Below are 57671 nucleotides of genomic sequence, written 5' to 3'. Positions count from 1 at the left end.
CACCTGCCCAAACCGCGTGATCTTATAATGATTGCCGAACAGCTCATGATAGTCCAGCACGTATTTCACCCTGATACCATGATAATCCGCAACGGATAACACCTTTTGTATGTTGTTCTTCTGATCGTCGGGTAAAGCGATAACGATCTCATCAACGTCGTTAGACTGCAGGTACTGATTGATATTGTCAAGATCACCGAGCACCTTTTTACTTTCTATCATACACACATCCTGTGTGTCGCAACTGATAAATCCTTTCAACTGGTAGCCGTGATTATGACTTGTCAACACCTCATCTTCCACTATTTTCGCTTTATTACCCGTGCCTGCAACGATCACGAATTTCTGGTTGCCTGCGATCTTGAATAGTCGATCGATGATGAGGAAACTGATCAAAAAATCAAGCGCAAAAATGCCGAATGTAATAGTGATCACCTGTTTCCAGAAAACCATTGGCACCGGTAAATACAATAGCACCGCGAACTCAAGTATGATCAGCGAAACATACGTCTTTACATGACTCGTTATCCGCTTCTGCCATTTGGTTGACAGGTCTGAATACCGGTATTTCCTAAGGTATTCGAACAGGCACCAGAGAATAATAAAGACAGATAAAGCGATCCAATCTCTTTTGGAAAACCTGAAATCCCTGAAACAATACAGTGCAGCTAGAAATACAAAAATCAGCGGAAATAGATCAACTGCCAGGTATGGAAGCTCACGTTTCTGTTTTTGACCAGACATAACCACGATCTCTTTAAAAGGTTAATAAATTCAATCTGTTTACTTTTCCATAGTCAATTGAAAATAGCTTCTCGTTAAGTATGACATGAATGGGTTGGCCATAAATATTCTGCCCGGTGCTCTCAGCCGGTTAAGCGAAGGCCACTTCACAGTTGGATTTTTAAATCCGGCATCTTTCAATACTGAGATCCAGGTACTGGGCCTTTGATGTTTATGCCATTCGATGGTGGGAACGAAAATATTTTTTACATGAATGTCGTTGAAGAAGTTCTTACACGAACAATCGGTCGCAATCAACACGCCTCCAGGCTTCATTATCCGTGACAGATCCTTAAAAATGCCTACATAGGTTCTGTAACTGGCCTCTGTATTTCTCAGATGAATACAGGCGTTTTCGTCGAGGTGGTTGATCGAATTGTTCAGAACAACAACATCATATTTTTCAGCGCTTGTCTGCTGCAGGTAATCCTGTAATCTGAGCGGCAGCAGTTCAACCGGTAACGACTCCGGCAACTCCCTGCGCAGGTCGTGATATCCTGATATCATCCCATTTCTTGAACCATCTTCTTCCGGTTCAAGACATACTACTTTTTTAGCTCCTTTAACGGCCGCATATAACGACAGCAGCCCTTTGCCCCCACCGATATCCAACACTTCTTTTTGTGACAGATCAACATGTTCGAATAAACCGTTGAGGTAAAACTTAAGGTTTCCTTTACTGGAGTAAAATTTCTTTTTGACCACTATATCAAAGAAGTGGTCTGCGTTCTTTGGTGTCATGATAAAACTACGTTAAGTAAAATGATCAAATAACACCTACCAGCAGATCCCTTCGTAGTTGGGCAATTCTTCGAGATCATGAATTCTGGCCAGATCAATTATGGCTGTTTTCTCTTTTAGCAAATGCCGGTAGGTCTTTGCATCGAAATTGCGGTGGCTTATCACCACAACCTCATTGTCGGCTATAGCAGATTCAAGATTATTGCTGATATGCTCTGATAAATGCGGCAGCCGTTCGTTAACATAGGCTTTATTGGCGCCAACGAGTTTTGAAAGACAAACGTACTCGTCATAGATGGTCACCCGGTAACCTTTCCCGATCAATGTTTCGGCCAGTTCGACATAAGGACTGTAACGCAGATCATCTGTACCTTCTTTAAAACTCAACCCCACCATGCAAATGTTCTTCTTTCCCTTACTATGAACCAGTTCAAACGCTTTCTTCTGGTGCTGCTCATTCGAGGAATGGATCATTGCCAGTACCGGCGTATCCAGGTAATTGTCGTGCCCCAGCGTTACTAATCCTTTAAGGTCCTTGGGCAGGCAGGAACCGCCGTAAGCAAAGCCCGGTTTTAAATAGGCCGGTGAAATATTCAGGCGGGTGTCCTTGCAAAACAAGTCCATTACCTTGAACGGATCGATGTGCAGGGCTTTGCAGATATTGCCCACTTCATTGGAGAAGGCAATTTTGAGCGCATGAAACGAATTATTGATATACTTGATGATCTCGGCAACCTTTACATCAGTTATTTCAATGGGTGCATCAAGACAGCGGTATAAGGAAGCCACTTTTTCCATGGCGCCTGTATGATCGCCTCCGATCACAGTTACTGCCGGATGGTAATAGTCATGCACAGCGGAACCCTCGCGTAAAAATTCAGGATTGGAAACCACCGAGAAACCTACGCCTCGTTTTTTACCCGAAAATTCTTCAATGATCTCACCATATTTCTTGTTGGTTCCCGGCATTACCGTGCTGCGGATCACCACGGTATGAAAGCTTTCCTTTTCGCGCAGCGCCTTTCCTATTTGTTCTGCGGTTTTATAGATATAGGAAAGGTTCAAATGCCCGTTTGCAGTAGGCGGTGTGCCTACACAAATGATGCTCAGATCGGTATTATGAACTGCTTCTTCAGCGCAGGTAGTGGCTGAAATGCTGCCCTTTTCATACCCTTCCCGGATAATGTTGTCTATGTCTTTTTCCTGAATGGTGGGTAAGCCCCTGTTGATAAGATCGACCTTAAATTCGCTTACATCGACCCCGATAATTTCATGCCCGTTCTTTGCAAGGCAGCCAACGCTGACGCATCCAACATATCCCAGGCCAAAAATTGAAATTTTCATTGTTTCTAGGTTTTATAACGGTTAATCTGCTCTTTCATGAATGCAGTCATGTCATCCCATTGTTCAAGCAGTTGTTTTCTGATACTGGTCTGTTTTTCCTCATCAAATCCTTTCCCAATGATCATGTTGATAAATGGTACTGCGCTGTCAACGGGCAGGTGTTGCAGCATGCCCAGTTGCATCAGCAGTTCATTCGCTTTCATTTTCCTGATGCCGCAGTACACACTGGGCAGCCCCAGCATGGCGCCTTCCCTGGCCATACTGTCACCCGATGAAATGACCATTTTCGAAAAATAAATGAGGGAATGAATGTCTTTTACAGGTTCCTGCAAAATGGTCCAGTGGGCAGGATACCGGTTTGCATAACTTTTATCCTCAAGCGATAAAATGACTTTCGCTGATGGATCTATTTTACCGGCAAAGCTGCTGATGATACCATCCTGCTGATTGTAATAATTAAATGATTTATTACTTACCTCGCGAACGAAAATGTATTCATGAGGAGCAAGTCCATAAGGTTCCAGCGCTTTCACATCGGGCCTGAAGCGTCGCGGACTCAAATAACTCCACTCTTTCAGGCAATTGAAAACGGAAACTTTCCGGTTCTTTTCAACGATAGGCGGAAAGAACAACTGGGTGCTCAGCCTGGCATTTATCGTATTCACCTGTTTCCTTTCGGGATCATCATAGAACTGGATCAAAGGAATACCGGCCAGTTTACAGGCCATGGCCAGTGGAATACTGCTTGCCGCTACACAGATATTGTATTTCTCTTTCCGGATAAGCTCCAGAAAGGCCAGGGTTCGTTTAATATTTCCATCCCACAGGATCGACCACCTGGTGCCCCTGCTGCTTCCCACCGGAATGGTGTTGAACCCCGGGTATTCCAGTTTAATGATGTTGGGCAGTTTTCCCCGTTGGAGGTAACAGATAGTTACATCCCAGTTCTCTTCACGCAGCTCGCTGGTGAGCCCTTTGAAAAGATTCAGCTGGGCCGGGTGTTTTATGTCAAAAAGAATTTTCATGCGGGACTTGGGCCTCCTTTAGGCATACTTTCCTGAATTAATTCCTTCTTATTCGTTTTATTTTTCAGCTTGAAATAGCTGAGACGCGGCAGTTTCGTCATCAATGGCTGCCAGACGCCTGTCATGCGGCAAATGTTTTCAGCGGTGGAAGCGCCTTCCAGAAAACCGAACCGCGGCAGGGTAAAACTGTTCTTCAGCGATTCCGGCGTAAGGTATTTGGGATCTGATGAAAATGCCAACCGGTAGTTGAGGTTCTTCAGTATTTGTGCTTCGCGCTTGCTGTAATCGCCATTCGGATATGCGAAATAGTCCACTTCCTTACCAATCCATGATTCCAGCTTTTGCCGGGATATTTTTAATTCTTCATAGATCTGCTTCTGGTTGCAGTTAATGAGGATCGGATGCGTATGCGTATGCGCGCCTATGGTTATATAAGGATACGCTGAAATGGTTTTAACCTCGTCAACTGTCATTGCATCCCTGCCAGGGTTAACTTTCTTCTTGATATCCTGTAAAATACCAAGCCGTGTTTGCTCGGGCACTTTTTTCAATTCATGCTTTGAATAGGGTATCAATCCTTTTTGTTTTGCCTGTTGTACGTACGACCACCAATAAGCGCCTTCTTCTACAGGTGATGTGGAAACAAAAATGGTTACCGGTACTTTATGCCGGATGGCCACTTCCACAACATTGGGCACATTTGATCGCCAGCCATCATCTACCGTTATCAATACCGAGCCTTTGGGAAAAGGTATTTCGCCGTTTTTTATTCTTTCAACCTCATCCAGGCTAATAAACCGGAAGCCTTTGTCCTTTAACCATTGGATGCACCATTCAAATTCTGCTTTCGAAGGTTTGTGAAAATACAGGGACAGAATGCATTTTGAGTTCAACGCCTTCCTGGTTGCGTACTTTACTACGCCGGTAAGAATGAACGAATTCGCTACGGCCTGGCAGACCAAGTTTCTCAAACTTTTTCTCATACAATCTCTTCGTTTTAGGGGGTTTATTGACTATTGTTTCCAACCAATTCAGTTTGAACAGGGGCGTGATAATTTGCAGTTGTTTCGGTAATTGGGTATGATTTAGATTTGGTAATACATTTAATATACACTGACCTGAGCCGTTTTGCCACTGTTTCCATATCCAGGCTCAGACTCACAATACGCTGCCGGCCTTTGGTCCTGCCTTTGGTTTGTGAAAAGTGGATGGCCTCTTTCAATTTTTCTGCGAAATCTGCCGGCTCAAAAGATGCCAGGTAACATCCTTTGGTTTTTCCAAATACCCAGCTCACATCGCCTACATCTGTTGAAACGATGGGGCAATTACAGGCCATCGCTTCTTTAATTACATTCGGCGAGCCTTCCATATAAGATGGGAAAGCCAGTACATCCGCTTCATTCAAATATTTCGGCACATCGTTATGCTGTACCGGGTAAGGACTGATCAACTCTACATGCTGCCAGCCCAAATGCTGAATGGCCGCTTCCACCAGTGGAAAATTCTTACCCGGCTTGTTCTTGTTGCCAAGGAACAGAACTTTAATTTTTCCGTCTGTTCTGGTATGATCACTATGGCCATTCATTTCCCGGGGCCTGAACTTTTGCATATTGACGCCATTGGGAATGATGTGTGATTTACGTTTGAGGTAAACAGACTTTTCAATGTTAGCCGATTTGGAGATGATTGCTTTTACAAAAGGCTGGATCAACCAGGTCATAAATGAGGAGAGCCGGCTGCTTAAAACCACTTTATTTTCGCCTTTGTATTCGCCATTGGCGTCGCTGCCCATTAACGACAATACAACGGGGATTCTCCATCCGGCACCTATCAGGGCAGTCCAGCCCGAATACGTAAAATGCGCATGGATCAGATCATACTGTTTTCTCTTCAGCAATTTTCGCAGGCTGAATCCGGCTTTAATATAACCTTTTAAACCTTTTCCATGAACAGGGTAATAATCCACTTCAATGCCCTCGCTCTTCAACGATTCCCCCTGCTCTTTGATGAAAGGAATGATATCAAACTCTTTGCTGTTGCCGCTGCTCACGAATAGCACTTTCATAAATTATAATATTTTCATTGGCCAGAATATCCTGGTATGTTTGTTCAAATGCCCTTCCCATTTTATTAAGCGAAAAAGATTCATCAATGATCTTCCGGCTTACTTTCCCAAAGGCTGAACATTTATCAGGGTTATCAATGAGGTCAGTTATCAATTCGGCAATTTCATTTTCTGTTTGCCCGGTTACCAGGTAACCATTTACATTATGATGTACTATTTCTTTTGTACCGCCGGCATCGTTTGCAACCACCGGTTTGCCGAGGCCCATATATTCTACAATTGAATTTGAGATACCTTCCCCGTGTACCGCCTTATTGGAAAAAAGAACGCCCAGTGTACAACTATTGACCAGCGCTTCCACATCGCTTACCCGGCCTGTTAGCAGGATGCCGGGATTCTGTTTCGCCAGTTTATAAAACGGATCCCTTACCGAATCATCATCGCAATTATCACCTGCAGCAATGAAGGTGATGTCTTTTCTTACCCGGGTAATTCGTTCTGCTATCCTGAAGAATAAGGGGTAATCCTTATTGTTCGAAAAGGTAGCCACCATTATTACCGTAAATGGCGTTACAATCCCGTACTTTGCACGCACCTGCTTTGGATCGGGCAGATTTTCGAAACGGTTTGGGTTGATACCATTGTAGATCACCTTCGCTTTTGCCGGCGGCGGTTTGAAAGCCTCTATACCTGCCCGGGAGTTGGAAAGGATTACGGTTGAGAAACTGAAATTGATGCGGTCAATGATCTTTTTTAATGACCATTTGCCTGCATTGGGAGGCGCTGATGTGATCTGTCCGTTCACCAGCGGGATCCTTCTGCCAATAACCGCAGGCAGCGCATAGAACGACTGCATGCGTCCCCAGGTATGTATAAGATGTGGCTTGAACTGCTGACATATTTTGTAGAACTTGGCAAACACCGTTGGATCATTCTTTTTCCATCTCTTCTTAATAACCTCATAGTGAATATTCAGTTTATAAAAAGCCGAATAATCTATTTCTGTACCGGTTACTACTACCATGAGCTCATAGCTGTGTTTCTGGTTCAGATAGGTAAGCAGCTCAATCAATCGGCGTTCCTTGCCTCCCCCCTTTAAACTGCCGATGAAAAAAATAATACGGGTCTTTTGATTATGAAGCATCATACTTTAGAAATTATGCATGTGTAGCCTGATCGGTAAGTGTTATCAGGCGTGTATTGCTACGAATGGGTATTATTCGATCCATTTCTGAAAGATACCTGAGCAGATTCCTGGCCAGTAACCTGTATCCATGATTGTTCGCCACATACGATCTTGCATTATCCGACATCAGCTGGTACAGCTCAGGTGTTATAGAAGCATACTGTTTGCACAGGTCGAACACATCGTTATAAATGAGGCCCAGGTTGTATCTTGAAATAATTGAATCGGGGTTAACATTTACGCCTGATAAAATTGGCGTGCCAACCGACAGCGCTTCCAGAAATGTATTGCTGAAGCCTTCATAGCGGGAAGTGTTCAGTAAAAATTTAGCGTTCGCAATGAAGGGCATAACCTGCTCGCGTTGTAAATAACCACAGAATGACACATTGGGCAAGTGTTTCAGTTTTTCGAGGTAATAGCTGGTTTCCGAATCCATCTTCGCTCCTTCTTTGCCGGCAACAACAAACCGTTCATTTCTTAAAATGCTGGCTATTTCAAATAACATTTTCAGGTTCTTCGGGTAGCGGTAAATGCCCACCCAGGCTATATACCGTCTTGAACTTGTATCAACCGGCTCCTCGTTCTTTACATAAAAAGGATTGAAGATCTTGATAGTGGATTTGCCCGGGAATTTTTTCCCCACCATCATCAATTGATAATTGTTCTGACATAATATATGATGCGACAGCCTGAAGCCCATGTTCAGGAGGAACTGGTGCATGAAGGAATTATCCTTGCGGAAGCGGTTGTCAAGCTGGATATCGCTCGATATCCGGTGGATCAATTTAATTTTCAGCATCCGGCAAATGATCCCGAGAAAGAATGATGTCCAAGCAGGAATGCCTACATATAAATAATCAGGCTTCGCCGCTTTTATACTCCTGTAAGTATGTGGCAGCCGGTAATAGAGCCACCGCAGCCAGCGCACACCTTTGTTCGGTTCAAACATGGGAACCAGCCTGATCCGGCTACACTCCTCTTTCAAAAGTTTTTTGCCGGGCGAATTGGTCATTACATACACCTCCTGCCCTTCTTCAAGAAGTCCCATCATCCAGGCAAATGATTGTACGGCTGAACCACCACAGGGCTTTTCTTCCTGCATCATCAGGTTGATGAGCTTGTCATCGTAAAATAAAAATCTGGCCATCGCTGAATTGGTTTGTTAGATAAATATTCAATTATACCTCGGTCTCTTCGGTAGGCGGTTCATCTTTTGCTAAAGGCATCATAAGTACGAGAAATAACAACAGTGTTGAAGCTATCTCGGTATACCGGCCCGTAACCGTATAAACCAAAAAAGATCCTGTACAGAAAAGAATCAATAATTTGTCAAAGTATCTATTGGCGGCTTTGATCGACTGGGCAAATGCAGTTCCTACCATTAAAAGATACAGAAGCACTCCTATTATCCCACTTGAATGCAGCAGATTCGGAATATCTCCATGCAGGCTTCTGTCGCCCAGGAAACCATTGCCATAGTTGCCGGCGCTGTTAAATAATCCAAAGCCGAACCAGGGACTATATGCATTGTACACGAACATATCAGCATACAACAGATCATATTCTATGAAGCGCTTTTCTTCAGCCAGCGCCCGGTCATCCAGTTTACGCAGCTCCACCCTTTCATTGAACTCCTGTAAAAAATTGGTATTGGAATAGATCACAAAACCAGTTACAACAACCAGGCCCATCATAACGAATACCATTTTAGCCTTCTTCTGGGTCATGAGGGTAAGCATACCAACCACTATTCCGAAAGCGCTTAACGCCATAACAGTGCGGCGCAACGTAAGCATGATGAAGAAAAGGGAAACAACGGATAGAATTACATACATGTGCTTACGTTCGGTAATGCCTTTTAGAAACACTACAAAAAGCGCTGTAGACAGGGTATTGAAAGCCGCCGCCCACAGGTTGCCGTACATGACACCTTTTGTAATACCATACATGCCCATGGGCGAAAACTTATAAACCGTAGACACAAGGGCATTGGCTATAAAAAGTATCAGTATCAGGAAGCAGGCATTGCACAATTCCTTAAAAACCTCCTCCCTGGTAAACTTTGCATAAATAGACGGAATTAACGCTATCAATAAGAACAACCAGATAACCGAGAAAAAGAATGGCCTTATCAATGTCAGGTTCTCAGACTGGGTCAATAAAGCAAAAAAGTATATGATCAGCAGAAATGAAAAAATATTGTTTTTAAAGAACGAAGAATTCCTTACAATTTGTAACACGATGATAAAAGATATAAGACCATAGTAAAGGAAAGCCGGACTAAGCACACCTACTATCTTTTCTACAAAGAACAATACCGGCAGATAAAAAATTCCCCGCTCATTCTTTTTAAGTATCACATAAATACCAAGTCCATAAAAGCAAACAAACTGAAGGAACAGAAAAAACGGTGTCATTAGGGCCTCCCCTTTTTGTGGTTTAATGAAGCACGGAACTAGTTCATGGCGATCGAAAAACGTTCGCGGGTCAATTGGGCAAATTTGGAATAAAAGGTATCGGCGGAAAGGTTCTCCCGGGCATATTGCAGCGACTGCGCCCGCATTTGTGTTAGTTTCTGATAATCGGAAATAAGCTTTTCCAAAGAAGCAGCGAGATCATCCAGGTTATCTGATTTAACAACAAATCCATTCTGCCCATTGGTAATATTGAATTTTGCACCGCAGGTATCGGTACAAATTACAGGCAGGCCGTACCCCATTGCTTCGTTCACCGATACGCCATATTGTTCATTGATGGCCGGCAGCACAAAAATGTGATGCGCTGCATACAGGTCTGCCATCTTATGATAAGGTACATTCTGTTTAAAATCGATCAAACCGGTAAGTTTCAGGTTATCCACTTCCTGTTTGATGGTGTTTAAGTTGAGCTGTTGCGCCGGGGTAGCACATTCTCCTACGATCGTTGCCGTAAACTGGTATTTGTTCTTCAGCCGGCTCAATGCCCGGATAAACAACAGGTGCTTCTTCCTTTCCTGGTGGTATTTACCCACCATCAATATTTTTGGCCCCTCGTTTGCTATCTGGTTATTAAATTTTTCTTCAGTAGTTACCGTAACAGGCAGCGGTACGTAATACATATATTTCAGCGCATTGTTATTCCCGGAAATGTCATTGCTTTTTATCGGGGTCATCCAGGCAGCCCTGAAAAAGCGAATGGTAAGTTTTTGTTTTAACCGCAGCCGCCATGACCTTGACCGATATAAATTCTCCTGTGTGTAAAAAACGATCCTGGCTTTTGTAATGCGCGCATAAAAAGCAGCCATCAGTGAAAACAATTTATAGGGATCACGTATAACCACCATTTCGGGGTTCAATTGTTTGAAGACCTGCCAGTACTTTATTGGATTAGGGAAGTAATTCTTTCTGGTTGATGCGCCCTTTCCAAAGATCTTTTCCACGATCACCGACAGTTTGCTTTGTTTAAATGTCGTTGGCACTATCAGGCTGTGGTCTTCGGTGGGTCCTATATTGGCGACATGAAAAGAAACTTCATGTTTTTCGTCCAGGAGCTTCTTTATCAACTGCACCTGGTTGGTATGAAAACGGGGGGCAACAAACAACATTTTCATCTGTATAAGGTTTTAATTTTTGCTGAAGCCAGTATCCGATTTGAAAAATTTTATGGAGCCTATAATCTGCTTAAACTCCAGCCTGTCTGCACTGCTCAATCCCATCAGGTAAAACAGTACTAAAGAACTGACAAAGGCAACCGGCGCCAACACGATCATTTGATAGATGCCCAGTGGGCCGGTATTTGTTGACAGCCAAATGGACAAGCCCAGCATTGCAAGAGCAGTCAGGAACGGCCGGTAGCTCACTGCCATAGAAGGCGTTTGTGTGGTCTTCATCAGATCGGAGAGGATCTTGCGTTGACCGATAAATAAGAACAACCTGCTTATCATCATGCTGAGGCAAAGACCCGCAATACCCATTTTGTTAGCCAGTACAATTCCAAAGGCTGCAAATAAAACGCCTGCAATAAGGGTGAGAAATACTTTCTTTTTGATATCAAGCGTAGCGCTGATGATACAAGCATCGTTGCGAACGAAAGTGTCCTGGATGGTCATTAACATGATCAATGCATTGGCGGTATGTCCTGCAAAATGGTCGTTCCCTACCCAGGCACTTAAAAACGACTGGTTGAAAATGATAATGGTTGTACCAAAGGCAGTAGTCAGCAGCAATGAGATGCGGTTAATATTCTTTCTGACGCTTTTTACTTTGTCGTATTCTTTCAGGCCGAGCAGCTTTCCTATGCCGGGCATGATGCCCAGGATCAGGCGGTTGATCAGTCCCTGCAAAGCAGCAGGTACAAACTTCGTGAGCGAGTAATAAGCTACTGTAACCGGACCGGCCACGATACCCAGTAAAAGTTTGTCGCTATTGGTATTTACCATATTGGCACCTGCATCTGCCAGGTACCAGGCGCTTAATTTGCCAAAACGGAAAACATTCGAACGGTTTGGCATGCTGAATCCGAACCAGTCAACATTTCTTTTTACCACTATGTAAAAGGAAAGACCGATCAGTAAACTTTCTACCAGGTGAACCCCTGCGAGCCCTATCAAACCCCAGCCCCAGATGAGCGCCAGCACTTTTAATCCTCCACCCAGCAGCACGATACCTGCCCGGAAGCCCATGCGCTTGAAAGTAAGGTTCATTCCCCGCAGGATCGCTTCGAACAATTCGAAGAATTTGAAAACGAGAATTGAGAAGATCAGCAGGCAGCAGGTAATGCGAACCAGCGTATAATGTTCTTTAGCGGCATGGGTTATATGAGGAGCATACCAGGCAATAATACTGCCGGCGATCAAAATCACCGGCATTACAAATAACATTACGACAAAAGCGGCACCAGCGTCACTTCTCAATTCCTCCACTGTAGCTACGTCCTTCTTTTGTGCAACTGTCCATTTCAGCACCTGCGATGACCGGGTGTCGGCAATGTTTACATAACCGGTAAACTGACCGAGCATTTGCCAGATGCCAAACAAAGAAGTTCCCAATCCCGTTATGATGAAAGGATTTACAAGCAAACCGGCAAGCCGGTTTGCTGTATAATCAATCACACTGGATAATGTATTCAGATAGGCACGTTGCTTCAGGTTCTCCCTGCGCTTTCCTCCATTAATTCCCAGATCTTCAGAGGGTTTACTTATTATCGGTTTTTCAATCATTGCGGCGTTATTAATAAATTGTATTTACCTGGCTCATTTCCATCTGCTCAAATGCATAGTATTGCTTGAACCATTGAATGAATTTGCTTAATCCTGTTTGAATCGGTGTATGAGGTCTGTAATCGAAGTTTTTAACCAGTTCATTTATATCTGCCCAGGTAGCCAACACATCGCTCTTTTCCTGGTCCTTCATTTCAATGATTGCCTTTTTCCCGCAATTCTTTTCTATCTCCGTAATAAAATCAATTAACTCCACCGGCTGGTCGTTGCCGATATTATAGATGCGATACGGCGCCGGTGAGCGGGATGGATCGGGGTTGAGGCCACTCCATGAGGAAGCCGGCTTAGCCGGCTGATCCAATACATGTACTATGCCATCCACCACGTCATCGATGTAAGTAAAATCGCGTTTCATTTTTCCTTCATTGAAAACGATAATGGGCTGATCCTTCATAATGGCATCGGCAAAAAGATAATAAGCCATATCCGGCCGGCCCCAGGGACCGTATACGGTGAAGAAACGCATACCTGTAGTAGGTATATTGAACAGATAGCTGTAGGCATGCGCCATCAGCTCATTCGACTTCTTGGTAGCGGCATATATCGACACCGGGTGATTGGTGCAATGCGTAACTGAAAAAGGCATCTGTTCATTCAGTCCATATACACTGGAAGAGCTTGCATACACCAGGTGCTGGATGTTATGATGGCGGCAGGCCTCGAGGATATTGAGGAACCCCGCCACATTCGACTGAATATAAACATCCGGGTTATTGATGGAATTCCTCACGCCTGCCTGTGCAGCAAGGTGCGCCACCATGTCGAATTTTTCCTTTTTGAACAAACGCTGGATATGAGTTTTATCTTCCAGGTTCATTTTAACAAACCGGTAGTTCAAGAATTTATGGCTTTGTACGGGCACATTCCATTCAATGCCGGCTTTGTCAATACCATTTTGAGCCAAACGGGCATACTTTAAATTGACGTCGTAATAATCGTTGATATTATCAAGGCCAACCACTTCGTCGCCACGTTCAATCAGTTTTTTGGTAAGAAAGAAACCAATAAAACCCGCGCTTCCTGTAACCAGAATTTTCATACCTGTTATTTTGGAAAAAGAATATTATACCCGTTGCAATTTTGATTTCCTGCTCGGCTTTTCGCGGTATACATTTTCATAGCCATAGCCATAGCTGTAACCATACATACCCTTAATGCCTCTGGAGCGAATGCCATTGAAGACGATATGTGGATTTTTCAATGCCTTGAACTTGCTGTTACTGTCAAGGATCTGCACCATGGCTTTCGGTGTACGTCCATGACGCATGATAAACAGCGTTATATCGCAATAATCTGATAATACGTATGAATCAGAAACCGGATCGATGGGCGAAGCATCGAGTATCACATAATCGAAATTGGCGTTGAGGTAATTCAGCAAAATGGTTAACCGGCCGCTCAGGATCTGCTCCCGGGCATTTTCGATCCCACTGCCCGCGCTCACGATATATAAATTCTGGTCCATGCTGCTGCCGATGATCTCTTCCGGCTCCTTAGTTCCTTCCAGGAAATCAGCCACACCCGGTTTATCAACCACACCCATGATGGTCGATGTTTTTGGCTTGCGGATGTCGAGGTCGACCAGCACCACTTTATTGCCGGCCAACGCCAGGCTCCTGGCCAGGTTGGTGCTTATGTATGTTTTTCCTTCGGAAGAGATGCTGGAGGTTATCAGGATCCGTTTCATTTTCATTTCTTTCTGGCGGCCTACCAGACCAATAGCAGCCCGCAGGTGCCTGAATTGCTCAGCCACTACAGAAACCTTTGAACCGGACCGCAGCAGCGATTCGCTTTCCTTGTTGGCCGCAATTTCTGCAATAACAGGTACTGAGGTGAGTGATTCTATTTCTGAGCGGAACAGGATCTTCTTGTTCAGCATCTCCCTGGCCGAAACCAACCCGATTGCCAAACCGATAGAACCCGCCAGCACGGCAAAATATACCAGCGATTTCTTGGGGCTTACAGGAACCAGGTTCGATTTGGCATAATCGATGATCTTGCTGTCGGAAACCGCCGATGAACTGGCCAGCGCCGTTTGTTCGCGTTTTTCCAGGAGGTAATTATAGATACTCTTTTTGATCACCTGTTCGCGGCTGATATTCATCAGCTCCCTTTCTTTTTGCGGAATGGAACGAAGCATGGAGTTGTAATTACCGCTGATGGCCGTAAGGTCTTTTTTGCTGGCCTCCAGGTTGATCCGGTGCGATCTCAGTTTTTCCAGGATCAGCGGCCGCGTTTGTTCAATTTCCTTTGCTACTGCAGTGGCGAAGGGGTTGTTCTCTGCCGTGCTGTTCATCAGCTTGCCATATTCCACTTTGGCATTGTATAGTTTCTGCATCAGGTCGCTCAATACCGGGTCGCTGATGCCTACTGCAGCAGGTACAACATCGTCTGTATTATTCTCCCTTGAATTAACATAACGTTCCATTTCGTCCAGGGCTGCCAGCTGCATGCTGAGGTCGGCTATCTTGCGATCGTTGCTTCCTACATTGTCGAGGTATTGTTTGCTTTGCTGGCTAAGGTCCACCACACCCTGACTGGTCCTGAATGATTGTATGGTATTTTCAATGGAGTCCAGTTCTCTTTCCACCTTTACCAGCCGGCTTTCGATAAATTCCAGCGTATTGGCCGCTGTTCCCTTCTTTTCTTCTATAGATAACAGGTTATAGGCCACCAGCAATTTGTTCAGGATATCTTCGCCCCTTTCAGGCACTTCATCTTTCAACACCAGGGTGATCGTAGTTGACAGCTTACTGGCTGATCTAACTTCCAGATTGCTGATAAAGCTGGGTGCTATATTTTTCGGTCTGTGCAGGCGGAAGAACAATGGACCCTGTGCCGGTTCCACCAGCTTTTCGTTGTAGTCAAACTTCAATTCGCCATAGGGCGTAGTGCACCATTTCTCTAACGGGTAGTGCTTGCCATCTATAATGACTTCGGTAGGTTTTCTATTGGAAAGTCCTTCGAACTCTCCTGCATTGTTATCATTATCATAAGTAAATGCAATGGGCACATCCAGTTCACCGGTCTCTTTCAGATCTTCGGGCCGTTTTGCTGAAATAACAATGGGCGAACTGGTGTAAGCAGAAGTAGCTTTCATTTTGCCTTTGGTAGGGCCTTCATAAATGGGAGCATACAACTGCAATTGATCCACCACCTTTTCCATCAGTTTCCTGGAGTGAATGACCTCCATCTCATTTTCAACGATATTCTTGGTGGGATAAATTTGAAGGGCTTCCAGTACGCCTGATTCATCCACTCCCTTTTTCTCGTCTTTTACCATGATGGTCGCATACGTTTCATAAACAGGGGTAGCATAATACTTGAGGTAAGCCCACGCGCCTGCAAGGCCAAGAATAATAAGTAGCACGAACAATGGCCAGTATGGCAGGTACCAGTTGATGGCAACTGAAACGATGTTCATTTCATTGCCTGATTTTTTGTTAGTTTGCATATCTACCTTGTTAATCGATCAATAATCACAACTGCCAGTGAGAGCGCACTCAAAATAGCCGGCAGCCATATACGAGTATTGCCTGCAGTGGCAACTTTCTGTTTATTTGGTTCTACGTATAGAATATCATTCGACTTGAGATAATAATAGGGAGAGGTTAACAGGTTCCCGGAATTGAGATCAAGCCTTTTAACTATTCTTGTACCTTTTTCTTCCCTGATCAAAGTAACGTTATCACGACGTGCATACACGGTCATGTCGCCGGCAAAGCCCAATGCTTCGAGGATGTTTATTTTTTCATCAGGCACATTGATCACCATCGGTTTGGCAACTTCGCCCAATACTGTTACTTTAAAATTCAGGTAACGAACCGTTACTACGGGATATAACAGGTATTTGTTGTCGGTAATAACCTTTGTAATACTTTCTTTCAGACCTTTTTTGGTTAAGCCGGCAGCTTTGATGCGGCCAAGCATTGGCATATCAATGAAACCGTCCTGATCAACGAGGTAACCGGTTGCCTGCGTGGATGTATATCCTATCGCCTGGGTTGAAACGGTTACAGCTGTATTGAAGGGTTGGCTGGCTGTTGCGTTCGGACTGCTCACAGTAATACTCAGCAGATCGTTCTTTTGAATTACAGGTTCCAGGTTATCAATGGCGTTGTTGATCTCTGTTTCAGTAATACCACTGAAATAAACCACTTTCTTTGTGTTGGTGCAGGAGGCGCCTATAATGCCGGCCAGCAGAACCACCCATAACCAGGTTCGGTTGCTTAACCTTGCGGGCAGCTTTTGGTAAAACAAGGTTTTGTGTTTTTGATACGGTGACTTCACGGTAATATATATTTATTAGGAAATTAAATGTTCAGCATCTCCCTTGCCCCTGCTGTCCACCACTTCAACATGCGATTTGGGTATTTCAGCCAGCATGGCATAACCAAGCGTTGGCAATGAAACCCGAACGGTTTTTCCCAGCACTTCCATCACCAGGCCTTCCTGTTCCATGAACAGGCCGCATTTAATGCGTACCCTGTCATTTACATCCACATCAATTTTCTCCAGTCTTACATTACTGTGTTCCAACAGGAAGTTCTTGATGACCTCAATTTCAGAGTCGCGTATAACAGCGGGTTTGCCCTGCCAGGTAACATAGTTGAGAACGCCATCTGTTTGTAATACACTTATACGCTCTTTCTCCGTTACGCGGGCAAATACATAACAGGTGAACAATGGCTCATACACGATCTTCTTGCGGTCGCTCCATTGGCGCAAGACCCTGTTCAGGGGACAATAATTCTCAATGTTTTTACGGGTAAATAAGGATGCAACTTTTTTCTCCCACTTGGCATGCGTGTATACAGCATACCACTTCTTCACAGCTTTCAAATCTTCTTTTTTTGATAACAAGGCTTCGCCCATCATAATCCCAGTTTTAGTTTTGGATTAAGAGAAAAAGTAAACGCTATAAAACAGGTGCAGGTTTTCGTACAACCATCACGGATGTACTGTTCGGCTCCGCCTATCAAAATCCCAATACGGATCTAGACGTAAACGAAATACTTTAGTTGGATAATGGATAGAGAAAGAATTACCATGAATAATGGATGTAGAAACGAAAGAAGAATGAAACTAAAAGAACTAATTGAATGGAGTCTTGTCTGCATCAATAGAGTAAGGTAATTAAGTAACAAAAAGAATTAAATCGCTGGTTGTAGATTATTAGAACAACGGGAGTTTCAGCTAAAGTCTGAATTGGTTTTTTAAAGTTTTACGAACAAATGAATTTACCGGTTGCTTTCCAGGGATCAGAGCGCCTAACCAATTCATTAGCCTTAATATCGCTGCGCGATCTTTTCACTTCCTCAAAACGTACGGCTCCGCCGATCAAAATCACAGTTTCACTGCAATTCAGCTAAAAAAGGCTAACATTATGAAAGAATAAGGGGATCGAAAGAGGATAAGAGAACACTATAAATTAATACCTTTTTTTTAAGACTACAAGGTTTTTCTTCAACACTCACTGGCTTCAAAACAACTGTACTTATCACACAAAGGCTTCGCCAATCATAATCCCGAATAAAAGAGATTTAGACAAACCCGACATCACTATGTATGTTTGGATAATGGATGAAAGTAATTAGCAAGAATAATTGGATAGAAAATTAAAGCACGAAAGAAAAGAATGACATCAAAAAGGAACCCACTTAAAACACTCATTCGACAAGCGCTGTGGTATTATTTCCTCTGCATAACCGCTCTAGAATATGTCTCAAAATTAAAGATATTTATTTAATACCACCAAATAATTCAGGCTCCATTCTTCTAAAATAATCAGTGTTTCAATGAAAACTTTTCTTCAATCAATTGTTCAATGAAACGTAAACAAACGGTAGGTGTTTTGATGTATAATACTTCAAAATGTAACAAATAATTCATCGCAATTTGGTTTTAATGAGGTACTATATTATAGCTACATATCATTCCCTAAACAGACGGGCAAAAAAAGCTATCATTATGATAGCCCTTTAAATCTTATCCGATTTGGAAAGCAACGGATCTCCAGTCTTTATTATTCATTCTTTTTCATCATTTTCTTCTTCATCATTTTCCTCAGCGTTTTCTTTTACCTTATTTACAAGGGAACTAACGGGTCCCTTCATACTTTCCTGAGGATCTGTTTTATGAAGTGTTTCAGGATCAGGTTGCGAAACTGAATTGTCTTTTTCTTCTTCTACTGTCTTTTTCCTGTCAGTTTTTAAATCCTTCTTTATATCCTGTTTGTCCATGATCAAAACTTTATAATCATCTTGGAAAAATTATGCCACCATAAACCCGGCCGATTTGTGGTTGTGCTTTCCCCGAAAAAAGGATGTCGCGCCACAGGATCTGCCTGGTAAAAACAAAATCAATGCAGCTTGAAAATGCTTTGGAAAGGCTCCTGCTTTATTTAATAATATACTCATAATCAATTGAAAAAAAAGAAAACCTATATAAGTACCGCACGGATCGTTTGAACCCTGCTGTTTCCACATATCCACAGGTGTAATGGCAACATATTGGTGTTAGAACTGATAGACACACGTTCCACTACAAGTACAATTGCATACTGAATCTGGTATTTAAATGTTATTGATTAAACGTTAAAATTGCCCATCCGTTTACACAAACTTTACCCGTCAATGTGGAAAAGGATTCTGGTACACATTTTTTTAGCCGTGCCAGTTTGACCGGGCCTTCGTCCATTCGTCCTTTCAAGAGCCATTTACACCGGCAATCTGCGTACGATCCGTTACCCTCATTTACTTCCCCTACACCGGTACCTGGTGAAAAATAGGTGCTAACGGATTATAGCAGGAAGAATGGCAGCCCGTGACCATCACTGTTACCTGCGGCACACTAGTCATCCCACCTCGGAATGCCATTGTTATGTCTTCTGAACCTACGTAAGACCGGTGTTGATACGGTGCTGGCGACCTTATTTCGCTTCCCGGCTATAGGTTTTCCTGGCCGGCCCAACACCGGTGATGGTACATTTTTTCCAGTTGGCGGGAAGCGAGGATCTGATCTGAATGATCCCTTTAGGCGTTATTTCCAACCCACCGAAACCCATCAATACCGCCTGCAGCACACCACCGGCGCCCGTTGCAAAATAAGGATTGGTGCCGCCCTTCGTTTCTGCTATCACCCGGAAGGGCGGATTCAGGTTGGGCAGATAAGCATCTCTGAACCAATGATACGCTTTGCTGGTATCACCTAACCGTGCATACAGCAACGTAAAAACCGCTTGCGTCATAGCAGGCGTACCTTCCTGCGGCACCCGGGTTTCGTAATACTCGAGGTCTCTTTTGATCTGTTTCGGATCAGTGATCTCCTTCAACGGATAAGCCAGCAAATTCACATCCGCCTGTTTAATGCCTTCTCCTTTATAGGTAGCGTGTTCCCGGGTAACACCGTCAGCCCCGGCTGACTGCCCCGGCTGGGCGGGCATCTTTAAAACAGGGATATTGTTTGCCACCTGCATCCAGTCAGCATTGGGCGTAATACCCAGCAGAATGGCGGCCTGTGTGGCGTATTGCAGATTGGCTTTTGCAGCGGCATTGGTAAAAGCATTGTTGTCTACATTCTCGGCCCATTCATCGGCGGCTACCACATTTTTTATGTCATAGTGGCCCGGACCATTTCGTTCGACCCGGCTTGTCCAAAAGTCGGCAGTAGCAGACAATATGGGATACCCTTTTTCGCGAAGCCATTGTTTGTCCTGCGTTACCGCATAATAATTCCACGCGGCTATGGCCACATCAGCTGTTATATGATGTTCAAAAGGCCCGCTCAATGCCCATACCGGCGTTTCTTCCACGCCGGTGGCGGCACTCTCCCACGGGTACATCGCCCCTTTGAACCCGTTCGTAAAAGCATTTCGTTTCGCGGCTTCCAGCCGTTGGAACCGGTATTCGATCATGCTTTTGGCGAGCTCAGGATGCAGCACCAGCAAAGGCGGATACATCCATAGTTCCGCATCCCAAAAGACATGGCCGTTATACCCCAGTCCACTTAAGCCCATGGGCGAAGGCGAATTGGCCGTTCCTTCCCGAACAAAGGAATAAAGATGATACAGCATGCTGCGGACGTCCTGTTGTGCCTGGGCATCTCCTTCTATCACAATATCGCTTCGCCACAAGCTGTCCCAGGCTTTTTGATGCAACTGCAATAACCGGTTGCGCCCTTCCAGCTTTGCATAAATGGTGAGGCGTTCTGCGGCATTCAACGGATCATCATGGTGTGCAGAAGTGATGGAAGAACCGGCAATGGAGAAACGGTAATGCTCTCCAGCTTTCATATTTTTGGAGAACTTCATCAGGTGCATGTTGTTATCCCACATTTCATGGATGACCCGGGGTTCATGCCCATGCTCTTCATCAAACAGGAATGTGTTGGTAGCGCACATCAGTAATTTGCCGGTGGGCGATCTGGCTGTTGAGGTTAGCAAACTGAGTACCACATGCGGCCGGTCGATCTCATTGTAATAATTCTGTACGTCTTTCAGGGCATCCGGCGCTTCCATAACGCTGGCGCCGGTAACGGCCAGCTCTTTTTTGGCAGTTATGCTAACATCCATCAACACAGTGTAGGGTAAATGGCGTAAGGAATAGTAAGTATAGCTGATAGTGGCTTTATCGCCGTAATCAAAAGAAGCGGTGAAGGCTGCCTGCCGCATATTTAGCTCCTGCTTAAAACCGGTTATACTTTTGGCATCGAGCCGGCGGCCATCAATATCGAGGTATACGTTCAGCAGGTTGAAGCTGCGCAGAAAATTGCTCACCCGCCCGCGGCCATACAGATCATAAGCACCGGCCAGCACCACCTCCTTTACTTTTAGCGGTTCCGGCGATGATACAATACCGATCATTCCATTGGCAACGGTAATGCCATAATAATTGGATGGGTCTATTGAACCGGCTGTAATTTTCCAGGGATCCTGGCAGAAAGTGCAAACAGAAAGAAGTATCAATAAATTGATAGTGATGAGGGCATGTTTCATGATGGCAGATCGTTAAATGTAAAAGTCGAATGTAAGCAATTCTGCCATGGTATCTTTCATCGCTAACATTCGGAATAATCCGAGGAAAAGAGACCGTTGATGGCATAGAGCTTCTCTATGTCAATTTCCAATTGATCATCCAGCCGCAGCCAGTGTTTCCCGTCCTTTTCGAAAACGGTTGTAATAAAACCATTGGCGCGGGTTACACCGCCGTCGTCATACAACATAGCGGCCTGTTGTTTTTCCTGGTGCAGCTTTACCACCAGCTCGTAAAAGCTTCCTTTAGCGGGCAGCGTTTCTCTTAGATCTTTATTCATAGCATAAAGTTAATTTTTAGTGACCAAATCCATAAATGCTGCTATCGGGCCGCATTATAGATTTTACCTATTGAAATATAGAATCAATTGATTATAATTATTACCCCAAAACCCTAATTTTACCACCCTGCACAAAAATGGTGCGGTCATTCACTAATACCATAAACAACTTTTAAGATGGAAAAAGGATCTAACGACATCAGTAAATGTCCCTTTCATAATGGCAGTTTGAAGCAAAGTGTTGCCGGTAGTGGCACCAGGAACCGTGACTGGTGGCCTGACCAGTTAAAGGTAAACATTCTGCGTCAGCACTCTGAGAAATCAAACCCCCTCGATAAAGATTTCAAATATGCCGAAGCTTTTAAAAGCCTTGACCTGGAAGCAGTGAAAAAAGACCTGCATGCTCTCATGACCGACTCACAGGACTGGTGGCCGGCCGATTTCGGTCACTATGGCCCGTTATTCATCCGTATGGCCTGGCATAGCGCCGGTACCTACCGCGTGTTTGATGGCCGTGGCGGCGGTGGTTCCGGTCAACAACGTTTTGCTCCCCTGAACAGCTGGCCCGATAACGTAAGCCTGGATAAAGCACGCAGACTGCTGTGGCCTATCAAACAAAAATATGGCAACAAGATCTCCTGGGCCGACCTCATGATCCTTACCGGTAATGTGGCACTGGAATCAATGGGTTTTAAAACATTTGGGTTTGCCGGTGGCCGTGTAGATGCGTGGGAACCCGATGAAGATGTGTATTGGGGTTCTGAAAATACCTGGCTGGGTGGCGATATCCGTTATGCGCATGGTTCACCCGGCGTTCCTAAAGAACATGGTGTGGTTTCGTCGGATGATGATGCAGATGGCAGGATCCACGGCCGCAACCTCGAAAAACCGCTGGCCGCTGTACAAATGGGTTTGATCTATGTGAACCCGGAAGGCCCCGATGGCAATCCTGACCCTATCGCAGCCGCTAAAGATATTCGTGATACGTTCGGCCGTATGGCTATGAACGATGAAGAAACCGTTGCCCTCATCGCGGGTGGACACAGCTTTGGTAAAGCCCATGGCGCAGCGCCTGCTGATGTGCATGTAGGTAAAGAACCTGAAGCTGCAGGCATTGAAATGCAGGGCCTGGGCTGGAGCAACAGTTTCGGTACCGGTAAAGGCGCCGATACCATCACCAGCGGCCTGGACGTTACCTGGACGAAAACGCCCACCCGGTGGAGCAATAACTTTTTCGAGAACCTGTTTGGGTTTGAGTGGGAATTGACTAAAAGTCCGGCCGGTGCACACCAGTGGGTGGCTAAAAATGCGGAGAGCATAATTCCTGACGCCCATGATGGTTCTAAAAAACGTTTGCCCACCATGCTTACTACCGATCTTTCTTTACGGTTCGATCCTGTTTACGAAAAAATATCCCGGCGTTTCCTGGAAAACCCCGATGCATTTGCAGACGCTTTCGCCCGCGCCTGGTTTAAATTAACGCACCGCGATATGGGACCGCGCGCCCGCTATCTGGGCCCTGACGTGCCGCAGGAAGAACTGCTGTGGCAGGATCCCATTCCGGCAGTTGACCATGCATTGATCGATGAAAAAGATATAACTGACCTAAAGGCGAAAGTACTGGCATCCGGTTTAAGCGTTTCAGAACTGGTGTCTACAGCATGGGCTTCGGCTTCTACCTTCCGCGGTTCGGACAAACGCGGTGGCGCCAATGGCGCCCGCATTCGCCTCGCGCCGCAAAAAGACTGGCCTGTGAATAATCCAGCCCAGTTGAAGAAAGTACTGAGCAAACTGGAAAGCATTCAAAAAGAATTCAATGGTGCACAAACAGCCGGTAAAAAAGTATCGCTGGCCGACCTGATCGTACTGGCCGGTTGTGCTGGTGTTGAAAAAGCAGCTAAAGATGCCGGGCATACCATCACTGTTCCGTTTACCCCTGGCCGTATGGATGCTTCGCAGGAACAAACCGATGTTGAATCAGTTGGTCACCTGGAACCCATTGCTGATGGTTTTCGCAACTACCGCAGTGCGAAATTCCATGCATCAACGGAAGCATTGCTGATAGATAAAGCACATTTGCTCACGCTTACGGCGCCTGAACTGACTGTACTGGTGGGTGGTATGCGCGTACTGAACACCAATTTCGACGGTTCCAAAAACGGCGTCTTCACTACCCGCCCCGGCGTGCTTACCAACGATTTCTTTGTAAACCTGCTCGACATGAACACAGCCTGGAAAGCTGTTTCGGAAGACAGGGAATTGTTTTTAGGCAGCGACCGTGCTACCGGCCAACCAAAATGGACAGGCTCGCGCGCTGACCTCATATTTGGTTCCAACGCAGAACTGAGAGCGATTGCAGAAGTGTATGCAAGCTCGGATGGCAAAGAGAAATTTGTGAAAGATTTTGTTGCTGCCTGGAATAAAGTGATGAACCTCGACCGATTTGATATACAGTAATTAATAGATGTGTGTACAATTAAAGAAGTTCCGGTAACCACCGGAACTTCTTGCTTTTAGGTGGAATTTGCCAAGAGAGGTGAGTAGATTATCTTTGATGCTGTCTGACCAATGCAAACACTATGAAAGTCAGTAACCTGGCGCCATGCGAAAAGATCAGTAACTACGTAGACAGGATCCTGGTCATTGAGGATGTACTGGTCACCAACCCATTCACGCTGCCTTTGTATGCCAATGGAGCGCCTACCCTGCTGTTTCAAACCGCCAGGGGACTTATCAAGACCAACACCAATAACCTCACCCTGTTTGGCCAAACCGTTTTCCCGGAAACATTAATCATCCGCGACAATTTTACCCTCATCGCCTACTTCTTTAAACCGTTTGCGTTATTTGCCTTATTTGGCGTTTCTGCCCGCGAGCTGACCGACAACCCCATCGATCTGAATTTGCTGTCGCCTTCCAAAACCGGGCGATTACAGGAACAGTTACTCAATGCAGACTCCACCTCAGTTATGCTTTCGCTGCTGGATGACTATGTGTTCAGCCTGATCACCAAAACCACTGCCGATTGCAAATTGATCCGGTTCGCCACCCAGGCCATTGTAGAAAATGCCAATAAAGATGCCCTGCTCAGGGTGCAAAAGGAACTGCACATTACCGAACGCACTTTTCAACGGCTGTTTGAAAAGAACATTGGCGTGGCGCCCAACCTGTTCAGGCGCATCTGGCAGTTCAATAACGCTTTTCAACAGCTTAACAACAGGCAGTTCAACAAGCTTACCGATGTTGCTTTCGCCAATGGCTATGCCGATCAAAGCCATTTCATCCGCGCCTTCAAAGAGTTTACCGGTATCACGCCCAAAGATTACCTGAAATTCGGCCAGGCGGAATAATGTCGGCTTTGTTCTATTTCAGGTTTTGCGGGCGTTGTTTCTTTGTGCTATCAATAAAGCAAAAACAATTATCATGACTAATCAAATTTATCCCTGCCTGTGGTTCGATGGCCAGGCACAGGCCGCAGCAAAATTCTATTGCTCCATTTTCAAGAACTCAAAGATCACGGCCGATAATCAAATGGTGGTAACTTTTGAATTGAATGGCAAGAAGTTTATGGGATTAAATGCAGGCCCGCATTTCAAATTCAATGAAGCAGTATCGTTTGTAGTAGATTGTGAAACCCAGGAAGAGATCGACTATTACTGGGAAAAATTGACCGCGAATGGTGGCAGTGAAGGCCAGTGCGGGTGGTTAAAAGATCAATTTCGTGTGAGCTGGCAGATTGTACCGACTATATTACCGAAGCTGTTAAGCGATCCGGCGAAAGCACAAAAGGTTATGCAGACCTACATGCAAATGAAAAAATTCGATATAGAGCAATTGAAAAATGCTTAATAAGCAACCGGAAAAGAATAACAAGAAAGGCTTGCCCATAGGCCGGCCCTTCTTGTTATGTTATACAGCGTTGCCGGGAAAATGAACCGGCCCTGTTCCCGGCTGTGACTGACAACAGTTATTTTGACATTTGTTGAGGATGTTTACTTAAGCGCTGGCAGCTGCTTTTTTCGTTTGTTCAATATTCGGCAAAAAACCGGTCACAAAACCGATCAGAGGCAAAAAAGCGCATACCTTAAAAACATAACCTACGCTGGTGATGTCGGCCAGTTTTCCCAATACCGCTGAACCCAGCCCGCCCATACCAAAGGCAAAACCAAAGAACAAACCGGCGATCATACCTACCTTACCAGGCACCAGTTCTGTGGCATACACCAGGATGGCAGAGAACGCGGAGGACATAATAAGGCCAATGATAACCGACAGTACGCCACACCAGAACAGGTTGGCATAGGGCAGCAACAATGTAAAGGGCGCAGCGCCCAGGATCGAGATCCAGATAATATATTTCCGCCCGAAACGGTCGCCCAATGCGCCGCCCAGTAAAGTACCGGCAGCTACGGATGCCAGAAAGATGAACAGGTAGATCTGTGACTGCTGTACCGTTACATGAAATTTATCAATAAGATAAAAAGTAAAGTAACTGCTCATGCTGGCCATATAAAAGTACTTCGAGAAGATAAGCACCAACAGGATGCCCAGGGAAGTAATGACCTTTGTTTTTGACAATGCCTTATGGTTCGCGGGAACAGCAACCGTTTTATTTTTGCTTTTCGATATTAAATGGCCTTTATACCAGGTGCCCACTCTAAAAAGCACAATGATGCCCAAAATGGCTATGAACGCAAACCAGATAATATTGAATTGTCCATAAGGAACAACGATCAATGCAGCCAGTAAAGGTCCGATAGCGGCTCCGGCATTACCGCCTAACTGGAAAATAGATTGGGCCAGTCCTTTCTTACCACCGGAAGCCAGGTGCGCCACCCGCGACGATTCGGGATGAAATACAGAGGAGCCCATGCCGATCAAACTAACTGAAATGAGTATAGCGATAAAGCTGGAAGCAAATGCCAGGGAAATAAGCCCTGCCAATGTAAAGCTCATACCAATGGCCAGTGAATAAGGGCGGGGCGTTTTATCGGTAAAGTGTCCAACGAAAGGCTGCAGCAGCGATGCGGTAACCTGGAAAGTAAACGTGATCAACCCGATCTCGGTAAACGACAATTGAAAATTGTCTTTCATCAATGGATAGATAGCCGGGATAACCGACTGCATCATATCGTTTAACAGATGGGTAAAGCTAATAGTGAACAGAATGGAATAAACGGTTGTTTGCGCCAGTGCTTTTGGATCAATAGCTGCGGAGGAATTGGTTGTTTTCATCATAATTTGTCAGATCATCTGATGTTTAAATAGAAATTTTTTATTGAGCAGTATGTCCTATGATTTTTGCGGCCGTGTTCCAGGCCTTTTTGGCATCTTTTGCTTCGATGCTTTTCAGCAATTGTTCATGCAGTTCCTGCGTTTCTTTAAAATCAGTAGTGTCTGTAAAAATGGTCAGAAACCTGTTTTTTATTTGCAATGAGAAGGTCTTGTACAGGTCGGCCAGGATCTCGTTTTTAGATGCTACTGCAATGGCGGTATGGAACCGGATGTCAGCCTCAACACTTTCCAGCAGCAGGTTTTCAGTAGCCGCTTTTTTACGGGCTGACAGCCAGTGGCGGATCTCTTTCAGATCATCCTCCGTTCTGTTGGCAGCTGCTTTTTCGGCGATCTTAATTTCTATGAGTTGCCGCACTTCGTCGAGGTCTTTAAAATCGGCCCTTTTCAGTCGCTGGGGCAATGGCTCTTTGATCCCTTCTGCGCCTTCTACGAAGGTACCCAGTCCCTGCTGAACACGCAACAGGCCTGAATTCACCAGTATTTTAATTGCTTCCCGAATGGTAGAACGCCCTACCCCAAAGGTTTTCATCAATTCCGGCTCAATAGGCAGCTGCTCACCGGTTTTATATTTACCAAGGGTGATCTGCTGTTGTAATTGGGCAGCTACTTCATCGGCCAGTGACCTGCGGGGGATAATATTATTCATCATATCATCAGACGAATACAAAGATATACCCCATGCGGTGATCTAACAAGAATTACCGCATTAATTTGTTTGAATGACGTTTAATTTTCAGGGAATGTTGTCAGCGTGCTGTTTCTTTATACGTTACATTGAATGATTGTACGAGCAGCGTATCATATATCAATGTATTCAACGGGAATTTTTCATCAAACACATTGTTCACCCGGTTTACATTGACATAAGTGCTATATGGTTGCCACGGGTTATTGATGGTAGCAAATCGTATTACGTTGATGAAAGGGAAAACCAAGCCTTCAGCAGTGGGCGATGCATAGAAGTATTGTAAGGTCGTGACCATACTACCGCCTACAGGTGTTGGCGTAACAAAATAATAGGGTTTATATTTTCCAATGTTTGTCATGAATCTATCAACCGGCTGAGACATAAATCTCGAAGTGTCTTTGCTTCGGAATTGGTAATGGTTATCCATTTTAGTAATTACAAAGTCCTTTGTCATTAACTCATTGGTGAAGCTGTTCCTGGTAATATGCCGTGCGGTGTGTTCATCAATTATGTTAAACGTATCAACCGCATCTGAAGAGGTTGGGGCCGTGGGATAAATATGTTCTGAAAATTTAATTTTATATTGCCCGATCAGGCTTTGATCTTTGACTTCGCCAAGCCTTGTAAACATTCTTATGGAGCTAAAATTGCCCAGTTTATCAAACACAAAATTACCGCTTACCAGTGGGTGCTCTTTGTTATCATTCTTTTTGCAGGATATAAAGGCAAAGCTGGCAAGTAAAATACAGGCCGGCAGCAAGAACTTATTATAACTCAAACTCATATATGTATAGGTATTGCCGCGCTAAAATTAATATTCATTCTTAACATTCGCAACAACAGCAGTTTACATTCCCATCCTGCCTATACATACTGTTGAATAAGATCAACCAATTGCTTTTTACTGGCCAGGCCTGATTGCCGCCAAACCGGTTGGCCGTTCCTGAACAGGATCAGGGTTGGCACGCCGCTGATCTGGTATTGCTGGGCAACGGCCGGCGATCTGTCTACATCGATCTTAATGATCCGCACCTTATCCCCTACTATAGATTTCACTTCCTGCAATACCGGCGCCTGCATTTTACAGGGGCCGCACCATTCTGCAAAAAAATCCACCAACACCGGTTTGCTGTCGTTCAGGATATTTAAAAAATTCTCTTTCATAGTTCCATCGTTTTATGAAGCTTGCTTAACCAGTTCGTTTATAAATATAAAAAAAGCAGGCCAGTGACCTGCTCAATGTTGACCGGCTACCCAGACAGTAAATGCCTTTCTTCTTTCATGTAATTCAGGAGAACATGCAGTGCCGCTTGTATTCTTTTTTCTGTTCGTTCTTCTGCTCCTGTTTAACGGGCGCTTTTTGTTTTTCAGTTCTGGTTGTCCGGCTCAGCCTGGCAAATGCCACTGCCCCAATAAAGGCAATCAGAATGATGACCACCACAATTCTTTTCATAAACTGAAATTTATATACATAAGTTACGAAATCCCAGGCAAAGGTTGGTGGAGTTTTTTGCAGGAGGATTTTAATTATCCTCAAAACTGCTTGGAGGTTCCTTAAATAATATATGGACATCCGTAACGGGACAATCAATGTATCCCCATTTATTCCAGTTTAATTTTAACCACTCAATACTTATAGCATAGCCTTCATTGTTTTTAGGAACAGATTCTTCTGGCAATTGCACATATGTCAATCCGGCTTTATATCCTGATATTACAAGTAGCGAATAGTGCTCCTGTTGCTCAATTACCATAAAGTCCACATAATCTTCATAAGGATATTTTCCTTTGCATCTTAAGATTGAACCGCGAACAAGGTCCTCTTTTGAATCGACTAACTTTATATTTTTCATATTTTATTTTAACCACATCTTAGATCATGTTTACCGGAAGTGTCAGCCGGCTTTTGTTTAACACCATCAATATCATACTCTCCTAAATGCTTTCCTCGTTTATCATTATATTCAATTCTTCCATGTTGGGTATCTGCTGCATACAGATTACCCTCCGCATCCCTGTAAACATCTCGGTTATTTAACCGGGTAATCTTCGTGTCTTTTTCCCAGCCATTTTTCCGGGCAACCTTAGCTACTTTTCCATTCACTGCAATGACCCTTTCGCCGGGAGGCATTTTTGATATTCTTGCTTCAAATGCCTTGGCCGATTCAGGTTTTGCATTTAAACCAAACGGGTCTATAAAAACGTTGGGATCGTTCACATAACCATACAAGGTAGGATTACTGCCCGCCAATCCAATCGGATCCTGGCTAATATAATTTCCCTGTTCTGGATCATAATACCTGAACCTGTTATAATACAACCCCGTCTCCACATCTTCATACTGCCCCTGGTACCTGAACGGCATGTCGCTGCGGCTGCCGCATAAAGGTCTTACTCTTCCGTAAATATCCAGTACCCCTTCCCAATTTTTTTTTCCTTCCGCATCATATACCCATTGGGGTGCTCCCACATGATCGGTTATAACACTGTAAGCAGCGCCATTCGCTATTTTGGCGGCGAGCCTGTGACTATCCGGTTCAAACACCCAGGTTATGGCTTTCACCGCGGCCCCGGCATTGGCCGGGTTAGGCTCCTGCGTAGCGTAACTGATGGCTCCCCACTCATTCACTACCGCCTGTGGCTTTTCTGTTTCCGGGTAACTCCATTCATGCAAAATGTTGTCTCCATCCCAAACCCAACGTGTTATGGTTCCATCAAATGTTTTTGATATCCGCCGCCCCAGCGCATCATAGGTAAATGTCACCACTTTACCATCAGGCCGCACCACTTTATGCAACTGCCCATTGGCATACCACTCGTATTGCGTTCTCTTAAGCGTTGCCTTTTCGGTTTTGTGTAACAGACGGCCATCTGCATCGTATGTAAAAATGTAGTTGTTATTTTCAAGCAGGGCGCCGCTGCTGTCGTAGCTGCGATCTGTTTTTGATGTGGTTTCATAAATATTCCCGGTACTATCGGTAACACGGTGCACAATATTATTATCGGCATATTGTGCAAATACCAGGTTGCCGAGTTGATCATGCTTGAAACGGGTATTGCTCTGCGAGATGGCTTCAAATATATTGGTCAACCGGTCGTTCACATCCCAGGTATATTTCTTCCAGCTTTGTACGGTGCCGCGTTGCGTTATTTTATGCTCACCCGGGCGGTGAGCGCGATCATATTGCCATTCGCTGGTAATTCCACCAGGCAATAACCGTTCTATTTCCTGGTCGGCCGGGCTGTATTTGAAATGGGCTTCCCATAACTGCTGCTGTTGTTTTGCCTGCAGATGCGTTACCTGTCCACTCTTATTGCGCTGCAATTGTATAGCAGCACCCAGGTTGCTGGTTAGCTGTATGCGGTGGCCCGAATTGTCGTAAACGCTTTCCACCACGTATTCGTCCTGCTGCTCGGTGTGCACATAGCCCATTTTATTGCGTTTGAACCGCACCTGGCTGTGCTCATTGATCGCCTCTGCCAGACGGCCATTTCTATCATACCTGTACAGCTCCCAGCTGCCATCTTCATGCTCCACGCGAATGATACGGCCATTGGCATCATATTCATAATTGGTGAACAGTCCACCCCTGCGTACGATCTTCACTATTTTACCGGTGACATCGCGCTCGTATTGTTTCTGCACACCCCCAAAGCCGGTTTCATTGATAATTTCGCCCCGTTTGTTATAGCTGAAGGTATAATGCCCGCCTGCTTCGTTTACAACAGCGGTAAGTCTTTGTTGTGTATCGTACAGGTATTGCTGCTCTACTCCATGCTCTTTCCGTTTTGCCAGTTTTCCCAGCGGCGTATATTCGAATTGTACCTCGCCATGTTTGTCAGCTGCCTGAACCACTTCTTCATATGCATTGTAAACCAGCTTTACATGATTACCATCGGGCAGATATAAATGGCTCAGGCGGTTCAGTTGATCGTAACGGAACTGCCGTACATGCCCTGATGTATCGGCAGATTGAATGCAGTTACCCAGGGCATCATATTTCCAGCTGGCGACTGCACCATCCGGCCATTGCAAACTGCTCAGGTTCTCATCTTCATCGTAGCTCAGTATTGTTTTTCGATTACCTGGTTCAGTGACGCTGGTCAACTGTCCCTCTTCATTGTATTCGTAGGCAGTTGTTTTACCATTGGGATAATTCACAAACTGCAAACGGCGGGCAGCATCATAGCCAAAGGTCTGGCTGCTGCCATCGGGATGGATAATTAAAACGGGCTGGTTATACTCATTGTATTGAATCTGTACGCTGCTGCCATCGGGAGCCGTTCTTGCCTGTAACATGCCCCGTTCATTGTATGTATAACCGGTAATAAAGCCGGCTTCGTCAATCTCGCGGTACAGGTCAAAGGTTTCGGTATATTCTGTATACCGGTGATTGCCATAATGATCGGTTTCCTGTACACAGAGATTGTTCTCATCGTAATAGTAAGTAGTTGTTTCACCTAACGAATTGGTGACTACATTATACCCTTTCCTGTATTCAATAAAACCTTCCAGCAAGCCACCATCGCCCCAGGTATGCACACAGCGCTTTTTATTATCATATTCCCAGTAAAATGATTGGCCGTTCCGGTCGGTCTTTTTTACCATCAGGTGATCCTGGTATTCAAGATGCACCTGCTGGTTCAGGCCGTCGGCAATAGCGACCAGATCACCGGCTTCATTATAGCTATAGCTCACCAGCGTTTGCTCAATGTTCTTATGCCGGAGTGTTACCCCGGTAATACGCCGTTGTTTGTCGAGCGTAAAGAACAGTTGCCTCCCAACACTGTCGGTGATCGCATTTAAATGACGGCCGTTATAATGTAACTGAATGCGGTTGCCGCTGTAATTTTCAATAAAGGACAAACGCCAGGTACCCGGTATTGTATCATAATTAAAATGATAGTAGCGCTCTTCATTATAGTCTTCCAGCAAAAAGTGACCGTTTTGTTTGCGGCGCAAAAGTATTTTTTCCTGCGGATGATAGTACTCATCTCCTGCAGCCAGCCATGGAAAAACGACCAGGCGGCCATCGGCCATCATTAATGACAAACAATCCTCATCGGGCCATTCCTGTATCCAGCGATCGTAGCTCAGGTGAACACCATGGCCCAGTGGACCTGCAACGTCTGAATCGCTATCCCAGCAGCGGCTGAACGTCAAAGGGATGGGGCCTGGCAGTTCAATATCGGTATATTCGTATGTAACGCGGCCGGTGATGAGATCAACGGGATCGAAGCCCATTTTACACAGTTTGCTGCTTAGCTTACTGGTAGCCGGGAATCTTTTAAGCAACTTATTGTTTAAGGCTTTTAGCATTTTGCCGCCTGCTTTACCAAAAACCTTCAGGAAGGAACCAAAGGCAAAAGCTTTCAATAACGCCATCAGGCTGAAGTTGGGCACCAGCGGTCCGCCTACCATCACCGGTTTACCCCATTGTAAAGGGATACAAAATGAAGTGGGTAAATATAAGGAAGGAATGGGTTTGAATTTTTTACCCGGCCTGAACGAAAGCGGCAAACCAATGTCGTTACAGGTCATGAGCATGTAGCCCGAGCCGCTCATGGGAGCGCCATCTACCGACACCGTTTTGCTGCCAAAGAAATTGGTGCTGTCGTGGCCAATCACAGGGATCAGGGAAAAGCCAATGCCAAAAGGGATGTGTATAAACGTAATGATCATCCCAGCGGTATCGGCATTACCACGAGGTACATTATTCACTTTTACCGTTGCGCCAATAAAAGGGATATAATCAAAGGGATCAATTACCAGGCCGATGTATGGATGAGGAAGCGGAATAAACGGAATCGGCGTATTCACAAAATGGAGGTCAATCCCGATCACAGGCTTAAGGTGCGTGTTCGCAAAGTACATATTAGGTTATTGTATAATAGTTAACACATGCCGGAAACGAACTGATACCCCGAAGCTGTCATGGGATTAACAACAGCAAGAAGAATGGAATTCGGCAGACGAAATCACCGGCTTACTAACAAATTTCGTTCCTTTTACGGAAAGGCATATGGGTATTTTTTTAAAAATGGAATGGGAAAGATTTTACCTGACCGGCTCAGGCACGGTAATCGGTGAATATGTGAAAAACAACAAGAAAACCTGATATAAAAATTTTAAATGGTATAAACATAACTGGCCTTGAATAACGCATTATATAAATCACTGATGCCTGCCAGTTAGCCGAGTTTCGCCCACCTGTTCAGGCATAAAAATTTCTGTTCATCACTCCGCCGTCAGGCAGATCCCCGCTACGATCATATTCACACTTATTGCTGGTAACCTTATAACGCTCCACTGGTGCCTACCCGCACGTTGGCTTTATCATTATTCATTTATAAAATCAAGTTGTATGTTTAGGAAATTTACGTGGAGAAACGCCGGCATAACCCTGCTGGCTTGTTTCGTATGTACAGCAGAGGCGTATGCGCAAAACTGTAATTGCGCCGTAACTATTCCTCTTACCCAGCAATCGTTCAATGCATCAACGGTACAACCTGGTGATACGGTATGCCTGGCGGCAGGTGTTCGTACCAGGAATCTGCTGATTACTAACGTAAATGGTACAGCCGCTAATCCCATTGTATTCATTAACTGCGGGGGCAAAGTCACTTTCAGTCTGGCCTCAGGCCTTTCCTACGGCATCAAGTTCCAGGGTTCCAAACACTTCCGGATCACCGGTACAGGCAGCAGTGATCTTTATGGCATTGTAGTAGACAGCGCCGCCCAGGGCATGCAACTGGAGGCCTTAAGTACCAATTTCGAAGTAGATCATCTGGAGATCAAAAACTCGGGGTTTGCCGGCATCATGGCGAAAACAGATAATTCCGGCCGCGGAACTTTTGTCATGCGCAATGTAAAATTCCACCATAATTATATGCACGACCAGCGAACCGGTGAAGGTTTTTATATCGGGCATTTTAACTGGGCGGTAGATGGCGATCAGCACGACATAGACACGCTGGAACTGTATGACAACATCACTGAACGCACCGGCCGCGAAGGTATACAGATCGGCTGCACCTATTCAGGAAAAGCCAAGATCTATAATAACCGGGTCATCGATCCGGGCCTGTTAAACCTGGCCAACCAGCGCAGCGGCGTACAATTGGGCAACGGTTTTTCCGGTTCATTTTACAATAATTATATAGAAGATCCGGTAGCGAATGGTATAACAGTATTGGGCGTGGGAAATGTATATGTATACAATAATGTGATCGTCAATCCGGGTGAGATGGCCATTTACAGTGGTCACCCTACATCCGAAGCAGGAAAGCACTTTTATTATGTGAACAACACCATACTGATGGGCAGCAGCACCCAGCCGGTGATCCGGTTCGACCCCACCGTTGCCTGCACGGGCTATATTCAAAACAATGCGATCGTACGCACTGCCACCGATACCGCATTCGACAGAATGAGCGGCACCATGGTGGTCAGCGGCAATGTGATCAGAACAACTGCCGCGCCTTTCAATTTTGAAAATGCAGCTGCCGGTAATTATGATCTGCTCACAGGCTCTGTGGCCATCAATGCCGGCGTGAATCCAACCGGCTTTAGCATTCCCTTCGATTTTGAGAACCGTCCACGGCCGGTAGCCGCTTATGACGCAGGCGCCTATGAATTTCAGGGAACACCCGGCCCTACAGTGCTGTATCGCGTTAATGCAGGCGGGTTAGAGGTAGCAGCCACACCTATTCCCTGGGAAAAAGACAAACAAACAGATCCCTGTGCCTGGCTCGACCCTGCCTCTCCTAATTACACCACGGGCAGTGATCAGCCCTGGGGTGGAACCAATACCACGGATGCGCCTTCCCAGATCTTCAGCACAAACCGCTATGCTGCATTCGGCGGCACCCAGGTGAACTATAATTTCCCCGTAAGCAATGGAACCTATGAAGTGCGGTTATACTTTGCCGAGAACAGCAACCAGGCGGCCGGACTGCGCGTATTCGATGTGCAGGCGGAAGGCACTGTGCGTCTGGATAATTTTGATATTTACGCCGCCGCCGGGTACCGCAATGCGCATAAAGAAACCATTAACGTTACTGTAACCGATGGCACACTCGATCTTGACTTCGTAGCGGTAACCGGTAATCCGCAGATCAATGGTATTGCCATTGTTCCAGCAACAGCGGCCCGGCAGTATGTAACACAAACAACGCAGCCTGTTGTGGAAAAGAACCGGCTGCTCGCCTACCCGGTTCCACTGCAAAACCAATTGTATATTCAAAAGCAGGAAAACACCACCGGTACATTCAGCACCGAAGATGTGGAAGTACAGCTGCTGAATGAATCAGGTACGCTCCTCTACAAGGCAAGACATCAGTTTACCGGCGGAAATATGAAACCGCTAAACCTTTCGCCGCTGGGACTGAAGCCAGGCCTTTACTTCCTGAGAATAACCGGATCAAAGACGAATGAAGTAATGAAGTTGTTAAAGCGGTAGAACAAACGGGTGAGTTATCCGCCATCTGATAGCTATCGGAAGACGGGTGACTCACCTGATTTTTTTCTCCCTCTTCCTAAAAGCAAAACAGGTGAAAACACCCATTTTATTGCTTTACCCTAATGCTAACTTTGGCGGCAAACCCCGCAATTATGAGCATGAATTCATGGGTATGCTGTACTGATAACAGTCATACATTCAGTAAACAGGATGCTGAACAAAACGGTTACTTCTGCCCTAAATGCCCTTATGGAGAAAGCATTCTGGTAAACGCACAGGGATCGAATAATGTTTCAACTACACAAGGCAGCTCAACCAGCCCTGCGCTTCCCGCTTTTGCCCCACAGGAAGATCTTGGTTTGGCCATTCTGTTACTCGATTGTTCGGGCTCTATGAAAGGATCTGCATTTCCCCAACATCCCACTTCCAAGCGCGACCTGATCGCCAAAAGTGTTTCTGCCGGTATCTTTTCTCTCTCCGGCAACCCATTGAGGGAGTTTGCGTATGTGCTTATCATTGGCTTTGATCATGAGATCGATGTCTTGTTACCCTATACCAGTATTCAGGAAATTGTGAACCAGTATAAAGACGCCGCTGGTCTTGAACAAATGCTGCGCGAAAAAATGTCGAAGAAAGAAGGCGCCACCGATATTAATCAGGCCCTGAGTGTTGCGTTTAATTTTACCCAACAATTTATCAACTCTTCCATTACCGCATTGGGCAACTACAAACCCCGCATTCAGGCAGTGCTCGACGACAATATGCAAAGCCACCAGATCCCCAATGTGCGCGTTTTATTATTTTCTGATGGCGAACATTACCTCGGTGAAGATAACAGAACGCTAAATCCCAGTCCGTTCAAGAACCTGCAATACAACGGCAAGGTCTTCGATCTTTTGATGAGCGCCTACTACGGCAATAGCGGCGACAATGGCTATTACCAGTTAAAAAGCCTGGTGAGCAAATGCCCGCGCCATCCCATCCAGGACCAGTTCTTCCTTTTTGATGATCCTTCCAAGGTGGCCAACTTAAAAGGCCTGTTCAGAATGGCAAGCGGGGCCAGCGGTTTTTGTCCGCTTTGTCTGGCAGAAAGCGGAACTGCCGTGAGAGACAATTAATATCAACTTACCAATTATGTATGTACGCATCCTATTTGCGCTGCTAGCCATTTCTTCGTACTGTTATGTTGCGGCAAGCCCTGATTATGGTGATCCCCTGCCAACTCAGCGATCGGTCGATACCCCTAAAGGCCAACAGGCGCCAACAGATACAGGCAAAGTGGCCGCCAGTACCGGTAGCCCTCTTACGTTCAGTAAAGCGGGCAACAAGGTGGATACGGCGCATTCCATGCAATCAACCATAAAAGAACAGGCCAGGAAATTACAACAGCTACAGCAGGAGAAAGATTCATTTACCAGGACCATGCGAATAACCGCTGTCATGATCATTGCGCTATTGGCTCTTCTGATCTTACAGCATTTAAAACTTAAAAAAATGGCAGATCAACAAGCCGTCCGGGAGAAAATGATCGAGTCCTATACGCAGGGCGTGGACAGCTTATACAACTATCTTGTTGATAAAGGTCTGCTCAGGATTGAAACCATCCATGACAGTCCTTTAAAAATAAAAATTGCAAAGATCAAAGAAAGAATTATCGAGCTGATTGATAAATACCTGAACGAAGATGCCCGCAATGCCAGCATATCGGCCGATACAGATCATGTTCGCAATAAGTTAAAACAGGTAATGGAAGAGAACTTTGAGCTTACTAAAAAGCTACAACAGAATGAAACTAATAACCCGCCTGTTACCAACATTCAATTCGTTCCGCATGTTGCGCCGGAACGCAGATCGCATATAAAGACGGAGATCATGGTATCGGCGGGCCCACGAAAAGAGGAGAATCATACTGATACAGAATTGGGCGAAGATGTTGCCGGTATGCTTTCCCTTCCCCGGCAAACCTTTTTCTGGTTAATGGATGGCACGTCTGACAATGTGAAATTGACCGATGGCCCAACTACCTCGCATATTTTTTCAAGCCGTTTACTGGCGCAAAGCATAGGGCAATACATACAAAAACACATTACCCAATGTTTTTCCGATAAAATTACGCTGAATACGCTGCTGGAACAGGCAAGGAACCATGTACAACAGGAATGGGTACAGCGTATCAATGCCCTGCCGGCAGAAAAGAAGCTGGCCATTAAACAACTTATTCAGGACGGAATGAAACCTCTTTGTTCCACCACGGCTATCATAGGCCGGTTGACGGAGGACGGACACCTGCATGTTCTGAGAGCAGGTGATTCAAAGGTCTTTCCTTTTATTCAGCATAATGGAGAGGGTACTGTTCTGCACAAGGATTTTAAATTCTCCAAAGATCCTACCCATGATAATGACCGCATCGCGTTCCGCCTCGATTACAGCGCCGAAAATGACGCCTTTCAGATAGTGTTCAATAATACCGCCTGGGCCATTGAATCGGCCGAGAATATCAGTCTGGCCTTTGTTTTTACCGACGGTATTGGCCGGGTGGTGGAAACGCAATTGAACAGCAATAATCCCGGCATTGCCGAAGTAATAAAACACAATATTGCCCGCATCCCGCAAAAAACGTACGACGACAAAACATTGATTGTATTGGAACGACTAATAAATCCCTGAGTATGCAGGTAATGATCAACGGAAGGCTGGTGGATTATATCTCCGATTTTGATCCTGTAGATATACAAAGCAACGTAACAAGGAACTGGCGGGTGTCTGCCGGCGATTATTTTAAATTCCCGGTGCGCATAGCCGATGCCAATTGCTTCGTAAAAAGATTCGACCGCAAAGACACTGACATCTCCGGTTATAAATTATTATTGCGGTTAAAAGGGAAAAGGCTATCCGGCCTGCCTTTCATTCATGACCTGGTTCGTGTACGGGAAGGCAATAAAGAGATCCTTTACCTGTTTACAGAATATCTTCCCGGCAATACATTGGAAGACCTGCAACGAAAAGGCTTCCGCTTTTTACCGCAGAAGCTCAGCAGCGATCTGTATGCCGCGCTTCACAGTATTCACCAGCAGGGTTTCTGGTTTCCCGACTTTGATCCCAAAAACCTGTACCGCGCCAACACAGGAGACTTTTACCTTATTGACCTCGACAGCACCTATTCCCTGGATGAATTACCAAAAGCCAAAATGTTTGGCTCAAAAGATTATTGGGCGCCGGTGTACAACTTTTACCGGCAGGTAATGGGCTTTACCAGCGAGGAAATAAAACAGTTAAAAGGCGATGCCTTCAACACCCTGCATTTATTGTATTTCATTTGCCTGTATTCCTATTTCTTGTACGACGATGGCATAGATCTTACCACGACAACCATAGAAAAAATAAACGACCACTATTATAAAAAATATAAACTCTTTGGAAGCACCTTACGATACTGTTTTTGCAAAAACCCCAATACCGGTCAGTTACAGCAAAAACCCTTGACGCTTGACATCCTGAACAGTTTTGTGAACAACTGCCTGTTTCCCGAACAAAAAGAGGTATTTCTTTCCAAACACGGAGCCAGTCAAAAGCCAGTTGTTCAGTTTGGTGTGAAGGGCGGAAAAACGGTCTATCAACCCGGTGAAATGTACCAGCTTATATGGAATGCAGTTTATGTTGACATCGTTAACCTGGATGGAGAACCGCAATCGTTTTCCGGGAACCGATCCTTTGTATCGAGCGCTACGAAGGTGCATAAGCTTACCATAGGTTTTAAGCAAAATGGCGCCCTTAAGTATATAGATCATTCCGTTACCATAAAAGTGGAACCAAGGCCGCAGCTTACCCTCACGGCGCATTCCACAAAAGTAAGAGCCAACAGGCCGGCCACGTTGACATGGGAGGTGAAGAATGGAAAAAACATTGACCTGCTGTTGAATGGACAAATACATAAAAGCAATTGTGCCGGAAAAGACGCGCTGCAGATCACCTTACCATTCGATCCCCGCACGGCAGGGGTTCAACGAGCTACCCTGCAGCTCGTTGCCCGGTCGATGGCAGAAGGAATAGAATACAGGTCGGCGCCGCTGCAGATCGAAGTGGTGCAACCGGTGAGGTTCAATGCAGGTTGGTTGATCGTTCCGCTGCTTGTGATTGGTATCATCTGGATCATCCTGGGTAAAGCCTGTTCATCAGACGGGTATGCATACAGCAGCGAAAACACCAGTTATGCGGAGGTTGATACTGTAGCGATGGCAGCCGTAGATACAACAGCTGCCCCGCCTGCGCTGATCGATACCACGGCACAGTACTATCCGGCAGCCCCTGCACCTGAAACAGACACGATCGCCAAAACAAGTAATAAAATAGATGTTACCGATGAATTTGTAGATAATAGTAGTGGCTGGCAATGGGACGGTTCATCAGATGCAAGTACAGAAATTGCTGATGGTAACCTGTTGATAAAAATGCTAACCGACGTGCCGTATCATCCGGGAACACATTATTCTATTGACCAGGAAAAACCATTTACAGTAGCGGCCAGAATGGGTAGAGGAGACTTTTACAGTACCGGAAGTTATGGAATATACTGCACGAACAGCAGGCAGAATACAATTTATCTGTTTGTTATAAGACCTGGAGGATACTATGAAGTTGGCAAATTTGAAAACGATAGCTGGACTTCCCTGGCCAAAGGCGTTTCAGAAAATATCAATAAGGATACTTATTATAATGTCCTCAAGATTTCCCACTATGACAATTACTTATACCTGTATGTCAACGGCAATTATTTAACTTCGGTTGTTTTTGAAATGAACGACCTCCATTATTTTGGTGTATATGCAGAAGCGGTCAACACAAGCGTGTTTGTAGACTACTTTAATGTAACAGGTACCAATCGCTACTAAACTCCGGTACCGCTGCCAATAAATGAACTGATATGTTTCCAGATGTCTTGTGCAACGGGCGCCAGCGTTTTTACATAGCCAAGATTATCAAGCACCGTCTTTCCCAGCGCTTTCAAAATGCTTTTCTTCGGCTCCGGCTTTTTGATCTCTTCCCTTAGATCGTTTATAGCTTCCAGGACATCCGCCTTGTTGGCCACGGCTTCATCAGGCGCCTGCAGCTTGTCGACCAACACCGTTATCAAAGCAGCCAGTTGTTGCAGATCGGCATGCTGGTGGTTGGTTACATTGATGGTAGCGTTTGGCCCACTTGCAATGTTCTCTCCATTCATGATACCGTAATTAATAATCCCATTATTATTCTCCATAATTATAAATTAAAACGATTGGTAGATCTATTTGGCTTTTGTATTCGCAGATTTGCCCGGGTTAATAAAATGATTGATAGCTGCGCCCAAACCGGTAGCCACATTCTGTCCGTTAAAAACAGCACCGCTTTGAACAATGATCCCGTTGTTCAACACTTTTGATTCCCTTTCCTTGAATTCTTCTGTGCTGATATTCTTACTGTCAAGGAATTCTGTGATCGCATTGAATATCCGTTTTTCGATCGTCTTCAGGAACTGCTCCTGGTCCAGTCTTTGAAAATGCTGTAAATAGTTCGACTGGCAAACCATTTCCCGGATAGAAGAACTGGCGCCATAATCATAATCGGGCGAGATCTTTACTTCTTTTCTTAATTTCTCTGCGGGCGAGGTGCCGAAAATGCCGCTAACCGCTTTATTGATCTGGCCATTCACATAAGCTATACTCCGGAAGCCCTCTATGATGGCCATAAAGAACATTTTGGCCAGGAGTTTTAGAAAATAATTCACTCCCGAACGCTGTTTTATCCGGTCAACCGCCCGGTATTGCTCCTGAATAGGTGGTAAAATGTAATAGTTATTTTCCACGAACAGGGTCTTTTCTCCTTTTTTAAACCGCAGGAAAGCAAAAACTACCAGGTCACCTTCCCAACCCGTTACCTGGATCATTTTATAAAAGCGCGCGTTTTGTACGCCTGAGTTCATGGCCTTCTTGGTATATTCAGAAGACAGGTTCGTCACCGGATGGGCCAGGATATTGGGCAGGATCTCTTTGTTATCCCGCAGCTCTCTTCCATTAAAATAGATCTTGTTATCGATGGTAAGGTTCTCCACTTTCAGTTGCAGCAATTCCTGTGAAACCTTATAGTAAAGTTCATCTTCCAGGAACGGTTTCGGCGTTTCCGTATGGCCCAATTCGGTTTTTCCCTTGTCGATATCAATGACGAACGACCACCCGCCTATCTCATAACCACAACCTACGAAAGGAGAATAGCCACTGTAATACACCACATTTTTGGTAGTGTTTTCCTGGAGCTGGGCAACCAGTTCCCGGCCGGCGCCTTCGTAGCTAAAATCATATTTGAAATTGCCAGACAAAAAATGCTCCTTAATAAACTGCTTGTTAACAAAGTGCCGTACAATTACCGCTACATAAATAATAATGAAAAAGATGAAAGCAATTGACAGCTCCGTTAATATTGCGCAGATCACACAGGCAAGTGCAGGAAAGAACAGGATGGCATAGAACTGCCTTTGCTGCCTGCGGGCGTTCAGGGCATGGTTCAACAACACAACAGGATCGATGCCCGGCGGGTGAACAATTGCCTTATAAGGATTTTTCACAAAATTGATGATCTTATCACTAAGATCAGGCGTAAGATAGGTGCTGGCGCACAATTGACGGGTTACATTATTAGCCATAGTGATAGCAAATCTAGTGGCATTTGTAATTGACCAAAGGAGTGAAAACACCTAATTCGATTATGTATGGTGAAAAAGGGTGTTTTTCACGTTGTAGTCTAATGCAGCAGTCCCTTTAAACCAGATGATATGAAGCAACAACCAGCGCTTATTTTATTGGAGGCAGTGGCGTATTTTCGCAAAAATAAATGGCAGCCGCTGTGGACACCGGTGAAGCAGCATCCGCATGATCATTAAACGAAAACCACAAACAGTTAAAGTATCAATGGCGCAATCTAAGTTAGCAGCAATGGGTTTACATTTACCCAAGGTCATATTTGGCACAAGTGGATTGGGAAATTTGTTTACCGCCCTGGATGACGACATTAAATTACAGATCGTAAAAGAAAGTATTGATCAGTCCGCCCTACCGGCTGTATTTGATTCTGCCGGTAAATATGGCGCCGGACTGGCATTGGAAAGCATCGGGCGTTGTTTGCGTACCCTGCAGGTTCCGCAGCAATCGGTGATCATCAGTAATAAATTAGGCTGGTACCGGGTGCCGCTTACCACACCGGAACCTACCTTCGAACCCGGTGTATGGAAGAACCTGCAGCACGATGCGGTGCAAAAAATAAGTTATACCGGCATCATTGAATGTTTTGAACAGGGCAATGAATTGCTGGGCGGCTACCATCCGCAAATGGTGTCGGTACATGACCCGGATGAATACCTGGCAACAGCTGCCAATGCCCGCGAAGAAGAAAAACTGTACCAGGATATACTCGATGCCTACAAAGCCCTGCATGATCTGAAAGCACAGGGAAAAGTACAGGCCATTGGAGTTGGCGCCAAGAACTGGCGCATTTTGAAAAAAGTAGCCATGGATGTTGAGCTCGATTGGGTAATGATCGCCAACAGTATGACCATACACTACCACCCTGCCGAGTTGCTGGCGTTTATGGAAGAATTAAAGAACAAAGGCGTGTACATCATTAACTCGGCTATCTTTCATGCAGGCTTTTTGATAGGTGGTACACATTACGATTACAAGTTGATACAACCCGATAATGAAGAACACAAGGCGATCTTCCACTGGCGCGAGCAGTTTTTTGAAACATGCAGTCAGTTCCAGGTAAAGCCGGCCGAGGCCTGTGCACGCTTCAGCCTCAGCGCACCCGGTGTTGGCAGCCTGGCCCTGAATACCACCAACCCCAGCCGGATAAAACAAAATGTTGACCTGGCGAATGCACAAATACCTGCAGCCTTCTGGGAAGCCATGCGCAATAAAGGATTGATCAGCGCAGGGTATTCCTACCTGTGATCTCATGATCACCAAAACCGAAGCCATGAACGCCGCAGGGAACCGCGGCACTTTAAGAAATTCCATGTATATTTGATTTTTGCAAACGCCCCGTAAATGGCCATAAAGGAAATAAAAACGCTCTCCGCCTTTTATAAAAGCATCTCAGCCAATATTCCGGAAGGGATCGATAAGGCTGTGGGGCATTTTAATGTGTTCAGGATCGATGAGTTCATTGCCGGCGTTCGTGCCAGAAAAGGCGTTATGCCTTATAACCGGCGTAATTATTATAAGATCAGTTTGATCAACGGGCGTAATCATGTAGAGTACGCCGATAAAGTGATCGAAATTGAAAACTGCGCCCTGCTGTTTGGAACACCGCGTATCCCCTATCATTACGTTCCGCAGGATGATAATCAGAAGGGATATTTCTGCATTTTTACCGATACCTACTTTTCTTCAGCCAAAAACGGCATCGTACTGGATGAGTTGCCCATTTATAAACCCGGTGGTTATCCGGTATTCCAGCTTACCAATGAAGAATATGAAGAGATAGCAGCCATCTTTCGTAAAATGGTGAAAGAACTGGCATCTGACTATGCCTATAAGTACGATCTGTTGCGTAATTACCTGATGGAGCTGATCCATTACGGACAAAAGCTACAACCTGCAGCTGCGCTGGTAACTTCACACAACGCGGCCGACCGGGTTACTTCGCTGTTTATCGAATTGCTGGAAAGGCAATTTCCCATCGAGACCTTATACCAGCAACCGGAGTTGCGGACGGCCAGTGATTATGCCGACAGGCTTTCGGTTCACGTCAATTATTTGAATAAAGCGCTGAAAGAATCCACCGGCAAAACCACGACACAAATCATCAGCCAGCGTGTGTTACAGGAAGCGAAGATCTTGCTTCGGCATTCCAACTGGAACATCTCCCAGATTGCCTGGTGCCTGGGCTTTGAAGAAGTGGCCCACTTCAGCAACTTTTTCCGCAAGCATACCGGCCTTTCGCCCAACGCTTTCCGCGAAGAACTGGATAAGGTTTGATTTTTGCAAATATTGGATTGTAACTTGCAACTCCCCCATCCGGCTCCCTGCTACCTTTACACTTCAATTAATGAAGTAAAAAAGTCATTGAACATGAAACCTGAAAGTAAGATACTTGTAACCGGTGGCGCATCCGGTATTGGGCTCGGAATTGTTGAGCGCCTGGTAAGAGACAATCACACCGTAATAGTTTGTGGCCGGCGCGAGGATGTATTACAGGATCTATCCGTTAAACATCCGGCTGTTATTACCAGAAAATGCGATCTGGAAAGTGCTGCTGAAAGAGAAGCTCTGTATAAATGGGTAGCTGCAGCGCACAGCGATCTGAATGTGCTCATCAACAATGCCGGTATTCAAAACTGGATGTCGCCTTTAGATGGTGACTTCTTTCTGAAGGCACAGCAGGAAATTGCTATCAACGTAGAAGCGCCCCTGCACCTGACAGCGCTGTTTTTACAACTGCCTGCATTGGATACCATAATGAACGTCACCTCCGGGCTTGCTATTTCGCCTTTTGCCAAAGTGCCCGTGTATTCCGCTACCAAAGCATTTTTCAGATCCTTTACCCATTCATTACGTTATATCCTGAAAGACCGCAATATCAATGTGGTGGAAATTGTGCCACCGGCATTGAATACCGACCTGGGTGGAAAAGGCTTACATGATCATGCACCGGCTGTTGGCCCATTCATTGAAAGCATTTTTCAACAGCTGGAGCAAGGCAAAACGGAACTGACGTATGGCACCAGTACCGATAGAGCGAAAATAGGCGCCGAGGAATTGCAAAAGGAATTTGCCAAATTACATCCGTAATAATAATTACCAATGAAAAAAAGCCGTTCCGGCTGGTGCAGCCCAGCAGGTATGGCTTTTTTGCTTTTGTATAAAGCGCTACCGGAAAAAATCATTTATTTTACAGGCTTACACAAAACAGATGTCCCTATCTCTGCAATTACAACACCTGGAAAGACCAGGCTATAACTTAGAACTGTTTGTACCCAACGCGCAGGAGGTACAGGACAACTACTTTCAGCAAAAGCAGGTACAGGCACAAGTGCCCTTTCCACATTGGACCAAACTATGGCCTTCCGCACTGGCTATGGGCGACTTTTTACAGCAGCATCCGGAACTGTTACAAAACAAAAATGTGCTGGAACTGGCTGCCGGATTGGGACTTCCTTCTTTTGTGGCCGCCCGCCATGCAAAACGTGTATGCTGCAGCGATTACCTCGAAGAAGCCGTTGCCACCATGGCCAGGTCTGTTCAACATTTACAACTTTCCAATGTGACCTGCCGGTTGCTCGACTGGTACCACCTGCCCGACGATCTTACTGCAGATCTATTGCTGCTGAGCGATATCAATTATGACCCTCCCCAATTTGACCAGCTTTTCAAGGTATTGCAATGGTTTCTTGAACAAGGCACCGTTATTCTGCTCACCACGCCGCATCGGCTCATGGCCAAACCTTTCATTGAAAAGCTGTTGCCTTATTGCAAACAGCAACATGAAATGATCATCAACCACCACGAACAGCTTACTGCCATCAGTTTATTGGTGCTCGAAAAAGGCGAATAAAAACCGGGTATACCCGGCAGCAAATTGTCTAAAACACCCCACGAGATTGTCTATTTCATACCCCTTAACAATGGTATTTGGAGAATACTTTTGTTCCATCATTCATCGGTCACATTCAGCGCTCAACAGTTGATGTAATCACTAAATAAAAATAATATGCAACAACAGGATTTTTCAACAACAGTTCTGGTAAACAAAACACCATCAGAAGTATTCAGCGCCATCAATAATCCCAGGGGATGGTGGAGTGAAGAGATAGCAGGCAATACAAACCAGGTAAACGAAGTATTCGAATATCACTTTGAAGATATCCATTACTGTAAGGTTAAGATCCTGGAATTAGTACCAAACAAAAAGGTAGTCTGGCAGATCCTGGAGAACGACTTCAATTTTACCCAGGACAAAACTGAATGGATAGATACTAAAGTGGTGTTTGATATCGCAACAGAAGGCGACAAAACAAAACTGGTATTTACGCATATTGGTTTGGTGCCCGAATACGAATGCTACGATGCCTGCCACCAGGGCTGGACACATTATATTCAAACCAGTCTTAAAAATTACATCAATACAGGAAGCGGCCAACCCAATAAAACAGGAGCGCCACAAACTGCAACAGAGGAAAGGCTCCGTAAATAATCTTAATTAAAAGCAACCATTCACAATAGCATATCTCTGAATACAATGAAAAGATTAGAAAACAAAGCAGCCGTAATTTATGGCAATGGAGCGGTAGGTACAACAGTTGCAAAAGCCTTTGCCAAAGAGGGCGCCATGGTCTATTTAACCGGAACTACATTATCGAAACTGGAAGCGGCAGCCCGGATAATACATGCTGAAGGCGGTTTAATTGAAATAGCGGTCGTTGATGCAATGAATGAAGCAGCTGTAGAAAAACACATGAGCGAAGTGGTAAATAGATCAGGCAGGATCGACATTTCGTTCAATGCCGTTGGCCTGTCACAAACTGCTCATCAGGGCACTGCTTTGACCGAACTTTCATTGGAAAATTTTCTAAAGCCAATTACTACTTATTCCCAGTCGCATTTCATAACGGCCAGGGCAGCCGCAAAACGCATGATACAACAAAAGCACGGTGTCATATTGATGAATACACCAAGCCCAAGCCGCATCAGTGTTCCATTTATGGGAGGCATGCCATCTACCTGGTCAGCAATAGAAGCACTGAGCAGAACCATTTCTGCGGAATGCGGTCCATACGGAGTACGTTCCGTATGTATTTTAACATCAGCAATGCCAGATACCCCATTGATCGATGAAGTATACGATCTGCATGCGAAGGCCCATGGAATAGATTACAATCAATTTCTTTTAGGCATGGAAAGCAGAACGCATACCAAGCGGCTGACTTCTATCAATGATCTGGCCACCGCTGCCGTATTCGCGGCATCCGATGAAGGCAGGTCACTAACAGGCACCATCCTGAATTTAACCGCAGGCCTGGTTATAAACTAAAGAATAAAGGCGTAACGGTTTAAAAGAGTAACTCACAAAAAAAGGGGGTAGACACCCCCTCTATATGCTATATGAATCTACAATCCGGTTCTGCGGACCGGACGATTAGCGAAATCGGTCTTATAACCCAATGCTTATGATAGCAGGACTTTAAGGCTGTATTTTTACACTCACATTCATAAATGGCCGCTCCATGTAATCATCCGTGATGGCATTGATCATCAGCGCACCATATTTTCCGTCAGGGGTTTTAAAGAACAGGTACTGACCTGACTTCACCTCCGCGGATTTCAGGTTAATGGTCTTCTTCTTTGCCTCTGTTTCAATGGCCAGCCCCGTTGCTAACTTGTCACGATATTCGTTGGCGTTACCACCAGGCGATGCAAACAGGGTGGCTCTTTTCGTCCAGCCTGATACGTCATAGGCCCCAAAAGGAACGGGCGAGGCAGACAGCGAATAAATAAACCATCGATATTTCACTTCACCGTTCACAATTGACCATGTGCGGTATATTCCCAGGTCGATATCTGCTGAACTGGCTGCGCCGGTTGAATAACTATACGTCGTTGCATCTTTAAGCGAGAGATAACAGTTCAATGATTTGCCCACCGTATCGGGAAAGTACACCTGGCGGTTGGGCAGATGCCGGTAATCGGAGATCACATTAACGGTGATCTGTTTATAACCATCGCCCAGGTAAACGCCCTGTTTGTCAACGGCCCATACACGATAGGTGGTTTCCCCGGCCTTTTCAGCTTTCAGGGTTATTTTGTCTGAATAGGTTCTGCGTTTACCTTCATCGGTAATGGGAATCTTAATGTAAGGTGTATTGGCGCCTGTCTTCAGCACCGCTACCTGGTACATGTCTTTGGTTGGCGAGTTAATGGTAAAGTCGATCACTACGCTATCGCCGGCATTTAATTCGTTGTATTCAGCTGCCGCATTGGGTAGGTCGGAATGCAGCTCCAGCGTTACATCGAACATATTGAAGATATTCGGAACGTCTTTTTTGCAGGAAGCCAACCACCCGCAGAAAGCGATCATCAATGCGGGCACCCATTTATTTTGATGTTTCATTGTAATACTTTTTTTTGAAAATGTTATACTGCTGACAGTTACAGCGGGTCGAAGGTTCCACCCTCCCAGCCGATCGTTTGTTCCAGCAGCGGGCTGGAGTTGATGAACTGGTTGTGCAATGGCATGAAATAATAATGTTCAGGCATGCTGAACCCGGAATTGTTGGTGACTGAATGGGTTTTGGTTCTAAAAAAGCGGGTTACGGTAGCTTTATTGGTCATATCGATCGTATCCCTGTTGCGTAAACCGGTATTGGCATCTATCACTTTTTCAAGGAAAGCCTTGTCACCCGAGTTCACCAGGTCAAACTGTGTGGATTCCAACAAGCCTGTAAGTTTGTGCATCCTCCTTGTTCTGCGGAGGTCATCATGGCGTTTACCTTCAAACGCAAATTCCACCATTCTTTCGTTCATGATCAGGTCTCTCATTTGTTCTTTAGTGTTCGCCAGCGACAGTCCATAATCAAAGCTACCTTCAATAATACCGGCGCGTTTCCGGATCTGCCTTACCAGATCTTTGGACAAACTCAGGTTACCGGTTTCATTGGCTGTTTCGGCATAGTTCAAGATCACCTCGGCAAAACGCAGCTCTATCCAATCCATTCCGCTGCCGCCAAAGTCGCCGGCCTTTGGTGCATTTTCCCTGGAAAGATTCGGGCTCGAAAAGCGTTTACAATAAAAGCCGCGGTCACCTCTTTCATCAGCTGCGCCGATATAGGTCCATTGACGCCTGTTATTCTTTCCGCTGAGTTTCCAGGTGCTGCCATTATAAGCAATGGTGGCTTCAAAACGAGGGTCCCTGTTCAGCCAGAACATGGTTCCGTCATAGCCGGTATTGGCCTCGGTGATGGGACGACCGTCTTTCATCGTATACGCCTCGATCATGCGGTTACTGGCGTAATATACGTCGGAAGGCGATCCACCTTCTGATTGAGGGCGGCACATGCCTTCCACGTTATGATTTCTTTTCAGATGGGTGGGTGAATAAGACTTCACAATGATCGCTTCTTTATTGGTGTTACCTTCTATCTGGAAAATGGTAGCATAATCCGACTGCAGGGCATGACCGGCGGCCACACAAATATCATAGGCGTCTTTGGCGGCCTGGTGCGCCGTTTGCCATCTTTGCGCCTCATACGGATGGTTGGGATCATTCTCGGGATTGAATTGGGGACTGGCCCAATAGATCAGCGCTTTTGCTTTCAGCGCAGCAGCAGCAGCTTTGGTCAGTTTTCCCCACTCGGTGCCCGCATTATAGGTAACTCCATCGAGGTTTTCAATTGCTGCATCGAGGTCGCTTATGATCTGCTCAAACATTCCCTTTGCTTTAACTCTTCCCTGCAGCGTCAAATTCGAAGGGCTTTGCGGCTCCAGCAACAGCGGTACGCCGCCATAATACCTGGTAAGATTGAAATACAGCATGGCCCTTAATGTATAAAACTGCCCCAGCATGGCCTTCTTCGACTGTTCGGGGATGTTTTTACTGCCGGGCAGGTTTACGATGGCCAGGTTACATTTGGCCACATCGAAATAACGGTTCTCTCCAATATTGTTACCTGCGTATTTGCTGGCGATATAGCGCGGATCGTTGGCAATTAAAGCGCCATTGAAATTGAAGACCTTTTTACCCCAGTTGTCAGTCGCTGAGAAAAAATTTTCATCGCTCACCAGGTGAATGTTATAATTATTGGCGGTATACTGGTACGTGAAATCAGGCATGATCATATCATAGGTCTCGTTCAACAGGTATTGCACAGCGCCCTCCTGTTCCCAGATCGCCGCATCGATACCCTCACGGTCCTTGAGGTTCAGGAAATCGGAAGTTTTGGTACATCCGCTGCCGGCTACAGCGATGCCGATCGCCAGCAGGTATTTTGATATATTAATAGTCTTTTTCATTGTTTTCTGAATTAGTCTTTTATCAGGTGATCAAACTTACAAACCCAGGCTAAGGCCTACAGACATGGTCCTCAATGTGGGATAATCGTATATATAAGATTGATAGGGATCCTTATACTTCAACGGGTTCTTAAGCGTCCACAGGTTATTGCCGGTAGCGAGTATCCGGGCATTGCTCAATCCAGCTTTTTTGGTCAGCCGTTCAGGTATGCTATAGGCGATAGTCATATCGTTTATCCGGATCATAGTGCCGTCAACGGCCCAGATATCAGATTCCCAGCCCAGCGAGGGATCGTCGGTACGCGGGTACCTGCCATCGGGGTTGTCAGGCGACCAGCGGTCTGTCCAGAATGCAGGAACGTTTTTCGATTCAGTGGGTTCACTTCTGCGGGCCCTCGAATCAATAAACTCCTTACCACCGAAGCGGGCAGCAATATTCACATTCATCGTGAACGATTTGTAGGTAAGCCCTAACTGAATGCCTGTGGCCAGCCAGGGATCTACCCTGTTGAACATCGTCGTTTTGTCAACGTCGGTGATCTTGCCGTCACCATTCAGATCTTTGTAGTACATCCATCCGGGTTGCGGAACTTTTTCATCGATGGTATAGTTAGGGTTTTTAGCCAGAAATGCATCTACCTCTTCCTGGGTTCTGAACATGCCCTGGTAGATCAGCCCGAAGTTGCTGCTGTTGTATTTGCGCGGGTCTGTACCCAAACCAATGATCCAGTCTTCGGGCATATTCTGCCACAGATCGTACGGGTTATAGAACATGCGCTCGATCACCGAATTGGAGAAACTGAAATTCATGTTCGCTCTTATGTGCAGGTCGCGGGCCAATTGCGTTTTGTAACCGATCGACCACTCCGATCCCCACGCATACCGTACCTGGTAATTCACCACCGGCATGGCAAAGCCTACATACATGGGGAACATATCATTGGCGCCCTGGTCGAACGCGTCGTATATATGGTTCCGGAAAACATCCACGCCTATACTAAGCTTGTTATCGAGCAATGCGATCTCGGCGCCTACGTTAATGGTATTTCTTTTCTCCCAGGTAATATCCGGATTGGGAATAACATCCGGCTTCAACCCTGCCACATAGTTATTGCCATAGAGATAACCCTGAATATCTGCCCTGAATCTTTCCTGCCACAACCTTTTATTTACGCGGTCATCCCCTGTCAAACCATAATTCAACCGCAGCTTCATGTAGTCTATGAACTTCACATTATCGCGAAAGAAGTCTTCCTGGCTCACGATCCAGCCCAAACCTATACTTGGAAATACGCCCCAGATATTTCCGCGGGCAAAATTCGAAGAGGCATCGAAACGGGTGATCCCTTCCAGGGTGTATTTACCATCGAAATTATAGCTAAGGCGGCCAAAAAAGGAGCGTTTGGTCGCTTCCGATATAACCGGATTACGCACGTTATCAGAATTCAGATCAAAAGCCCAGTACTGGTCGAAGTTCGGGATCTGCTGGTTGAAGTATTCCGCTTCAACGCTTTTGCTATAGGATCGCGATTGCTCACCGCCTACCAGCACGCTGAAATTATGCCTGGCGAAAGACCGCGCGTATTGCAGCGTTAAAAAGCCCTGGTAGCTGTTGTTGTTGCCCAGGCTTAAACCCAGTCGCGACCTGTCGGCAGCATTTACAACATACGGTGTAGTTGCAGAATCGCTGTATAAAGCCTGGTTGTTCCCCAGTCTGTGGAAGTTATAGAGCGTATAAGGCGGGCGATATTCGTCACCATCCGAATTGCTACCGCCCTGCGACACCTGGAAACGGGCTGTTAACCCTTTCAGAAACCCTGATTCTGGCTGCCACGTCATGGCCGCATTGATGCGATAACCGCGGTTTTTCTGGGTTCTGTAATAGCCCGATGCGATCATCGCCAATGGATGTTTGTTCATATTGTCATGGTTCACCCATTGCCCATTGATCTGGGTAGGCACCCAGCGGGGTATCTGAACGAGGTCTGCCAGGAAGTTCTGATCGTTTTCACTGATCTCATTCTCACTATACCTGATATTATGATCCACATTGAAGTTGATATCTGCCTTCAAACCTTTGGCGAGCCTGGCATTCAATCCGCTGCGGAATGAATACTTGTCTACCTTTATCCCCGCATAGTTACCATTTTCATTCTGGTAGCTGCCGCCTACAAAATAGGTCAGCCGGTCACTTCCGCCCGATACGCTCAGGTTGTGCCGTTGCGTATAGGAAGGCTGCCATAATTCATCGAACCAGCTTGCATAGTTCAACCCCCTGATGTATTCCAGGTCTTCTTCAGAAAAAAAGTCCTTCGGATCGGCGTTGTTCATCTTATAAGTATCGTTCAACAACAGCGCATGGTCGTAGGCTGATAACATTTCAGGTTTTTTGGTAGCATCCGTAGTGCCATAATAGCCATTATAACTTACTTTGGCCTGACCAGCCTGGCCTCTTTTAGTTGTTATGAGAATAACCCCTTTTGCGCCGGCAGCACCATAAATGGCCGCGGAAGCGTCCTTCAGCACGGTAATATCTTCCACCATGGAAGGATCGAGCGCATCGAAAGATGCTTTGTCCACTATTATATTATCAATCACATACAGAGGCTCAGGGGTAGCGCCGATCAGGTTGCCGGCATCCGAAGTGGTAGAGTTCCTTACGTTCAGGGTTATGCTGGAACCGGGCCGGCCCGATGCCGAGCTTACGCCTAAACCCGCAATCCTTCCACGCAATGTTCCCGCAATATTGGGCGCAGGAATATCCTGTACTTCCGCTGCTTTTATAGAGGCTACGGCGCCGGTGCTCTGGTATCTTTTCTGGGTGCCGTAACCGATCACGATTACATCGTTCATATTGTTGTTCAGCGATGTCAGTGCAACAGCAACCATGGTTTTACCTGCTACATTGATCTCCTGGCTGGCCATCCCCACATGGCTCACTACCAGAACGTTCCTGCCTTCGGGCACCCTGAGCCTGAATGTGCCATCCTCTTTCGTCAATGTGGTCTCGTTGGTTCCTTTCACTGTAACTGTGGCGCCGCCCAACGGTTCGCCCTTCTCGTCGGTAATTCTGCCGGTCACTATTTTATCCTGCCGCTGTTCTTTCTTTAGCGGTGCGGGCGGCGCCGGTTTTTCTTCCGGCTTTTCCGACAGGATGATGGTTTTATCATCTATCCTGAAGTTGAGCGGCTGATGTTTCAATACGTTTGCCATAAAAAGAGAGAGCGGCATTTCCCGGGCGTTTACCGTTACCGGCTGCGCTGATTGCAGCAGTTGCTTATTGCAAAACAAACTGTAACCGGTTTGCTGCCGGATTACCGCAAACACATTTCTTAACGGTACATCCCTGCCCGAGAATGTTACCGTTTGCGAATACCCAAACGCGTATGCGTTCATGGTCGCAATAGTGCATAACATAAATACAATTTTCATCACGATCAGTGTTTTGGTGGTACTTTTTTGCATACATTATTTTGACTTATAACAAATAACCAACAGCCCCCCGGCCTGCCGGGAGCTCAATACCTGCCTATGGACAGTAAGTAGACTTATTAGGTGAAATAGATTGCAGAAGTTATTTCATTCATATAGCAACGTTTTAAGATGATGTAATGCAATCGTATATCCTATGGCAGAATGATGATCTTCCTGCCTGCTGTTTTGAAATGTACTTGTGACTCTTCCAGGGCTTTCAATACACCTGGCCATGTCATTCCCCGGCTGAGCTCACCTGCAAACAGGATGTTTGGTACACCAGCCTCGTATTCCACGTCTATATCGTACCACCGGGCCAGTTGCTGCATCACCTCCTGCAAGCCCACATTATCGAAGTTGAAGAAGCCCCTGCGCCATGCCATCACTTTGTCTATATCAGGCGAGTAGTTAACAGCCGGTGGCGAGTGGGGCTTCACCACAGCGTGCTGCCCGGGTCGCAGCACCAATCCGTCAGAGGCGGCATCCGAAGGGTTTCCCGCCTTCCTCACGATTACCTTACCTTCCAGCAACGTTGTTTTACAAATTGCTTCATACGCATTGATATTGAAATGTGTGCCCAGCACCTCCACTTCGGTGCCTCCAATTCCAGTGGTTTCTCCCTGGGCGGAAATGATCACTTTAAAGGGTATTTTTTTCCCTTTTTCTCCTTTCAGGCTTGCGACTTCAAGATATGCTTCCCCGGTAATGTATACGATACGTTCACTGGAAGCAAAGCCCACAGGGTAACGTATAGAGCTGCCCGAATTCAACCACACGCGGGTGCCATCGGGCAAGGCCAATGTAAATTCCCTGCCCCTGGGGGTAGCCAGTGTGTTGTATATCAATTTACCTTCGGCGGCGCCTGTTTTATCGTAAGCAAGTTGTCCGTCTTTCAGTACGACCTGTGCGCCCTGCTGGGTGGCCAGAATGCCATTACCCGCACTATCGAGCACCAGTTGCGAACCATCATCGAGGGTGAGCAAAGCACCTGTTTTGCCAGGCACTACTTCTTTTGCCGTAGCCGCTATTGTAGTGGAAATGGCTCTTTTTTGTTTAACGGTACGGTTAAGCAACCAGGCGCATGCTGCCAGTAATACCACGGCTGCTGCCAACCAGTATCTTTTAAAGAAATTGACAGGATAAACGCTTGTTTTATTATTGACCCGCTGCAGAATGGTTTGTAAATGGAGGGCTTGGTTCTCATTCCTGTTGGCATAAATCGTCATTTTTCGCCGGAGCTCTTCGGCATCGATCAGTTCCTGATACTTTTCCCGGTTGGCCTCGGAAGCGTTGAGGTATACCGACAGTTTGTCCTGCTCCTCCCGGTTAAGGGTAGTGAAGGCAGATCTTAAAATGATGATGGCAAGTTCCTTATCAGAATGATCCATTCCCATAAGCAGTCGATAGAGGTCTTCTCTTACCAGTTATACAACCCACCCGGGCGTTTCAACCACACGGAAAGCAGGTTTTTTTTAAATAATTATCAGTAGGACAGTTATTAACGCAGGGCAGCCAGCTTCTTACGGATGTAGGCGATGGCCCGCGCATTTTGATTTCGAACGGTTTGTATGTGTAATTGTAGTTGTACGGCAATATCCTGGTAGCACAATTGTTCTTTATACAGCAATTCGAAAATGCGTTTACATTCCGGCGGCAGTCCTTCGGCGATCTGGAAGATCAGTTCGAGGGCTGAGGTTTCTATCATCTCATTTTCAAAATGTTCTATGGCAAGCTGGCTGGTTGTTGCATAATTGGATAAATGTTGCTCATACCTTTTTTCTCGTTTGAGGTAGTTGAGGCTCTGGTTTTTGACTGCCTGGAATAAATAGCCCCGCAAATGCTCCATGCTGGTAACTGAAACAGTGGATCGAAAGGTTCTGACAAAAACGTCAACGACTATTTCTTCGGCGAGCTGCCTGCTGATAACCAGTTTTTCCGCGAAGTAGCAAAGTTGCCCGTAAAAGAGCGTATATACTTCTTCAAACGCTTTTTCCTCCCGTTGCAGGAACCTGTATAATATGTTAGCCTCGGTGTTCGACAATCGTTGTCTGTTAGAAAAACGAGGAACATGGCGCTGCAGCGGCAAGTCGTCGTTAGTTCTGGTTTTGCTGTATGGCGATGCGCGATCAAATTAAGCAAGACGTCCTCCTTTTGAAAATGGCATATTTCATTTAAATGATGTAATATTCTATTATATATGTTTGAAACAGCAGCTAACCAGCATCTGCCGAAAAAATCTTTTCAAAGCTGAAAAGGTTAATAAACATAAAAACCTTTTGGCGCCAGCGGTGCAGGCACTTCCTTTTCGCCCAGCAATTGCCTGATATTTATTTCGATGGTGCGGGCAATGGAAGTCATCGGCGTATCACTGGGCCGGTTCCGGAATGGATCCTGCAAATGGTAAGCGCTTTTTTCGATCAGGAAAAAACATCCGCAGATGAGCACCAGGAGCGGCAGCTTGAACAGCGCATCCACATCCTCCATGGCAATGGAGAGCGTCACGACGAAAATATAGATAATAAGATGCAGATAGTACCTGTAAGTGACCGGGAACACGGTATTATTGATCCTTTCGGCCATACCCATATAATCCACGAGAGAACATAGGGTACTGTTAAGTTCAACATGAGAGAACACATCGAGGTCGCCTGATTCCTTTACCTGCTGCAGGTCGCGTGCACTGAGTTGTACAATGGCAAGGGGTTTGTTATTATGCGATCGTATAGCTTCCAGGTCTTCTTTACTCACATACGCATGTATGTTCTCTAACGGTGGCAGGCCACGCAACGACTGTCCGAGACAGTAACACCAGGCAATTTGCCGGTAAGCGATTGTTCGTATGAGTGATATATGGTCCTTCTTCAAAAATGATTGTAACTGAATAATGAGATTGCGTGAGTCGTTCACAATAGAGCCCCAGATCTTTCTAGCCTCCCACCAGCGGTCGTATGACTGGTTCATCTTAAAGGATAACAACACTGAGATGGCGGTACCTAAAAAGATGGGA

46 protein-coding genes (2 of these 46 only partly in view) are annotated in these 57671 nt (G+C 45.6%); 13 read left to right on the top strand and 33 right to left on the bottom strand.

Annotated elements, in window-relative coordinates; genetic code table 11:
* The 18 genes from JUB15_RS03925 to JUB15_RS03840 all read right to left on the bottom strand — a co-directional run.
* Positions 1 to 744: the 5' portion of an undecaprenyl-phosphate glucose phosphotransferase gene (locus JUB15_RS03925; RefSeq protein ID WP_207511005.1), read on the bottom strand. Its footprint begins 633 nt before the window's first position; 744 of the gene's 1377 nt are visible here — the first part of the coding sequence; its start codon is at positions 742 to 744; the stop codon falls past the left edge of the window.
* A 39-nt stretch (positions 745 to 783) separates the two neighbouring features.
* On the bottom strand, positions 784 to 1524 hold the full coding sequence (locus tag JUB15_RS03920) for a class I SAM-dependent methyltransferase (protein ID WP_207511004.1): 741 nt from the start codon (positions 1522 to 1524) through the stop codon (positions 784 to 786).
* 36 nt (positions 1525 to 1560) lie between these two features.
* Positions 1561 to 2868 (bottom strand): nucleotide sugar dehydrogenase, encoded by a 1308-nt coding sequence (locus JUB15_RS03915; protein WP_207511003.1) that lies wholly within the window; start codon positions 2866 to 2868, stop codon positions 1561 to 1563.
* Between the two features lie 5 nt (positions 2869 to 2873).
* On the bottom strand, positions 2874 to 3893 hold the full coding sequence (locus tag JUB15_RS03910) for a DUF354 domain-containing protein (RefSeq protein ID WP_207511002.1): 1020 nt from the start codon (positions 3891 to 3893) through the stop codon (positions 2874 to 2876).
* Positions 3890 to 4876 (bottom strand): polysaccharide deacetylase family protein, encoded by a 987-nt coding sequence (locus JUB15_RS03905; RefSeq protein ID WP_207511001.1) that lies wholly within the window; start codon positions 4874 to 4876, stop codon positions 3890 to 3892. The genes JUB15_RS03910 and JUB15_RS03905 overlap by 4 nt, the downstream gene beginning before the upstream one ends.
* A 23-nt stretch (positions 4877 to 4899) precedes the next feature.
* Entirely contained in the window at positions 4900 to 5958 is a 1059-nt protein-coding gene (locus JUB15_RS03900; protein ID WP_207511000.1) for a glycosyltransferase, read from the bottom strand.
* Entirely contained in the window at positions 5915 to 7105 is a 1191-nt protein-coding gene (locus JUB15_RS03895; RefSeq protein WP_242696179.1) for a glycosyltransferase family 4 protein, read from the bottom strand. The genes JUB15_RS03900 and JUB15_RS03895 overlap by 44 nt, the downstream gene beginning before the upstream one ends.
* A gap of 10 nt (positions 7106 to 7115) precedes the next feature.
* A complete protein-coding gene (locus JUB15_RS03890) occupies positions 7116 to 8291 on the bottom strand; it encodes a glycosyltransferase family 4 protein (protein WP_207510999.1) in 1176 nt (391 codons plus the stop codon).
* A gap of 31 nt (positions 8292 to 8322) precedes the next feature.
* Positions 8323 to 9561, bottom strand: a complete 1239-nt coding sequence (locus JUB15_RS03885) for an O-antigen ligase family protein (protein ID WP_207510998.1) — start codon at positions 9559 to 9561, stop codon at positions 8323 to 8325.
* A 38-nt stretch (positions 9562 to 9599) separates the two neighbouring features.
* The gene (locus JUB15_RS03880) at positions 9600 to 10733 is read right to left on the bottom strand and encodes a glycosyltransferase family 4 protein (RefSeq protein ID WP_207510997.1); all 1134 of its coding nucleotides are present in this window, start codon (positions 10731 to 10733) and stop codon (positions 9600 to 9602) included.
* A gap of 12 nt (positions 10734 to 10745) precedes the next feature.
* A complete protein-coding gene (locus JUB15_RS03875; RefSeq protein ID WP_207510996.1) occupies positions 10746 to 12341 on the bottom strand; it encodes a lipopolysaccharide biosynthesis protein in 1596 nt (531 codons plus the stop codon).
* Between the two features lie 10 nt (positions 12342 to 12351).
* The gene (locus JUB15_RS03870; protein WP_207510995.1) at positions 12352 to 13440 is read right to left on the bottom strand and encodes an NAD-dependent epimerase; all 1089 of its coding nucleotides are present in this window, start codon (positions 13438 to 13440) and stop codon (positions 12352 to 12354) included.
* Positions 13441 to 13464: 24 nt separating this feature from the next.
* Positions 13465 to 15855: a GumC family protein gene (locus JUB15_RS03865; RefSeq protein WP_207510994.1), complete on the bottom strand. Its 2391-nt coding sequence runs from the start codon at positions 15853 to 15855 to the stop codon at positions 13465 to 13467.
* Between the two features lie 2 nt (positions 15856 to 15857).
* Positions 15858 to 16661: a polysaccharide biosynthesis/export family protein gene (locus JUB15_RS03860; RefSeq protein ID WP_207510993.1), complete on the bottom strand. Its 804-nt coding sequence runs from the start codon at positions 16659 to 16661 to the stop codon at positions 15858 to 15860.
* A gap of 45 nt (positions 16662 to 16706) precedes the next feature.
* A complete protein-coding gene (locus tag JUB15_RS03855; protein ID WP_242696178.1) occupies positions 16707 to 17279 on the bottom strand; it encodes a UpxY family transcription antiterminator in 573 nt (190 codons plus the stop codon).
* Between the two features lie 1151 nt (positions 17280 to 18430).
* Positions 18431 to 18643, bottom strand: coding sequence for a hypothetical protein (locus tag JUB15_RS03850; protein ID WP_207510992.1), 213 nt, complete (start codon positions 18641 to 18643; stop codon positions 18431 to 18433).
* Between the two features lie 689 nt (positions 18644 to 19332).
* Positions 19333 to 21396, bottom strand: a complete 2064-nt coding sequence (locus tag JUB15_RS03845) for a kojibiose hydrolase (protein ID WP_242696177.1) — start codon at positions 21394 to 21396, stop codon at positions 19333 to 19335.
* Between the two features lie 62 nt (positions 21397 to 21458).
* Positions 21459 to 21713, bottom strand: a complete 255-nt coding sequence (locus JUB15_RS03840; RefSeq protein WP_207510991.1) for a hypothetical protein — start codon at positions 21711 to 21713, stop codon at positions 21459 to 21461.
* A gap of 177 nt (positions 21714 to 21890) precedes the next feature.
* Here JUB15_RS03840 and katG point away from each other — a divergent pair, with 177 nt between their 5' ends.
* The 3 genes from katG to JUB15_RS03825 all read left to right on the top strand — a co-directional run bounded on the left by katG (position 21891) and on the right by JUB15_RS03825 (position 25562).
* Positions 21891 to 24170 carry a catalase/peroxidase HPI gene (katG, locus tag JUB15_RS03835; protein WP_207510990.1) on the top strand — a complete coding sequence of 760 codons (2280 nt, stop codon included), beginning with the start codon at positions 21891 to 21893 and terminating at the stop codon, positions 24168 to 24170.
* Between the two features lie 122 nt (positions 24171 to 24292).
* The gene (locus JUB15_RS03830) at positions 24293 to 25063 is read left to right on the top strand and encodes a helix-turn-helix domain-containing protein (protein WP_207510989.1); all 771 of its coding nucleotides are present in this window, start codon (positions 24293 to 24295) and stop codon (positions 25061 to 25063) included.
* A gap of 73 nt (positions 25064 to 25136) precedes the next feature.
* Positions 25137 to 25562, top strand: coding sequence for a VOC family protein (locus tag JUB15_RS03825; protein WP_207510988.1), 426 nt, complete (start codon positions 25137 to 25139; stop codon positions 25560 to 25562).
* Between the two features lie 147 nt (positions 25563 to 25709).
* Here the strand turns inward: JUB15_RS03825 and JUB15_RS03820 are convergent, their stop codons facing one another.
* The 7 genes from JUB15_RS03820 to JUB15_RS03790 all read right to left on the bottom strand — a co-directional run bounded on the left by JUB15_RS03820 (position 25710) and on the right by JUB15_RS03790 (position 33571).
* Complete coding sequence (locus tag JUB15_RS03820; RefSeq protein ID WP_207510987.1) at positions 25710 to 26951, bottom strand: MFS transporter; 1242 nt, start codon at positions 26949 to 26951, stop codon at positions 25710 to 25712.
* 37 nt (positions 26952 to 26988) lie between these two features.
* Complete coding sequence (locus JUB15_RS03815) at positions 26989 to 27657, bottom strand: FadR/GntR family transcriptional regulator (RefSeq protein ID WP_207510986.1); 669 nt, start codon at positions 27655 to 27657, stop codon at positions 26989 to 26991.
* Positions 27658 to 27754: 97 nt separating this feature from the next.
* Positions 27755 to 28480, bottom strand: coding sequence for a hypothetical protein (locus tag JUB15_RS03810; protein WP_207510985.1), 726 nt, complete (start codon positions 28478 to 28480; stop codon positions 27755 to 27757).
* Positions 28481 to 28560: 80 nt separating this feature from the next.
* Positions 28561 to 28860, bottom strand: a complete 300-nt coding sequence (gene trxA, locus JUB15_RS03805; RefSeq protein ID WP_207510984.1) for a thioredoxin — start codon at positions 28858 to 28860, stop codon at positions 28561 to 28563.
* Positions 28861 to 28984: 124 nt separating this feature from the next.
* A complete protein-coding gene (locus tag JUB15_RS03800) occupies positions 28985 to 29149 on the bottom strand; it encodes a hypothetical protein (RefSeq protein ID WP_207510983.1) in 165 nt (54 codons plus the stop codon).
* Between the two features lie 70 nt (positions 29150 to 29219).
* On the bottom strand, positions 29220 to 29549 hold the full coding sequence (imm45, locus tag JUB15_RS03795; protein ID WP_207510982.1) for an Imm45 family immunity protein: 330 nt from the start codon (positions 29547 to 29549) through the stop codon (positions 29220 to 29222).
* An 8-nt stretch (positions 29550 to 29557) separates the two neighbouring features.
* On the bottom strand, positions 29558 to 33571 hold the full coding sequence (locus JUB15_RS03790; RefSeq protein ID WP_207510981.1) for an RHS repeat-associated core domain-containing protein: 4014 nt from the start codon (positions 33569 to 33571) through the stop codon (positions 29558 to 29560).
* 490 nt (positions 33572 to 34061) lie between these two features.
* Between JUB15_RS03790 and JUB15_RS03785 the strand changes: the two genes are divergently transcribed.
* The 4 genes from JUB15_RS03785 (at position 34062) to JUB15_RS03770 (ending at position 41047) form a co-directional block, all read left to right on the top strand.
* Positions 34062 to 36158, top strand: a complete 2097-nt coding sequence (locus tag JUB15_RS03785) for a malectin domain-containing carbohydrate-binding protein (RefSeq protein WP_207510980.1) — start codon at positions 34062 to 34064, stop codon at positions 36156 to 36158.
* Positions 36159 to 36310: 152 nt separating this feature from the next.
* Positions 36311 to 37276, top strand: coding sequence for a vWA domain-containing protein (locus JUB15_RS03780; RefSeq protein WP_207510979.1), 966 nt, complete (start codon positions 36311 to 36313; stop codon positions 37274 to 37276).
* Positions 37277 to 37292: 16 nt separating this feature from the next.
* Positions 37293 to 38825: a hypothetical protein gene (locus tag JUB15_RS03775; RefSeq protein WP_207510978.1), complete on the top strand. Its 1533-nt coding sequence runs from the start codon at positions 37293 to 37295 to the stop codon at positions 38823 to 38825.
* Between the two features lie 2 nt (positions 38826 to 38827).
* Entirely contained in the window at positions 38828 to 41047 is a 2220-nt protein-coding gene (locus tag JUB15_RS03770) for a BUD32 family EKC/KEOPS complex subunit (protein WP_207510977.1), read from the top strand.
* On the opposite strand, the gene JUB15_RS03765 is transcribed toward JUB15_RS03770, so the two are convergent.
* Complete coding sequence (locus JUB15_RS03765; RefSeq protein WP_207510976.1) at positions 41044 to 41412, bottom strand: hypothetical protein; 369 nt, start codon at positions 41410 to 41412, stop codon at positions 41044 to 41046. The genes JUB15_RS03770 and JUB15_RS03765 overlap by 4 nt on opposite strands.
* Positions 41413 to 41439: 27 nt before the next feature.
* Complete coding sequence (locus tag JUB15_RS03760; RefSeq protein WP_207510975.1) at positions 41440 to 42831, bottom strand: AbeC-like domain-containing protein; 1392 nt, start codon at positions 42829 to 42831, stop codon at positions 41440 to 41442.
* A gap of 265 nt (positions 42832 to 43096) precedes the next feature.
* On the opposite strand from JUB15_RS03760, the gene JUB15_RS03755 reads away from it, so the two are divergent.
* The 6 genes from JUB15_RS03755 to JUB15_RS03730 all read left to right on the top strand — a co-directional run bounded on the left by JUB15_RS03755 (position 43097) and on the right by JUB15_RS03730 (position 48215).
* The gene (locus JUB15_RS03755; protein WP_242696176.1) at positions 43097 to 44134 is read left to right on the top strand and encodes an aldo/keto reductase; all 1038 of its coding nucleotides are present in this window, start codon (positions 43097 to 43099) and stop codon (positions 44132 to 44134) included.
* 96 nt (positions 44135 to 44230) lie between these two features.
* A complete protein-coding gene (locus JUB15_RS03750) occupies positions 44231 to 45163 on the top strand; it encodes a helix-turn-helix domain-containing protein (RefSeq protein ID WP_207510974.1) in 933 nt (310 codons plus the stop codon).
* A 93-nt stretch (positions 45164 to 45256) separates the two neighbouring features.
* Complete coding sequence (locus JUB15_RS03745) at positions 45257 to 45976, top strand: SDR family oxidoreductase (protein WP_207510973.1); 720 nt, start codon at positions 45257 to 45259, stop codon at positions 45974 to 45976.
* Positions 45977 to 46097: 121 nt separating this feature from the next.
* Positions 46098 to 46739, top strand: a complete 642-nt coding sequence (locus tag JUB15_RS03740; RefSeq protein WP_207510972.1) for a class I SAM-dependent methyltransferase — start codon at positions 46098 to 46100, stop codon at positions 46737 to 46739.
* A gap of 156 nt (positions 46740 to 46895) precedes the next feature.
* Positions 46896 to 47378, top strand: a complete 483-nt coding sequence (locus tag JUB15_RS03735) for an SRPBCC family protein (RefSeq protein ID WP_207510971.1) — start codon at positions 46896 to 46898, stop codon at positions 47376 to 47378.
* A 45-nt stretch (positions 47379 to 47423) separates the two neighbouring features.
* Positions 47424 to 48215 carry an SDR family NAD(P)-dependent oxidoreductase gene (locus tag JUB15_RS03730; RefSeq protein WP_207510970.1) on the top strand — a complete coding sequence of 264 codons (792 nt, stop codon included), beginning with the start codon at positions 47424 to 47426 and terminating at the stop codon, positions 48213 to 48215.
* 150 nt (positions 48216 to 48365) lie between these two features.
* Here the strand turns inward: JUB15_RS03730 and JUB15_RS03725 are convergent, their stop codons facing one another.
* From JUB15_RS03725 to JUB15_RS03700, 6 genes are all read right to left on the bottom strand, one after another.
* The gene (locus tag JUB15_RS03725; RefSeq protein WP_207510969.1) at positions 48366 to 49292 is read right to left on the bottom strand and encodes a hypothetical protein; all 927 of its coding nucleotides are present in this window, start codon (positions 49290 to 49292) and stop codon (positions 48366 to 48368) included.
* A 38-nt stretch (positions 49293 to 49330) separates the two neighbouring features.
* Positions 49331 to 51190: a RagB/SusD family nutrient uptake outer membrane protein gene (locus JUB15_RS03720; RefSeq protein ID WP_207510968.1), complete on the bottom strand. Its 1860-nt coding sequence runs from the start codon at positions 51188 to 51190 to the stop codon at positions 49331 to 49333.
* Between the two features lie 36 nt (positions 51191 to 51226).
* Entirely contained in the window at positions 51227 to 54655 is a 3429-nt protein-coding gene (locus tag JUB15_RS03715) for a SusC/RagA family TonB-linked outer membrane protein (RefSeq protein WP_207510967.1), read from the bottom strand.
* 161 nt (positions 54656 to 54816) lie between these two features.
* A complete protein-coding gene (locus JUB15_RS03710; RefSeq protein WP_207510966.1) occupies positions 54817 to 56058 on the bottom strand; it encodes a FecR family protein in 1242 nt (413 codons plus the stop codon).
* A 104-nt stretch (positions 56059 to 56162) separates the two neighbouring features.
* On the bottom strand, positions 56163 to 56705 hold the full coding sequence (locus JUB15_RS03705) for an RNA polymerase sigma factor (RefSeq protein WP_207510965.1): 543 nt from the start codon (positions 56703 to 56705) through the stop codon (positions 56163 to 56165).
* A gap of 215 nt (positions 56706 to 56920) precedes the next feature.
* Positions 56921 to 57671, bottom strand: partial view of a bestrophin family protein gene (locus tag JUB15_RS03700; RefSeq protein ID WP_207510964.1) — the 3' portion only. The gene runs 143 nt beyond the window's last position; only the last 751 of its 894 coding nucleotides appear in the window; its start codon lies off the right edge, out of view; it ends in the stop codon at positions 56921 to 56923.

It is taken from the genome of Longitalea luteola (assembly GCF_017356035.1).
In the GTDB taxonomy this organism is placed as follows: Bacteria; Bacteroidota; Bacteroidia; order Chitinophagales; family Chitinophagaceae; genus Niastella; species Niastella luteola.
Note: the sequence above shows the minus strand (reverse complement) of the source record. Positions and strands in the feature narration are given on the sequence as shown.

Bases quoted from the DNA above. Each gene is read 5' to 3' on its own strand.
- JUB15_RS03920 (WP_207511004.1), bottom strand. From the start codon at position 1,524: ATGACACCAAAGAACGCAGACCACTTCTTTGATATAGTGGTCAAAAAG.
- JUB15_RS03915 (WP_207511003.1), bottom strand. From the start codon at position 2,868: ATGAAAATTTCAATTTTTGGCCTGGGATATGTTGGATGCGTCAGCGTT.
- JUB15_RS03910 (WP_207511002.1), bottom strand. From the start codon at position 3,893: ATGAAAATTCTTTTTGACATAAAACACCCGGCCCAGCTGAATCTTTTC.
- JUB15_RS03905 (WP_207511001.1), bottom strand. From the start codon at position 4,876: ATGAGAAAAAGTTTGAGAAACTTGGTCTGCCAGGCCGTAGCGAATTCG.
- JUB15_RS03900 (WP_207511000.1), bottom strand. From the start codon at position 5,958: ATGAAAGTGCTATTCGTGAGCAGCGGCAACAGCAAAGAGTTTGATATC.
- JUB15_RS03895 (WP_242696179.1), bottom strand. From the start codon at position 7,105: ATGATGCTTCATAATCAAAAGACCCGTATTATTTTTTTCATCGGCAGT.
- JUB15_RS03890 (WP_207510999.1), bottom strand. From the start codon at position 8,291: ATGGCCAGATTTTTATTTTACGATGACAAGCTCATCAACCTGATGATG.
- JUB15_RS03885 (WP_207510998.1), bottom strand. From the start codon at position 9,561: ATGACACCGTTTTTTCTGTTCCTTCAGTTTGTTTGCTTTTATGGACTT.
- JUB15_RS03880 (WP_207510997.1), bottom strand. From the start codon at position 10,733: ATGAAAATGTTGTTTGTTGCCCCCCGTTTTCATACCAACCAGGTGCAG.
- JUB15_RS03875 (WP_207510996.1), bottom strand. From the start codon at position 12,341: ATGATTGAAAAACCGATAATAAGTAAACCCTCTGAAGATCTGGGAATT.
- JUB15_RS03870 (WP_207510995.1), bottom strand. From the start codon at position 13,440: ATGAAAATTCTGGTTACAGGAAGCGCGGGTTTTATTGGTTTCTTTCTT.
- JUB15_RS03865 (WP_207510994.1), bottom strand. From the start codon at position 15,855: ATGCAAACTAACAAAAAATCAGGCAATGAAATGAACATCGTTTCAGTT.
- JUB15_RS03855 (WP_242696178.1), bottom strand. From the start codon at position 17,279: ATGATGGGCGAAGCCTTGTTATCAAAAAAAGAAGATTTGAAAGCTGTG.
- JUB15_RS03850 (WP_207510992.1), bottom strand. From the start codon at position 18,643: ATGGACAAACAGGATATAAAGAAGGATTTAAAAACTGACAGGAAAAAG.
- JUB15_RS03845 (WP_242696177.1), bottom strand. From the start codon at position 21,396: ATGAAACATGCCCTCATCACTATCAATTTATTGATACTTCTTTCTGTT.
- JUB15_RS03840 (WP_207510991.1), bottom strand. From the start codon at position 21,713: ATGAATAAAGATCTAAGAGAAACGCTGCCCGCTAAAGGAAGCTTTTAC.
- katG (WP_207510990.1), top strand. From the start codon at position 21,891: ATGGAAAAAGGATCTAACGACATCAGTAAATGTCCCTTTCATAATGGC.
- JUB15_RS03830 (WP_207510989.1), top strand. From the start codon at position 24,293: ATGAAAGTCAGTAACCTGGCGCCATGCGAAAAGATCAGTAACTACGTA.
- JUB15_RS03825 (WP_207510988.1), top strand. From the start codon at position 25,137: ATGACTAATCAAATTTATCCCTGCCTGTGGTTCGATGGCCAGGCACAG.
- JUB15_RS03820 (WP_207510987.1), bottom strand. From the start codon at position 26,951: ATGATGAAAACAACCAATTCCTCCGCAGCTATTGATCCAAAAGCACTG.
- JUB15_RS03815 (WP_207510986.1), bottom strand. From the start codon at position 27,657: ATGATGAATAATATTATCCCCCGCAGGTCACTGGCCGATGAAGTAGCT.
- JUB15_RS03810 (WP_207510985.1), bottom strand. From the start codon at position 28,480: ATGAGTTTGAGTTATAATAAGTTCTTGCTGCCGGCCTGTATTTTACTT.
- trxA (WP_207510984.1), bottom strand. From the start codon at position 28,860: ATGAAAGAGAATTTTTTAAATATCCTGAACGACAGCAAACCGGTGTTG.
- JUB15_RS03800 (WP_207510983.1), bottom strand. From the start codon at position 29,149: ATGAAAAGAATTGTGGTGGTCATCATTCTGATTGCCTTTATTGGGGCA.
- imm45 (WP_207510982.1), bottom strand. From the start codon at position 29,549: ATGAAAAATATAAAGTTAGTCGATTCAAAAGAGGACCTTGTTCGCGGT.
- JUB15_RS03790 (WP_207510981.1), bottom strand. From the start codon at position 33,571: ATGTACTTTGCGAACACGCACCTTAAGCCTGTGATCGGGATTGACCTC.
- JUB15_RS03785 (WP_207510980.1), top strand. From the start codon at position 34,062: ATGTTTAGGAAATTTACGTGGAGAAACGCCGGCATAACCCTGCTGGCT.
- JUB15_RS03780 (WP_207510979.1), top strand. From the start codon at position 36,311: ATGAGCATGAATTCATGGGTATGCTGTACTGATAACAGTCATACATTC.
- JUB15_RS03775 (WP_207510978.1), top strand. From the start codon at position 37,293: ATGTATGTACGCATCCTATTTGCGCTGCTAGCCATTTCTTCGTACTGT.
- JUB15_RS03770 (WP_207510977.1), top strand. From the start codon at position 38,828: ATGCAGGTAATGATCAACGGAAGGCTGGTGGATTATATCTCCGATTTT.
- JUB15_RS03765 (WP_207510976.1), bottom strand. From the start codon at position 41,412: ATGGAGAATAATAATGGGATTATTAATTACGGTATCATGAATGGAGAG.
- JUB15_RS03760 (WP_207510975.1), bottom strand. From the start codon at position 42,831: ATGGCTAATAATGTAACCCGTCAATTGTGCGCCAGCACCTATCTTACG.
- JUB15_RS03755 (WP_242696176.1), top strand. From the start codon at position 43,097: ATGGCGCAATCTAAGTTAGCAGCAATGGGTTTACATTTACCCAAGGTC.
- JUB15_RS03750 (WP_207510974.1), top strand. From the start codon at position 44,231: ATGGCCATAAAGGAAATAAAAACGCTCTCCGCCTTTTATAAAAGCATC.
- JUB15_RS03745 (WP_207510973.1), top strand. From the start codon at position 45,257: ATGAAACCTGAAAGTAAGATACTTGTAACCGGTGGCGCATCCGGTATT.
- JUB15_RS03740 (WP_207510972.1), top strand. From the start codon at position 46,098: ATGTCCCTATCTCTGCAATTACAACACCTGGAAAGACCAGGCTATAAC.
- JUB15_RS03735 (WP_207510971.1), top strand. From the start codon at position 46,896: ATGCAACAACAGGATTTTTCAACAACAGTTCTGGTAAACAAAACACCA.
- JUB15_RS03730 (WP_207510970.1), top strand. From the start codon at position 47,424: ATGAAAAGATTAGAAAACAAAGCAGCCGTAATTTATGGCAATGGAGCG.
- JUB15_RS03725 (WP_207510969.1), bottom strand. From the start codon at position 49,292: ATGAAACATCAAAATAAATGGGTGCCCGCATTGATGATCGCTTTCTGC.
- JUB15_RS03720 (WP_207510968.1), bottom strand. From the start codon at position 51,190: ATGAAAAAGACTATTAATATATCAAAATACCTGCTGGCGATCGGCATC.
- JUB15_RS03715 (WP_207510967.1), bottom strand. From the start codon at position 54,655: ATGCAAAAAAGTACCACCAAAACACTGATCGTGATGAAAATTGTATTT.
- JUB15_RS03710 (WP_207510966.1), bottom strand. From the start codon at position 56,058: ATGGGAATGGATCATTCTGATAAGGAACTTGCCATCATCATTTTAAGA.